Below are 57,671 nucleotides of genomic sequence, written 5' to 3'. Positions count from 1 at the left end.
AGAGGTTTGAAATTACTGTTTCTGCTGCAGCGAGCATGCAAAATGTACTCGAAGAATTAAAGAAAAATTTTGAAGAGAAACATTCAACAATAGATATCTCCTTTAATTTTGGGGCATCAGGTGCACTTGCTCAACAAATTTCACAGGGTGCACCAGTAGATTTGTTTTTATCCGCGTCACTAGAGAAATTTAATGCTTTAAGGGACGACGGCCTAATTCATGATAAATATGAACAAAACTTAATCGGTAATGAAATTGTCTTAATTACTCCGAAGGAAAACAATAACAATATTAAATCGGTGGAAGATTTGAAAAAGGCAGAGCGAATTTCAATCGGTATACCAGAAATTGTACCTGCAGGAGCATATGCAAAAGAAGCATTAAACAATATGGGGCTGTGGAATACAATTGAAAATCAGCTTATTCTTGCTAAGGATGTTCGGCAAGTACTTACATATGTAGAAACAGAAAATGTTGATGCAGGATTTGTTTATAAAACAGATACGCAAACGTCAGATCAGATTCAAGTTATCACGAGTGTGGACTCTAAATTCCATTCACCCATTATCTATCCAATCGGGGTTATTAAATCTTCGAAGCATGTAGAAGAAGCAACACTACTTTATGAATACTTATCAAGTGAGGAAGCCATAACCTTATTCGAGGAATATGGTTTTACAAGAATCCAATAAAAAAGCAATTGGCGCACATGTCCAATTGCTTTTTCTTATCTTACATATAAGGATGTACGCCCTTTGCTACTTCTTGAACGATGGATGCAAGGGATGATATTTGTTGATCATCTAAATTAAAAGACTCTTTGATTTTCGTTTCAAGGTTGTTTGTAATTCTGCGTTTGCCAACTTCGACAAGAGCAATTAACGCAAAGCTGCAATTTACTGCTTTAGCAAAATCCCGTTGAGTCATGTTGTTCCTTTTGCGTAAAAATTTCACGATCTCTTTGTTAATCCCAGGCATATTTACACACTCCTTACCTATGGCTTTTTACAAGTGAATACATGGATTGAACAATCTATTATTCTATGATATTCACAATATTACCATCATCTTTAAAATTCGTCTAGGCAGGTTTTTGGGATGCACAGTTCCATGCGTACCGGCTCTCAGGTCTAAACCAATCGCTAAGGAAGGTAACAAACACCTTCTGTCATACTTATCCCTTAAGACTCCGCGTTTTGCGCTTTTTCCTTTGCCTAAGATTAGAAAAGCTGTAGAGTTTTTCTACAGCTTAGTTATCACCGTAAAGTCGACGTGCAGCATGATTTGTTGGACCAACATACTCATTTAGCTGGAAGGAATGACGAATGGCAGCTGTAATGAATTTCTTCGCTTCATATATGGCTTCCTTTACATCTAATCCTTTTGCAAGTCCTGCTGCAATCGCAGCGGAAGAAGTGCAGCCTGCGCCGTGGGTATATGTTGTTTCAAAACGGTCGCCTTCAAGGACCTCTATTTCCTTTCCATCATATAAAACATCTACTGCTTTATCGTGTTTTAGCTTTCCGCCACCTTTTACGAGTACATATTTTGCACCAAGGTCATGTATCTTAACTGCAGCTTCTTTCATCTGGTCAATCGTTGTAATAGAACCAATTCCACTTAGTTGGCCAGCTTCAAATAAATTTGGAGTAATGACGGTTGCAAGTGGAGTAAGTATTTCTCTAAGAGCAACGGCATGGTCTGGGAATAGAACTTCGTCTTCGCCCTTACAAACCATTACAGGGTCAACCACAAATTTTTGAAGATTATGTTTCCTTACCGCATCTGCAGCAATTTCAATAATATCAACAGTAGGAAGCATTCCTGTCTTCGCCGCATCAACACCAATGCCATCAAGGATTGTTGCTAATTGTGCCTTAATGATATCATGGTCAACGGGAAACACTTGGTGATTCCAACGATTATTTGGGTCCATTGCAACAATTACAGTTAAGGCGGACATGCCATAAACCCCATTTTCTTGGAATGTCTTTAAGTCGGCTTGAAGTCCTGCTCCACCACTGCTATCAGAACCTGCAATTGTTAATGCTTTTGGTAAACTCATATTTGAAACCCCCATCCAAAAAGTTTGACATGATTATTATATATCAATTGTCAAGAATAGATATATTATTGTAGAAAAAAACCGAATTTACAACTTTACAATATAAGGAAGGTATAAAACGTTGATTTAGTATTAAAAAATTTGATACAATACACTGATGTAAGAGAAAAAAGTGTAATTCGATCCTAAACACATTCATATCTTGCAAATATTAATGATAGGCGGTCGAAAAATAATGACAGAAACAAAACCTTATCGAGTATTACTTTATTACCAGTATGTGACAATTGAAAATCCAGCCGAATTTGCTAAAGAGCATCTTGCTTTCTGTAAGGAAATCGGTTTAAAAGGTCGTATTTTAGTCGCGACTGAAGGGATTAACGGAACGGTTTCCGGTACAGTTGAACAAACTGACAAGTATATGGAAGAAATGCGAAAAGATCCACGCTTCGCCAGCATTGTTTTTAAAATTGATGAAGCAGATGGACATGCATTTAAGAAAATGCATGTTAGACCACGTCCCGAGCTTGTGAACTTAAGTCTCGAGGATGATATTAATCCACTTGAATTAACTGGTAAATACTTAAGTCCAAAAGAATTTTATGAAAAAATGCAGGATCAGAATACTATTATTCTAGATGCACGAAACACGTATGAATATGATTTAGGACATTTCAGAGGTGCAATCAGACCTGACGTCGAAACATTCCGCGATTTACCACAATGGGTACGTGAAAATAAAGATATGCTTGAAGGCAAAAAGATTTTAACTTACTGCACAGGCGGTATTCGTTGTGAAAAATTCTCTGGTTGGTTAGTGCGAGAAGGCTTTGAGGAAGTTGGCCAACTTCATGGTGGTATTGCAACTTACGGAAAAGATCCTGAGGTACAAGGTGACCTTTGGGATGGTCAACTCTATGTTTTTGATGAAAGAATTGCTGTTCCAGTAAATCAAAAAGAACACGTTATTGTTGGTAAAGACCATTTTACTGGTGAACCATGTGAACGATATGTAAACTGTGCAAATCCAGAATGTAATGAACAAATTCTATGTTCAGAAGAAAATGAGCATAAATATTTAAGAGGCTGTACTCATGAATGTCGTGTTCATCCACGTAACCGCTATGTAGAAGAGAACGGTTTATCTGAGGAAGAAGTAGCGGAACGTTTACTAGCTCTTGAAAAAGAATTAGTACAACAATAAGAATGACGACCACAGTGATAATATTTCACTGTGGTTTTTCTATATTGGTTATGGGAGTCCCCGCACATCATTTTCTGGTACAATATAGGAATAGAAAGGAGAGAATCTGTGAAATTTATTGCATCTCATTCGTATATTGTTATACAAAGAAAAATTGAGTGGAATGAACAAAAATATATCGAAACACATCATCAACTACGATTATTCGAAGACAGAATCCTTTCTTCTGCAAATGAATTTCAACTAGAGCATGTGTATGATGTGTCCTTCCGAACAAGCTTTTTATACCTCCATACCAATCAAGGGGTATTCTCCTATCTTATAAAAGAAGATCCAATTGAATTTATTCAAGCTTTTAAAGGCTTAAAACAATAAATATTCGAGGTGAACTATGGAAATCGATAAAATTGTCAATGTCGTCAAAAATCGAACTCCATCCCTATTAGGTCTTGGTGAATTCAAACGCTTTTCCATTCTTCTTCCTTTGATAAAAAAAGAGAATGAAGTCCATATCTTATTTGAGGTTCGTTCAAGCCAACTAAGAAGGCAGCCAGGTGAGATTTGTTTTCCAGGTGGGAAAATGGATTCAACTGATAAAGATGAAAGACATACAGCGATTAGGGAAACAATGGAGGAACTAGGAATAAAAGAGAGTTCGATTACAGATGTAAGTCCATTAGATTATTTTGTATCACCATTTGGTACGATTATTTATCCATTTGTCGGTGTGATAACCAATCCTGATGAGATTCGGCCGAATCCAGCAGAAGTTGGCGAGGTGTTTACGGTACCATTGTCATTTTTTCAGGCAAATCCACCGCAAATTTTTAAAGTGAAATTTCATGTCGAACCAGAAGAAAACTTCCCATTTAACGATATCATTGGTGGCCAGAATTATAAATGGCAGGTAAGAGGAATGGACGAATGCTTTTATTATTATGAAGATCGTGTTATTTGGGGCTTAACAGCCGGAATCTTAAAACATTTTTTAGAAGTTGTTGAAAAAAGCCCTAAATAGAGGGCTTTTTGTTCATTATTTAGTGAATTAGTGTTAGGTTAACTGCTTTATCATTCATACAGTTCTATTATATACCAGATATTAGGAGGGTGGTGTCCCTCGAATGTCCGTGGAGGCACATGTTATACCAAATATTAGGGGGATTGCGTCGCCTGAATCATCGTGGAGGTACACGAAGTACCAGATATTAGGATGATGCTGTCTCCCTAATGTCAGTGGAGGTGCATAGAATACCAAATACTTGTATGTTAACATCACTCCAAATGCCACTATTGGTTTAATTAAAAAGAGTATTGCTCGATTGAACAATACTCATAGCAAATCTAGTTTCCAAGTAATCCCTGTACTTTTTCTTTCACTTTTTGACTAACATCCTTCAAGTCTTTTTTTGCTTCTTCCAGAACTAGCTTCCATTTTGCACTTTCTTCTTTTAAGGCTTCTTCCACTTTTTCAGCCTTTTCTTTGATTTCTTCTTTTGAAATTGTTTTTCGATCCTCTTGTCCGGATAGTTTCGCATTAACCGAGACGACATCAAATGAATCCACTTCCATCGATGGGAGCATTTCCTCCATCATTGCTTTAAAAATAGGAACGATATAATCTGAGCTACTTCCTTGAATATAATGTGTTTTATCTGTTTTGTCATAGCCTAACCAAACAGCACCAACGAAATTAGGTGTATATCCGACAAACCATTGATCCTTTGTACCATTTATATCTTTATAAGGAAGCTGTGTTGAACCCGTTTTTCCGGCTAACTCAACTCCGGGGATTTTTGTTCCCTTACCTGAACCTGTTTCTACTACGTTTAGAAGCATGGACGTCATATCATCGGCTACTTTTTTAGAAGTGACTCGAGTTGTTTTATGCTTGTGTTCAGCAATCACATTCCCGGTTGGTCCAACTATTTTTGAGATAAGATGTCCATCTGGTCGTTTTCCATCATTGGCAAAAACGGAATAGGCTTCCGCAAGTTGTAATGGTGAAGTCCCTTTATGCATACCTCCAAGTCCAATTCCGAGGTATTTATCTTCATCGGTATAAGGAATGCCAAACCTTCGTAAAGCATCAAGCCCTTTATCAATTCCAATTTGGTCTAACAGCCACACGGTCGGTGCATTCAGGGAATCCTCTAATGCTTCATACATCTTTACCTCACCTTGGTAGGTTCTTGAGAAATTCTCTGGAGTGTAATCTCCATATGTTTTCAACTCATCCTTGAGCACTGAAGTTACCTCATATCCTTCTTCAAGTGCAGGAGTATAAACGGCTAGTGGCTTTATCGTTGACCCTGGCTGTGCCTGCAAATGGGTGGCACGATTGAAACCACGGAATACATAGTCACCACGGCCTCCGACTAATCCAAGTACTCCACCTGTTTCAGGATGTAACATAACGGCTCCACTTTGGACGAGCACATCTCTACCTTTTGGGAAGAGGTAGTCTTTTTTATAGACATCTTCAAGTGATGCTTGAATCTGTTGATCCATTTCCGTATATATTCGGTACCCACGAGTAAGGATTTCCTCTTGAGTTAGGCCATATTTTTTAATGGCTTCATCAAGAACAGCATCTACATAATAGGGATAGTTTCTTTGAATATAACTACCGCCGCCATCCTCAAGCTTAATTTCTTCCTTTTTTGCTTGTGCATATTCATCGTCAGAAATCATCTTTAATTCATGCATTTTCAAAAGGACAGTATTTCTTCTCTTGATTGCTCCATCGTAATTTCGATAAGGATCTAGTGCAGAAGGAGCTTGGAGAAGTCCAGCCAACATTGCCGCCTCACTAATCGAAACATGTTCAATATCTTCATTAAAATATTTTTTAGAAGCTTGGCTTATTCCCCATGATCCATTTCCAAAGAATACTTGATTCAAGTACATTTGCAAAATTTCATCTTTGGAATAATGCTTTTCGATTTCTAATGCTAAAAAGAGCTCCTCGATTTTTCGTTTATAGGTCTGTTCAGGAGAGAGAAGTGCATTTTTTGTCAACTGCTGAGTAATGGTACTTCCTCCACCAGTGATTCTTCCTGCAAATAGATTATTAAAAAAGGCGCGCATGATTCCTTTAATATCAAAGCCATTATGGCTATAAAAGCGTTCATCTTCAATTGCAATGACCGCATTTTTTACATGGTCGGGTAGTTCTTCAACCTGAATACCTTCCGTTCGGTTTGTAACAATATTGGTTGCAACCTCACCGTCTTTATCATAAATAACAGTTGCTTGGCGCAAACCGTCCTTCAATGACTGGACATTAGCTTGGCTTGCCATGAAAGCAAAGAAAAGCATGGTCACTAAAATAAAAACTAACATAATCAGCAACAAAATCTTTGTCAGATGCTTTTCACGCCAAAATCGTTTAATAGATTCCCAGACACGTTTTATATATGGCATTATTTTTTCAAATATACCTTTCATATTTGTTTCTCCAATCGTTAGGATGCTTGAACTTATATTTTATAACAGTTATTCGGATATGAGAAATAAAATATGACTTTGTATAGTTTATAGGCGTTTTTATTAGGTTGTATAATTATTAAACTGTAGTTGTAGGAGAGAGGGTAATAGATGGAAAATGGGGATTATGTTGTCATAAATAATGCCTACAGCTATCCTTCATGCTGTAGGCAGACGCGTATTCTATGAAGCTAGTTTGCTTTTCTTTTCTGGCTTAATGGCAAATAAACCACCAAGTAAAAACGTTCCACTGATAAAAAATACGGAGAAAATACCAGCCCATGAACCCACTAAACCAAAGAAGACTGGGGCAATTAACTGAGATAGCCGATTAGAGGCAAGTCGTAATCCCAGTACTTCACCAGTCCTTGATTTTGGTGAAGCATTATAGGTGGTTGTCATTGAAAGAGGTTGACCACATCCCAACCCTAGTCCCATAATGGCACTTAACGCACCTAATAAAATCACATTTCCTGTAAATGGAACTAATAAAAACGAAATTCCAGCCATAAAAACGGAAGCAATTAATACAATGTCTCTTCCTAGTCTTCCTGTTAAAGCAGGTAGTAAGAATCGAACGAGAATAATCGCAAGTCCCTGAATTGAAATAATCCAACCAATCGTTGATGTTGAAATCCCATACTGTTTAGCAAATAGCGGAAAATAAGCGATGAATATATCCTTTGAATAAAGTACAAGGGCACTTGATATTAATGCTTTGCGTAATAAAGGCATTTTTAATAAGCCGACAGAAGCAGTGATGCTCATCTTTTGCTTAGTTTCTTGCTTCCGAAGAACCGGAATAAAAAACGAAATTATAATAGGAACGATATTAATAAAAATTGAAGCAATGAATACGGAAGAATAAGAGATGTGTTCTCCTAAATAACCTCCGATGATGGGACCAATCATCGCTCCCATCGCGGTAGCGATTCCAAACAAACTGTAATACTGATCACGCTTTTCCTCTGTCGCAATATTTCCAAGTATGTTTTGTAAAGATACCGTAATAAAGACTGCTGCTGTTCCTACAATTAATTGTGAAATAATCAAACTCAGCATGGAAGGAAAATAATAAGGGATGACCATCCCAATTGAAATCCCGATTAATCCAAAAAACACAGGTAATCGGTCCCCAATCTTATCAGCAATTCTGCCAGCATGAATGGCGAAAATTAATGGAAAGAAAGCATATGCTGCTGTTAAAATTCCAATATCAAATGTATTCGCTCCCATTTCGGAAGCATATAACGTGATGATGGGTCTAGTTGTGTTTAATATCGTTTGAAAACCAGTACAGATGATGATGACTATCCAAAGAATCATGTTTTTCCCCTCACCTATTAACTCAATCTTTCTTATGTACTGATAAATATAGTATATTGATAGATATAAGTAAAATATCGTATTTGTATTAGCTGCCATAAGATTTCTGAATATCTAAAGGGGGGAATGGAATGCGGAGTCAGGATTGGGAAATCCTTAAAGTCCTTTATGAAAATAAAAATATAACAAAAACGGGTAAACAATTATTTATTTCACAACCGGCCTTAACAAATCGAATTAAACAAATTGAAAAAGAATTTGGGATAAAAATAATTAACAGGGATAGACGTGGTGTCAAATTTACACCTCAGGGAGAATACCTTGCTAAAAGTGCCGAAGAAATGATTTTAAAATTAAGACAAATAAAAGATAATTTGACCAATATGGAAAGCAAAGTGGTCGGAACCATTAATTTAGGTGTTTCAAGCTTTTTCACTAAATATAAGCTTCCGCAATTATTAAGGGCTTTTAAAGACAAATATCCGAATGTGGAATTCAAAGTAACAACAGGGTGGAGCAGAGATCTTTTCCATTCTTTATATAAAAAGGATATTCATATTGCATTTGTTCGCGGTGAATATACATGGATGGAGCAAAAGCGATTATTATTTGAAGACCAGCTTTGTGTTGCCTCAAAAGAGAAAATGGACTTAAAAAACTTACCAGATTTGCCTAGAATAAATTATAAAACTGACAACTTCTTAAAATCTATTATTGACCACTGGTGGATGGAGAATTATACAAAACCTTCGAAGATTACAATGGAGGTAGACCAAGTGGATACTTGTAAAGAGATGGTCGTAAATGGACTTGGATATGCAATAATGCCAAGTATGATTTTAAAAGGAAATGAAGATATCCATAAAGTGTTTATCAAGGATAAGGAAAATAACCCGTTAATACGTAATACATGGATGCTCTATCATAATGAATCATTAGAGGTAAATGTAATTAATGCATTTGTTACATTTATTGAATCATTCGATTTGCATGATTTATAACTCTCGTGAACTTTATGAACAAAATGATGTTTTTATTGTTAAATTCCTTTAAATTGAAAACGATTACATTTATTTAAATTAAAAGTAATATAAGGTTGTGAAAATTAAGAAAGATAAAAGGGGTGGAACAATGAAAAAACTATTTTCATTACTAGCAATTTTAGCATTAGTGTTTGTTGCAACAGCATGCTCTTCAGGCGCTTCAGGGAAAAAAGATTCATTTCCAACAGGAAATATCGAGCTTGTAGCTCCTGCAACTCCGGGGGGAGGTTGGGATGCAACTGCCAGAGCAATCCAAAAGATCCTTAAGGATGAAGGGATTGTAGACCAAAACATCAATGTTGTTAACAAGCCAGGGGGAAGTGGAGAAGTAGGGTGGCAATACCTATCTACAAAGGATGCTCATCATCTTGCAATTAACTCAAGCCTTGTAATTACAAACAATTTACTAGGCCAAAGTGAATTAACGTATAAAGATTTTACTCCACTAGCTATCTTAACAACTGAGTGGATTTCAATTGCAGTAGGAAATGACTCAGAATTTAAAACTGCAAAAGATGTTATGGAACAATTGAAGAAGGATCCTACATCTTTAACAATCGCAGTTGCACCAGGATTAGGTAACAATGATCATCTATCATTTGTACAAGCAGCAAAGACATACGGTGTTGACGTATCAAAATTAAACTTCATGATTTATGAGAGTGGCGGAGATGTAGTAACAGCTCTTCTAGGTGGTCACGTAGATGTAGCTACAATGGCAGTTTCTGAATCTAAGGATCAGCATATTGCTGGTAACTTCAGAGTAATTAGTGTTTCTTCTGATGAAAGAATTGAAGGTTTAGAGGATGTTCCTACTTGGAAGGAACAAGGAGTAGATATGGTATTCCCACACTGGAGAGGAATCATGGGACCTCCTGATATGACTGAAGAAGAAATTGCTTACTGGGATAAAGTAATCGGAGAAATGGTTGAAACAGATGCTTGGAAAGACCTTGTGAAAAATAATGAATGGTCTTCATTCTATAAAAATAGCAGTGAAGCAGCAAAATTCTTAGAGGAACAAACTAAGATGTATGAAACATTAATTAGCGAATCTGGATTAGTTGACTAATGCTAGGGGCCCTATTTCGATAGGGTCCTTCGTTCTTTCATTAATTCAAAGAAGAGAGGGAATATTATGACATGGCTTGTTGAACAGCAAAAAAGTCAAAAAGAATTAGCAGAAGAATTTAAAAGTTATCTATCAGCGGGGCCAATCTTAAAAATTATGGGTGCCCATGATGGAATGGCTGCTTTAATGGCAAAAAAGGTTGGGTTTAAGGCATTGTATTTATCTGGTGGGGCGTACACAGCTAGTAGAGGTTTACCAGACTTAGGTGTTTTACACTCTCAAGAAGTTGCAGAGAGAGCACGCGACATTATTCGTGCATCCAATTTGCCACTATTAGCGGACATTGACACAGGTTTCGGTGGGATCTTAAATGTTGCTCGAACAGCAAAGGAAATGGTTGAAGCAGGTGTTGCGGCCGTACAGATTGAAGATCAAGATTTACCGAAGAAATGTGGTCATTTGAATGGGAAAAAATTAGTTTCTGCAGATGAAATGGCGCAAAAAATTAAGATTATTAAAGAAGTTGCACCATCATTAGTTGTTGTCGCTAGAACCGATGCACTTGCTGTCGAAGGTAGAGAAGCTGCAGTTGAGAGACTAAGAAAATACGTGGAAGCGGGGGCCGATTCGTTATTCCCGGAAGCCCTAATTACAGAGGAAGACTTTAGAGCTTTCAGTAAAGAATTTGATGTTCCTTTATTAGCAAATATGACAGAGTTCGGAAAAACACCCTATTTTTCAGCAGATGAATTTGAATCATTTGGTTACTCCATGGTCATTTACCCAGTTACTTCTTTACGAGCAGCAGCGAAAGCATATGAAATTGTGTTCTCGGAAATAGTTGAAAAAGGAACGCAGCGTGATGTATTAGACAAGATGCAAACACGAAAAGAACTTTATGAAACGATTAAACTTCATGATTATGAGGATTTAGATCAAGAAATCGCCAAGACCATTGTTCCTGAAATGAAGTAAGGAGGTAGAAAAATGTCACAATTCTCTGTTCGGTGTGTTGTGTATAGAGGTGGTACAAGTAGAGGTCTCTTTTTTCATGAAAAGGATCTACCAACAAATAAAGAATTACAGCACAGAATATTTTTAGAAGGAATTGATGCATATAATCCCTCACAAATAAATGGCTTAGGAAGCGGTACATCGCACTCAAGTAAGGTAATGGTCATTTCAGAACCAACTGTGAAAGGTGCAGACCTTGATTATACGTTCTATCAGATTGGGATTGGAGAGGCAGTAGTCGATGATGAAGGAACATGTGGAAATCTAATGGCTGCCGTCGGAGCATTTGCGGTAGATGAAGGTCTAGTTCAAACAAATCCGAATGATGATTTTATTACGGTTTCTGCTTTTAATAAAAACATAAATAAAATGATTAAGATGAGGATACCTTTGTCTAACGGTAATGCAAAGGTTTCCGGTGAATATTTGATGCCAGGAATCGTAACACCTGGAGCAAAAATTATTGTCAACATCCTCTCACCCGGTGGAGGAAAGACTGGAAAAACAATACCGATTGGTCTAAAAACTAACGTAGCTACTCAAAAAAGAAATTATGACACATCATTTGTTGATATTGTTAATCCTTTTGTATATGTAGCTGCAAAAGATTTTGGATTATCAGGTTCTGAGATCAATAGTGTAGTAGGGGCAGACCAAGAACTATTATCTGAACTTGAAGAAATTCGTTTAAAAATGGCAGTTGCAAGTGGCGTGGCAAAAAACGAGAACGAAGCGATAAGTATTCCTTCTATTCCAAAAATAGCACTTGTAGCAAGTCCACATGATTATGTAACTTCTACAGGAAAAAAGATAAAGGCTGATGACATTGATATTGTGGCAAAAATGATTTCAATGAAACGGTTTCATCGAACATTTGCAGGTAGTGGTTTATATAATTTGGCTGCATCAGCATTGCTTGAAGGCACAATTCCGAATCATTTTTCAAGAAAGAGAGATGGAAGCATCGAACAAATCATTCGGATTGGGCATCCAGAAGGAATTGCAGAGGTACGTGTGAATTTAACAGAGGAACTACGAGATGTAGCTTCAGTTGGTTTAGACAGAACAGCACGAAGAATAGTAAAAGGTGAATTATATATTCCTGAAGGATAGTACGTACTTAATAGTCTAGTTTGACATCTACTAGACTATTTTTTCACTTATTAGTACAACAAGGGAGGCAACTAAATGAGTGTATCTGAAGTTTCATCAACGTTAAAAAGAACTTTACATGTTGATGGGAAAGAATACCGTTATTTTCGAATAAATGAATTGGAAACGAATGGCTACCCAGTTTCTACACTTCCATTTTCAATAAAGATGCTACTAGAGGCTGCGATTCGGCATTTAGACGGAAAACATATCACGACTACCCATATTGAACAATTAGCAGACTGGGAACATATGCAATGGGAGAAAAATGAAGTTCCATTCAAGCCAGCAAGAATTGTTTTTCAAGATTTTACGGGGATCCCTGCAATCGTTGATTTAGCCGCCATGAGGAATGCTGTGGAACGAAAAGGCGGAGATATCTCCCGCATTAATCCACAAATTCCTGTTGATTTAGTCATTGATCATTCCATGATTGTCGACCATTTTGGTCATAATGAATCCTTATCAGATAACCTTAAGCTAGAATATGAGAGAAATTTAGAAAGATACCGCTTTGTAAAATGGGCACAAAATAGCTTTTCAAATTTTAGAGCTGTACCACCTTCAAACGGAATTGTTCACCAGGTTAATTTAGAGTATTTGGCTACTTCTATTGTCACAAAAAATGAGAATGGAGAAACCATTGTCTACCCGGACTCTCTTGTAGGAACAGATTCCCATACACCAATGATTAATGGTCTTGGAACAATTGGATGGGGAGTAGGTGGTATTGAAGCAGAGGCAGCGATGCTTGGACAACCTTTATATTTTGTTATTCCCGAAGTAATTGGAATTAAACTAATTGGAAAACTACAGGAGGGTGTAACTGCCACAGATCTTGCCTTAACAATAACAAGCCTTTTACGTAAAAAGGGAGTAGTCGGGAAGTTCGTTGAATTCTTTGGGAAAGGATTAACAAATATATCCCTAACAGACAGGGCAACGATTGCGAATATGGCTCCAGAATATGGAGCAACAATGGGCTACTTCCCAGTTGATGATGTGACATTAGACTATCTCGAACTTACAGGTAGGGGAGATAACAAATCATTAATTAAGGCATATTACGAAGCCCAAGGACTATTTAGAACGGATGAGACACCTGATCCAAAGTTTACCGAAACCATTGTGTTGGATTTAGATTTAATCAAACCGACCATTGCGGGACCAAAAAGACCACAAGACAGTATTGAATTGAGTTCGATGAAGGATGAGTTTACAAGTATCATAACAAGGCCGATTGCTAGTGGTGGATATGGATTGGATGAAGAAGAATTATTTAAGCATGTAGAGTTAAAAGAGGGAGGAAGTATCGGTACTGGTTCGCTTGTACTCGCCGCAATTACCAGCTGTACAAATACTTCAAATCCGAGCGTGATGGTAGCAGCTGGACTTGTTGCCAAGAAGGCAAGGGAACTAGGGTTACAGAAGCCAGCCTATGTAAAAACAAGCATAACACCAGGCTCACGTGTAGTTACAAAATACCTGGAAACGTCTGGCCTTCTACAGGCTTTAGAAGAGATTGGGTTTTATATAGATGGTTATGGGTGTGCAACCTGCTGCGGAAATAGTGGAGCCCTTCTTGAGTCTGTCGAAGAGGCAATTAAGGATAACAATCTCCTTGTCGCTTCTGTTTTAAGTGGAAATCGTAATTTTGAAGGACGGGTACACCCTCTTATAAAAGCAAATTACTTATGTTCACCGCCGTTAGTTGTTGCATATGCGTTAGCTGGGTCAGTAAATATTGATTTGTATTCCGAACCAATTGGTAATGGTAGAGAGGGCAACCCTGTTTATTTAAAAGATATTTGGCCTTCAACTGACGAAATAAATAAGGTTATTTCATCTACTATTAATAAGGAACTTTTTAAAGAGGAATACGACCGGATTTTTGAAAATGAAGTTTGGTCAGCGATTGATGCATCAAAAGGACAAATTTACAGTTGGGATAATAAGTCAACGTACATCCAGGAAGCACCTTATTTCCTGGAAGAGAGTTCAAGTGAAAAGTCTGAAGTAGATTTTAAAAACATGAAGGCTTTATTGATGTTAGGGGATTCTATTACAACTGACCATATCTCTCCAGTAGGACAAATTCCTGTAAAAAGCCCAGCTGGTATCTATTTAACGGAAAAAGGCATTCCAGTTCGACAATTTAATTCATATGGATCAAGACGTGGGAACCATCATGTCATGGTTCGAGGTACATTTGCGAATATCCGGATTCGAAATAAACTGACTGCTGGAAAAGAAGGAGGATATACAAAGTACTTACCTTCAGGTGAAATCATGCCAGTTTATGATGCTGCAATGAAATACAAAGCAGACAATCAGAGCCTGCTTATTATTGCGGGAGAAGAATATGGAACAGGAAGTTCACGGGATTGGGCGGCAAAAGGAACGGCGCTATTGGGTGTTAAAGCAGTTCTTGCTGAAAGCTTTGAGCGAATCCATCGTAGCAATCTAGTAGGTATGGGTGTATTACCGCTTCAATTTTGTGAAGGAGAGAATGCGGAAAACTTGCAATTAGACGGAACGGAAGATTTTGAATTACGAGGCTTAAACGAAAGAATTTCACCAGGTCAAAAAATCCAAGTAATCGCAACGAAACATGACCAATTTGAACCACTCGAATTCACAGTAATCGTAAGGTTAGATAGTGTAGTTGAAATTGAATATTACCAAAAAGGTGGTATTTTACAAACCGTTCTTGAAAATCTTCTATAAAATAGGAAGACCCTTAGCATTGCTGCTAAGGGTCTTATAATGCCTAAATTATAAGGAGCTATTTTCGTTTAAATCTGCCTTTTTCTTTCTTCTGCTGTTCATGAATAATGGGTAAGTAAGTGATAATAAAGTTAAAATTAATAATGTAATTGAGATAGGTGAACTAACAAAGATATCTAGATTACCATGTCCAGCAACAATGCTTTTTCTAAAGTTTTGTTCCATATCTGTTCCAACAATTAATGCTAAAATCATTGGAGCAATTGGAAAGTCGTATAATTTCAAGAATAAACCAATGACTCCGAAAATAATTAGGATATAGAAATCTATTATAGTGTAGTTCATTGTGTAAGCCCCAATAAATGCTAGGACTAAAATAATCGGATAAAGAACTTTTGCAGGTACATCTAAGATCTTAATAAACACACCAACCATAAATATGTTGATTAAAAATAAGAAAATATTACCTAAAAACATACTATCGATTAAGCTCCATACCATATTAGGATCACTTTCGAAGAGAAGAGGTCCTGGTTTAACACCAAGCATGACAAGTGCTCCTAGCATTACGGCAGTTGTTCCAGAACCTGGGATACCCATGGTTAATAGTGGAACGAACGCACCGACCGCTGCGGCGTTGTTTGCTGTTTCAGGGGCAGCTAGCCCTTCAATTGCCCCTTTTCCGAATTTTTCAGGATGTTTTGATAGTTGTTTTTCCGTACTGTAGGCCATTAATGAAGCAATTGCTCCTCCAGCACCAGGTAGAATACCAACGATAAAGCCTAGTGGGGAACTACGAAACATTGGCCACTTTGAACGTTTCCAGTCATCTTTAGTAATCCACACTCGTCCTAATGTATTTTTCTTGCCAAGTGGATTATCAATCGTTAAGTAGTTGTATAAAATTTCCCCAATAGCATAAATACCAATAATGATAACTAAGAAGTTAATCCCATCACTTAAATGAACATTGCCAAATGTAAAACGGTGTACTCCTGTCTGAAGGTCAATACCAACAGTTGCTAATACTAGACCAATTCCCATTGAAATAAACCCTTTAGTCATATTTCCAATGGATAATGAAACGACAGCAGATAATGTGAAAAGCATTAATAAAAAGTATTCGGCCGGTCCAAACTGTAAGGCGAAATTTGATAAAGGCTTTGCTAAAAACATAAAACCTATAACAGCGACAAAACCACCAATAAGTGATCCAATTGCAGTAATTGCAATCGCTGGGCCTGCACGACCTGCTTTTGCCATCTGATAGCCATCAAATGTTGCAGCAACAGCTGATCCGTCACCAGGTGTGTTAATTAAAATGGAACTTAATGATCCGCCATACATGGCACCATAATAAATAGTTGCCATCAAAATCAACGCACTTGTCGGATCCATACCGAAAGTAACCGGGATTAAAACCGCAATTGCTGTTGCCGGTCCTAAGCCTGGAAGCATACCAACAATTGTTCCTAAAAATCCGCCGAATACAACGAATAGTATATTTTCTGGTCTTAGTACCGTTGCAAATCCTTCAAGAATTCCTTGTATATCCATGTTATCCCCCCTTGATCTACGGTAAGCTGACGTCTAGAAGTTGAGAAAAGGCGTACCATGATCCCAAACTAAATAAAACAGCTACACTAATGTTAACCTTCCATTTTTCTTTCCCATTCACAATAAATAAAATTGCCGCCATAAAGAGTATTGTGGAGATTAAGAATCCTACTCTTTCAAAAATGAGAGTATAAATCAATGATATTACCAATGTAGAAATAATTAAAAAGGGAACCCTACCTTTGAACAATAACTTTACTTCATCATTTTTTGGATAGTGATTTCTTAATTCTTTTATGAAATAAATGACACTTACTATAAAAAGAAAAATACTAACTATTAATGGAAAATAGAGAGGACCATTTGGATCTCCCAATTTGGCCTTTGGCAGATTAATAGTTGATATAAAGTAAATAATGCTAATTAGAATTGAAATAATCGGTAGAATTAATCTAGTTGCCCCCATTTTTTTAACCTTCCTTTCTGTAAACATTTTATTGTTGAAAACTTATCTTTCTTTTTTATACACCCCTTAAATGAAATAAAATTGCTAGTTATGCTAATGTGTTTATTTTAAAATTCAGACACAAATTTGTAACCGTTTTCAAAATAAGTTATATAAAAACCGATAAAATCTTATTGTTCATTTTGTTCACAAAAAAGCATCTTGAATCCATTTCAAGATGCTTAAAGACTATTTTAGTTTTGAATATTTTCGTTCTGGCCTACCTACAATCCCATATTCAAGTTCTGCAGTTACCTCATTTGTTGATGCTAGATATTCTAAATAGCGTCTTGCTGTTGTCCTTGATGCTCCCATGCGTTCACCCATTTCTTCAGCTGTAATTCCCGAATCCAATTGGATGATAATTTCTCTCACTTTTTCTAGGGAAAGGGGGTCTATACCTTTTGGGTAGTGAATTTTCTTTTCAACAGATTGCATTAACTTGCCCCCGAAATAATGGTCTGCAAAAGTCTGATCAACTTCATTCATGCTTAGAAGCAATTCTTTCTTTTCAATATACTTTTTTATTGTTTCTGTAAACTTTTCGACTGTAACCGGTTTTATAAGGTAATGAAAAACACCACTTCTGAGCGATTCCTCCAAATGTTTCTTTTCAGTAGCAGCAGTAATCATTATGATATCTACTTCTGGATACAAATTACGAATGATTGGCAAAAGTTCAGTTCCCATTTTATCAGGCATATAAACATCCAATAAGAGTAGATCGATATTGTCATGTTTTTTTAGCATTTCAAGGGTTTCTTTTGCGTTTGATGATTTCCCTATCAAGTTTACATTTTCAATTTTTTGAAGGAATTGTTCATGAATAGATGCTACTCGAAAGTCATCCTCAGCAATAAGTACATTTATCATCAGTCTACCTCCTTATCAATTTGATTTTTCATCGGTAGAAAAACCGAAAAAATCGCTCCACCATTTTTTCCATTTGCTACTTCAATTGATCCGTTTAACTTATCCACAACGGTCTTTACGTTCCAAAGCCCATAGCCTCTGTTTTTTTCAGCTTTGGAGGATATTCCTTTTTCAAAGAGATTAGAAATTTTATCGTTTGGGATTCCTTTACCATTATCACTCACCTCGAATACGATGTCGTTTCCAATATCGGTTACAAAAAAGGTCACAATCCCTTCATCTTGCATAACCTCGTCAATTGCGTTGTCAATTAGGTTTCCAATAATGATGATGCAATCTGTAATTGAAATATGGATCGGTAATTCTGATAGATAGCTATTTTCATCAATTTCCAAACTGACCTTTTTTTCTGAAGCCTTTCCAATCTTTCCAAGTAAAATAGCTTGGAGTTTGGGGTCTTTTATTTGATTAAACAAAATGTCGTTTTGAAAATTAAGTTGATTTGTTTCTTGTTGGATCATGGCGATAGCTTGTTCGTATTGTTCGAGCTGGAGTAATCCAGATAAAACATATAATTTATTCGTAAATTCATGAGTTTGCGCCCTTAAATCTTCGGAATAATTTTTTATCTCCGTTAAGGTATCCACCATTTTCTTAATTTCAGTTTTATCCCTGAAGCTTGAAACAACTCCTACCGTTTTCCCGTTTTCGATGATAGGCATACGGTTCACGATTAACACACGGTTGTTAATAATCATTTCATCATCGGATTCGACCATATTTGAATCCAATACCCGAAGCATTCTTGTATTTGGTAGAATCTCTGCTATTGGTTTGTTAATGCTTTCATTTGAGATTCCAAGCATTTGTTTTGCAGAATTATTCAGTAAGGTAATGAATCCCTTGTTATCAATTGCGATAATTCCTTCTTTTACAGATTTTAAGATTGCATTCCTTTCTCTAAATAAGGAAGCGATTTCATGTGGTTCAAGTCCCATGATGTCATTTCGAATACTTTTTGCTAAAAGAACTCCGCCCAATATCCCAACTATTAAGACAATAATTGCTATAATAAGAGTTTTAAGTAATTTATGATTCATACTTTGTTGAATCTCGTTTTTTAAAAAACCAACACTTGCAACACCTATGATTTGTTGTCCGTTATTTTCGGCAAAAATAGGTGCCTTTCCCCATAAAATGTGACCAAGCTCATTTTTTGTTTCTATTGTGTAATAACCACCAAAAACAATTGCTTTATAGTTTTCTGGATCAAAGGCAGAGTGACCAACTTCGTAAGAAGGATACGAAATATTTAGCCCATCCTTATATTCAATGAGGACATAATTTGCTCCGGCCTGGTTTCCTATTTGTTGAGTAATAGCTTGCATTGACCCTGATTGTACGTCTTCATGGGAAACATCTTTCATAATTGGTATTAAAGACAGTGTGCGTGACGCCTGTATAGCTAGCTTTTGCATTTCTTCATTCGTGTCTTTTGCTTCATAATAAAGAAACATCCCTGTGAGTACCGAAATGACAAAAACGATTAAAGTAAGAATTAATGTAATAATTTTTGTTTGTAAGGTGATGTTAAATAGTTTTAACATGTCTCTCTCCGATTATAAAAATATAGGAAGAATTGTAGAATATATATTATTATATCGAAAAATGTCATAGATTCATAATATTTAATGAATTGAAGTGAATAAAAAATATGGCTCGTTTCTAAAAATTGTTGCTATTTGCTTATTATAGTTAGGAGTGTTGTACATTGGTTGGTGATTTTCGCTTCTGGCACTCGCTTTCCGCGGGCGCCAAAAATTAAAACTCTCTATAAATTAACATAGAAAAAGAAGCTCTCCTAAAACAAGAGCTTCTTTTAAGGGATGGATTATATCAAAAACATTGCGACAATCGTCGTCACAACGAGCCCTATGGTGACTGGAAGTAAGTTCTTTCTGGCAAGCTCAAATGGGTCAACCCCACATATTGCTGCTGCAGGGATTAGCGCCCATGGTACAAGAGTTCCACCTCCGACCCATATGCCGGCAATTTGCCCCAGTGCTGTTAATGTTGCTGCGCCTGCGCCAATTGCGGTTGAGAATAAGGCAGCAAGCGAACCAGCTAACGAAATCCCAGAAAAACCTGATCCATCTAACCCGGTAATAGCACCTACAATCGTTAATGTAATGGCTCCAGTTGGTGCATTTAATGGTACGACAGAGGCAAGACTGACTCCTAGGTCGTTCACGATGCCCTGTGAGTGGTCAGGTAAGAAATCACCAATAATCTTCACAAAACCCGAGTCCCCAAGATAGAAAAAGGCAGCGATTGGAATGACTGGACCAAATACTTTAAATCCAAATTGGAAGCCTTCAATTAAATAGGTTGTCGTTTTTTCTAACCCAGCACTTTTATGGGCAACAAGTGATATGAGAAGAAGAATAAAAATGGATGTGCCTCCGACAAGAGCTGTTGCATCTCCACCAGAAAGATTCAATGCAGACATGGCAGCTACATCTAAGGCAAATAGAATTGGGATTAAAATTGCGAAGAAGCGTTTTGATGTTGGAGATAGCAATGTTCTTAGTTGTTGTTCTTCCTGTTTTGAGAGGTCTTTTGTTAATGGGTTTGTATAATTTGATTCTCCACTAACTGAAAGGGTACCTTTTCGCATATCGCGACGAAGGAATATATAGGCTGCGACTGTTGTCACAATCCCCATTACAAATACTAATGGAATACTCGCCTTTACAACTTCCAGTACTTCGAGACCTGCTGCATCTGCAGTAAGCTTTGGAGCTGCCTGAATGATAAAATCACTGGATAATGCAATACCGTGCCCAAATAAGTTCATTGCCATCGCCACTCCTAATGCAGGTAGACCAACCCGCATGGCAACAGGCAGAAGAACTGCACCGATTAAGGCAACTGCTGGGGAAGGCCAGAAAAACCATGAAATGACCATCATTACGATTCCGATCGTCCAATAAGCAAGTGCGGGGGAACGAATCAGTTTTGCAAACGGAGCAATCATGATATCATTGATACCCGTAACTGTTAACGCCTTACTCATCGAAACAATAATGGCTATGACGAGAATGGTTGAGAGTAATTCGGTAATTGCATAAATAAAGCTATTGAATACCCCACTTATCGAAGCACTTATCGATCCGGTTGCAGTAATGGCTAGTAAAAAGATGCCGATGATACAAATCAGTGATGTGTCTCTCCTCATCACCATAAAACCGATGATTAAGAGGATAAACGAAACATATATCCAATGCAGGGCGGTTAATTCCACTACCATTGTAAAACCCCCATTCAACTATTCCGAATTCAAGCAAAGGTAACTACACATTTACCTATGTTTGTAATACAGAATATGTTGCTGGGGATTAGGTGTGAGAAGTGTGCATGAATTTTTAATCTTCTTGTAAGGAGTGAAACGTTTTTGTATAAGCCGGTCCGGAAAAGACGGTTTTGCTTATCCCGGCTTTTGTTTTTTCAATCACTTGTTCCAGCTCCTCGAAAGCTGGAGAGCGGGTCCAATCCAAATAATAAGATTCCTTCAACCAAAAGCTTGCAATCACATAGGTATCACTTTTTATTGGCCGAAGTATGCGAAAAGCGAGCAATCCCAATGTGTCTTTTAATAGTGAATTCTTTTGGGTGATATTGTATTCAAAAAGTGGCTTGCCTTCATCGGTTACAGGTACATATGTAAATGCAGCGAAACCTACATCCTGTATGTACCCAACACCAAAGAGGACTTCATATTTTCTTGGTGCTGCAAAAATCGATTTCCTAGTCGTTTCATGAAGTAGGATGGCTGTTTCGTTGTTATAAAACAAGGCCATGTTTTCATTTTTATTTTTTACATGGAGCTTATTTAAAAAATCAACTGTTCCAAACGCTATATAAAAATTCACGTAACCACTCCTTTATTTTTACGTAATACATAGTAGGAAACTTTTACAGTTATACTAAAAGATAACATAACCAATTTAGAAAATCAGTTATCATCATTATTCCAAGGAGTGATTTAGTTGAAAAAGAAATTATTTCTCTCATCTTTAGTTATTGTCGGTTCATTTGTCCTTGGATTGTGTGGGTATTTGCTTATCATATATGCAGGTGACTATGTCATTGATGACAAAAAGCTGGTTATGAATTCGGCAACAAAGTTAGTCGATGAAGATGGCCAATTCATTACGAAACTATATTATGAGAATCGTGACATTGTACCAATAAAAGATATTCCGGAATATGTACAACAGGCGTTTATCGCGGTGGAAGACACTCGTTTCTATAAGCATCATGGTATAGACGTTCAGGCGATTGGAAGGGCTATTTATAAAGATATTGTGGCTGGAGGAAAGGTAGAAGGTGGCAGTACCATTACCCAACAGCTAGCAAAGAATGTGTTTCTTACAAACGAAAAAACGTTTCTTCGAAAAACGAAGGAATTAATCATCGCCATTAATTTAGAAGAAGAATACAGCAAGCAGGAACTTCTTGAAATGTATTTAAATCAAATTTACTTTGGACATGGTGCATATGGCATTCAGTCTGCATCAAGGTTTTATTTTAATAAAAATGCAAGTGATTTAACCGTTGAAGAAGGGGCGCTACTCGCAGCAATTCCAAAGGCACCATCAACTTATTCTCCCATTCTTAATCCTAAAAAAAGCAAACAAAGACGGGATTTGGTTATTAATTTAATGGAAAAAAAGGGTTATTTGCAACCCGAGGAGGCTGTAAGGGTCCAAGGAAAGACACTTTCTCTCGATATTCATGAGGTAGAAAGAGATCCAGCGTTATTAACCTATATTGACATGGTGTTTGAAGAGGCGAAGACTCGCTATAAATTATCAAATGAAGAATTACTCAGAGGTGGTTATACCATCACAGTTCCCCTTCATTTAGAAGTTCAAAAAACAGCATACGAGCTTTTTAAAGAGAAAAAGTATTTTCCGGGAGTCGACGATCAAGTCGAAGGGGCTTTCGTATTACTTGATAATGATACAGGTGGTGTCTTAGCAAGTATCGGGGGAAGGCACTATGTTAGCAGGGGCATTAATCGCGTCTTGATTAAACGGCAGCCAGGCTCGACAATTAAACCACTTGCAGTATATGGACCCGCATTGGAAGAAGATGAGTTTGAGCCATATTCGATGCTTGTTGATAAAAAGCTATCCTATGGTGAATATGAACCAAGTAATATATCTGGTATTTATAAAGGGAAAATCTCCATGTATGATGCATTGATTGAATCAGCAAATGCACCTGCTGTTTGGATGCTGGACAGACTTGGAATTGATACGGCTAAAGAATATTTAACAAAAACAGGAATCACCATTCCAGATCAAGGTCTATCGATTGCATTAGGTGGATTAAAAGAAGGAATTTCTCCAATTGCAATGGCAAAGGCATATCGTGCTTTTGCCCGGGACGGAAAAGTCATCGAACCACATGTTATAAGTAAAATCGAAACTCGAGACGGTAAAGTAATCGGAGAGGCATCCACGCACGAGACCGAAGCATTTTCAAAACAAACGGCATGGTATATGACGAGAATGCTTGAAGGGGTTGTTGATAACGGAACAGCAAGAGTCGGGAGCTATTCAGGTGCACTTGCTGGTAAAACGGGGACAACCAATTTACCTAGTGTTGAAAACGGGATAAAGGATGCTTGGTTTGTCGGCTTTACTCCGTCTGTTGTGGGGGCTATATGGATGGGTTATGACTCAACAGATGCTTCTCACTATTTAAAAGGGGGAAGTTCTTCACCAACGAAATTGTTCAAGAAAATTCTTGATCAATCAGAGCTGAAAAAAGCCACAGCTTTTTCGACGCCGAAGGATGTGGAAGAACTAGAGCCACCAATAAGACTTTCCGAAATCGATGATGTGAAAGCTAATTTAACGTTTAAGCCGCTAGGGCTATTTACGGTTTCATTAAATTGGACTCCTTCAGAAGACGAACGGATTGAATATCGGATCTATGAGGAAAATTCGAAATCGGTAAAATATGTGGGTTCTGTAAGAGGGATAGGGGGGTATGAAATTGAAAATGTAAACATTTTTTCAATGCCATCCTATTTTATTGTTCCCTATAATTCACAAACAAAGGAAGAAGGTACACATTCGAAATCTGTTAAGCCTACCTTTTTTTCGAATAAATAATACTAAGAGGGTGGTAATTCCGTTAACCACCCTTAATGTTCGTCAAATTTTTGACATTTGACGCGGTTTTGTATACAAGGATAGTAGAAACAATTATAGTGATAGAGTGAGGATAATTGAAACATATCTTGAACTTTATTAAGAATAAAGTTCAGCCTCCGGCGGATGCCACAGGTTTTCAAAGGAAAATTTTCGAGTATAAGATCAAAGGCTAAGAACGCCACATCCTGTGGCAACGTCTTTGTGACCCACCTCGTATGGGTCTGAAAATCTGGACGCAAATACGCCAAGGGCGCATTTGATTAAGTAAAACTTACTTATGCTATGATGGTAACTATTGTATGAAGATGTTGAAAGGTAGGTAAATACATATGCAAAAGGGTTTTAATGATACATTATTAAGGGCGGCTAGAGGAGAAAAGACTGAACATGTACCTGTCTGGTATATGCGCCAGGCTGGACGCTCCCAACCTGAATACAGAAAAATTAAAGAAAAATATGGCTTATTTGAAATTACTCATCAACCAGAATTATGTGCTTATGTCACTAGACTTCCAGTTGAACAATATGATGTAGATGCTGCAATTCTTTACAAAGACATCATGTCTCCACTTCCAGCACTTGGAGTAGATGTTGAGATCAAAGCTGGTGTTGGTCCAGTTATCAGTAACCCAATTCGTTCGGTAAAGGACGTTGAAAAGCTTGGAGAAATTCATCCAGAAGAGGATGTTCCATATGTACTTGAAACAATTAAGCTTTTAACAACCGAACAGCTTTCAGTACCATTGATTGGGTTTGCTGGAGCACCATTTACGCTAGCAAGCTATATGATTGAAGGCGGACCTTCAAAAAATTATAATAAAACGAAGGCTTTCATGTACGCAGAGCCAGAAGCTTGGTTTGCGCTAATGGATAAATTAGCTGAAATGACGATTACATATGTGAAGTCACAAATAGCTGCAGGTGTAAAAGCTGTACAAATTTTTGACTCTTGGGTAGGGGCATTAAATGTTGCAGACTACCGTCACTTCATTAAACCAGTCATGCATCGTATATTCTCGGCACTTCGTGAGGAAAACGTGCCACTCATTATGTTTGGAGTAGGTGCTAGCCATTTAGCATTAGAATGGAATGACCTACCTTTAGATGTTGTAGGACTTGATTGGCGACTCCCAATAATGAAAGCAAGGGACCTTGGCGTCACAAAACCAGTTCAAGGAAACCTTGATCCAGCTATTCTATTAGCTCCGTGGGAAGTTATTGAAGAAAAAGCAAAAGAAATTTTAGACCAAGGCATGCAGAAACCGGGTTACATCTTCAATCTTGGACATGGTGTATTCCCTGATGTAAAACCTGAGACTCTAAAGCGTCTAACTACATTCATCCACGAATATTCAAAACAAAATTAATCTAGTCTTTTTGAGGTGTATTTAATGACAAAAAAGAAAATGGGTTTACTCGTAATGGCATACGGCACTCCCTACAAAGAAGAAGATATTGAACGGTATTATACGCATATTCGTCATGGCCGCAAGCCATCACCAGAAATGCTTGAAGACTTGCGCAGTCGTTATGAAGCGATTGGTGGAATTTCACCACTTGCAAAAATTACAACTGAACAAGCTAAAGCACTTGAAGAGCATTTAAATCAAATTCAAGACGACATTGAGTTTAAAATGTACCAAGGCTTGAAACATATCGAGCCTTTCATCGAGGATGCTGTTGCACAAATGCATGAAGATGGAATTGAGGAGGCAGTCAGTCTTGTCCTTGCACCTCATTTTTCAACCTTTAGTGTGAAAGCCTATAATGGCCGTGCCAAAGAAGAGGCAGAAAATCTTGGCGGACCGACAATTACATCCGTAGAAAGCTGGTATAAAGAGCCTAAATTTATTGAGTACTGGGCAAACCAGGTGAAACAAACCTTTGCTTCAATGACTGAAGAAGAACGTGAACATGCAGTATTAATTGTTTCAGCACATAGCCTTCCTGAAAAGATCATAGCAGCAGGCGATCCATATCCAAGCCAATTACAAGAAACAGCTGATTTAATTGCAGAAGCAGCTGGTGTGAAAAATGTTGAAATCGGCTGGCAAAGTGCTGGAAATACACCTGAGCCATGGTTAGGTCCTGATGTTCAAGATTTAACGAGAGACCTGTATAATGAAAAAGGCTACAAAGCGTTTGTTTACATCCCAGTAGGTTTCGTTGCAGATCACTTAGAAGTTCTATATGACAATGATTACGAGTGTAAGGTTGTAACAGAGGAGCTAGGTGTAAGCTATTACCGCCCAGAAATGCCAAATGCGAAACCCGAATTTATCGATTGTTTGGCAACTGTCGTTTTAAAAGAACTACACAAATAATATAGAGAGACGTTTATATAAAGTTCAAAAAGAAGGATGAAGAGGACCGCGTCGACAAAAACGCCACATCCTGTGGCATTGTCGACACTAGCACGTCCTGTTCGTCGAAATTTCAAGGCGGCGTAGCTTTGAGGACCGGAGCGTATGCAGTTAATACGTGAGGACCGAAGAAGCAAGCCAACGCAGAAATTCGATGCGTCATATTCACCGAACTTTTTGAACATCCGATTGAAAGAAGGCGATGTTAAGTGAGTAATCAAAAAGTAGTCGTAATAGGTGGTGGGATTACTGGTTTAACAGTAGCTTATTATCTCCAAAAAGAAACAAAGGAGAAGGGCTTAGATATCAATTGTACACTTTTGGAAGCAAGCCATCGATTAGGTGGAAAAGTGCAGACCGTTGAACGTGATGGCTTTGTGATTGAAAGAGGTCCGGATTCCTTTTTAGCAAGGAAAAAAAGTGCCTCACGACTTGTCAATGAGGTCGGTCTAGGGGATAAATTGGTCAATAATACTGCTGGTAAATCATATGTTCTTGTAAATGGAAAGCTCCATCCAATGCCTGGTGGATCGATTATGGGGATCCCAACCCAAATTGGTCCGTTCATAACAACAGGTTTGTTCACTCCGATAGGAAAATTGAGAGCGGCAATGGATTTTGTATTGCCACGAACACCTGGAAAGGGCGATCAATCACTTGGACAATTTTTTAGAAGAAGACTTGGTGATGAGGTCGTTGAGAACCTCATTGAACCATTACTTTCTGGAATTTATGCCGGGGACATTGACCAATTAAGCTTGATGTCGACTTTCCCTCAATTTTATCAAGTTGAGCAAAAATACCGAAGCCTAATCTTAGGAATGAAGCAAACAACACCACCAAAACCAAAGCCTAATGGGGAGGCAAAATCGGCACCAAAAGGACAATTCTTAACGGTTACTACTGGATTACAGTCATTTATTGATGCAATTGAAGCGAAGCTAGAGCCAGGTACCGTGTTTAAAGGAATTAAAGTCGAAGGTATTGAAAAACATAACCATCAGTATCTGATAAAGCTAAATAATGGTGAGGAAATGACAGCTGATAGTGTAGTTGTTGCAACTCCACACCATGTGACGCAGTCCATTTTTAATCAATATTCCTTTTTCGATAGCTTTAAGGATATGCCATCAACATCAGTTGCAACCGTAGCAATGGCATTCCCTGAAGAAGCGATTAAAAAGGACATTGATGGAACTGGCTTTGTTGTATCCCGAAATAATGATTATATTATTACGGCAGTTACTTGGACACATAAAAAGTGGCCACATACAACACCTAAAGGAAAAGTGTTACTCCGCTGCTATGTTGGAAAAGCAGGAGACGAAGCTATTGTAGATCAATCAGACGAGGAAATTATCAAAGTGGTACTCGATGATTTGAACAAAACCATGAACATCACAGATCAACCTGAATTTTCAATCGTAACTAGATGGAAAGATGCAATGCCACAATATACGGTTGGTCATAAAGACCGGGTAGAGTATGTAAAGAAGAATGTTACTGAACATTTACCAGGCGTCTTTTTAGCAGGAAGCTCATACGAGGGTCTAGGGCTACCTGATTGTATTGACCAAGGCGAAGAAGCGGTTAAAAAGGTTCTGGAATACTTAAAAATAAATACTCCTGTATTGGTGTGAACAGAAAAAGGAAGGCCGTAGCCTTCCTTTTTCATTTGATTTCATTACAGTGGTCACATTTGTTACCGTAGCACTCATGCTGCTCCTCGATATCATGGCCACACTCAACGCATTTTTTAGGTGGTAGGTTTTTGAAAAATTCTGTACTTTTAACTAACATTTTAACCCCTCCGTTTCTTATATTGTTTATAGTGTACTATAACAGATAAAAATATGTCAATAACTGTTTTGTAACAAAAGCGTTAAAAAGTGAAATTTTTTTTCGTATCGATTATAGTGGTATTGGATAGGGTAAACCATGGAAGAAGTGTAATGTATAACGATAAAGAGAAGATGAGAAAGGTGATCCTATGAAAGTAACGGTGGTAGGTTTTTGGGGCGGTTTTCCGTCAGCAAATGAAGCCACAACAGGATATTTATTTGAACACGAAGGTTTTCGACTTCTTGTTGACTGCGGAAGCGGTGTACTAGCACAGCTTCAAAACTATATAACAATTGATGAACTGGATGCGATTATTTTATCTCACTATCATCATGACCATGTAGCAGATATCGGTCCAATGCAGTATGCAAGACTAGTGACGAGTGCGATACATAATCAACAAAAGGAACTGCCAATTTATGGACATACAGCTGACGAAGAAGGCTTTTCAAGATTGGAGCACAAAGGTCATACAAAAGCGATAGCTTATCATCCCGATGAAACGATCAAAATTGGTCCGTTTTCGATATCCTTTATGAAAACTAAGCATCCGGTTGTGTGTTATGCGATGAGAATTATAGCTGGTGGACAAACTGTTGTATTTTCAGCGGATTCTAGCTACATAGATGAGTTTATTCCGTTTACGAAGGATGCAGACCTGTTTATATGTGAATGTAACCTCTATGCGAATCAAGATGGATCCAATATGGGGCATATGAATAGTACAGAGGTTGGGAAAATTGCGGCTGCTGCTGATGTTAAAGAACTGTGGATTACACATCTGCCTCATTACGGAAATCATGAAGACCTTGTTAAGCAAGCTTCAGAACAATTTACAGGCAATATCAAATTAGCAAAATCAGGACTAACTTGGGAGTGAAATCACGATGTTATTTATTGACAATAAAGGAATTAATGATCCACAAATTAACTTAGCGATTGAAGAATACGCACTCAAAAATTTAGACATCAATGAAACGTATTTATTATTCTATATTAATGCACCATCAATCATTATTGGAAAAAACCAAAACACAATTGAGGAAATCAATACTCAATATGTGGAAGAAAATGGAATAAAAGTGGTCCGCCGTTTATCAGGCGGTGGAGCTGTATATCATGATTTAGGAAACTTGAATTTTAGTTTTATTACAAAAGACGATGGGGAAAGCTTCCACAATTATAAGAAATTCACTGAACCTGTAATAGAAGCCCTTCATAAGCTTGGGGTTAATGCACAATTAAGTGGTCGAAACGATATCGAGGTTGAAGGAAGAAAGATCTCCGGAAATGCTCAATTTTCAACAAGAGGTAGAATGTTCAGCCATGGAACTCTTATGTTTGATTCAGAAATAGATCACGTCGTTTCAGCTTTAAAAGTGAAAAAAGACAAAATTGAATCAAAAGGAATTAAATCTGTTAGAAGTAGGGTTGCTAATATCAGTGAATTCCTAACGGAAAAAATTACAATTGAAGAATTTAGACAAATGCTGCTTCAATACATTTTTAACACAGAAGGGGAAATTCCAGAATATAAATTAACGGAGAAGGATTGGGAAAAAATCCACGAAATTTCAAAGGAACGTTATCAAAATTGGGATTGGAACTACGGAAAATCACCAAAGTTTAATTACCAACATACACATCGTTTCCCAGTTGGCTCTATAGATGTGCGTCTTGAAGTTCAAAAAGGAACAATTGAAAACTGTAAAATTTATGGTGATTTCTTTGGTGTTGGGGATGTTGAGGAAATCGAAAAACGATTAATTGGAACAAAGTATGAAAAAGCCGAGTTAGAGAAGGCTTTAGAAGGTATGGACATTCAGCATTATTTCGGTAAAATTACCAAAGAAGATTTTATTAATTTAATTTACTAAATTAGGCGGTTGGCGGGTAAGATTTCTTACCCGTCATCATTTAAAAATACATTTTACGTCTTGATAGAAAAACTTTCTTTCAATATAATATATTTAGAATATTATTTTTTGTCATTTAATGAATGATTATTCATTCATTGGTTTGACCATGGGAGGGAAAAATTTGAATCTATCAACTCAACTAGGGGAAACAGCTAAGAAATACTTCGACAAACCAGCGTACATTTTTCAAGAGACTATTAGTACATATGCTGAATTAGATGGTGCAGTTTCAAAGTTTGCAAGTGGTTTAGAAAAGCTCGGAATAAAGAAGGGAGATCACATTGCTCTCGTATTGGGGAATACACCACATTTTGTGATTGGTTTTTACGGTGCACTTCGTTTAGGCGCAACGGTAATTCCGATAAATCCAATCTATACACCAGACGAAATTGGCTATATTGTGAATAACGGAGATGTAAGGGCTGTCATAACGTTAGACTTGCTTGTTCCACTTTTTGAAAAGATGAATCAACACCTTCCGAAAGTAGAACACCTAATTGTGTGCGAAACTCCACAGGGGGCAAATAGTGAAGTAGATGTATCAAAACTTTCGATCTATCCTAAAATGAAATCGTTTACAATGGTGGTGGGTTCGGGTGATATTCCTTTTTTTGGTCCAGTTCTTGAAGATGATGATGTTGCCGTCATTCTATATACATCAGGTACGACCGGTAAACCTAAAGGTGCAATGTTAACCCACCTGAACTTATATAGTAATGCAAGAGACGTTGCGGATTATTTGAAAATTACCGAGGAAGACCGAGTCATCACTACTTTACCGATGTTCCATGTCTTCTGCTTAACAGTAGCGTTAAATGCCCCATTAATGAGTGGTGGAACAATGTTAATTGTACCAAAGTTTAGTCCGAAAGAAATTTTTAAGCTTGCCAGGGACTATGAAGCTACGGTTTTTGCTGGTGTTCCAACAATGTACAATTTCCTTCTTCAGTATCCGGAAGGAAATCCAGACGACTTAAGCTCGTTGCGCTTATGTATTTCAGGCGGGGCAGCAATGCCGGTTGCCCTTTTAAAAGGCTTTGAACAGAAGTTTAATGTTCTTGTATCAGAGGGGTATGGTCTATCTGAAGCATCACCTGTCACATGCTTTAATCCCTTAGATCGTCCACGTAAGCCAGGCTCAATTGGGACAAACATTGTAAACGTCGAGAACAAGATTGTCGATGAAAATGGCGATGAAGTTCCGGTAGGTCAAGTTGGAGAGTTGATTGTTCGAGGACCAAATGTGATGAAGGGCTATTATAAAATGCCTGAAGAAAGTAATGCGGCATTGCGAAATAGTTGGCTCTATACAGGTGATTTAGCACGAATGGACGATGAAGGCTATTTTTATATCGTTGACCGTAAAAAGGACATGATTATTGTTGGCGGATATAATGTTTATCCAAGAGAGGTTGAAGAAGTTCTTTATAATCACCCTGACGTAGTTGAAGCCGCTGTTTTGGGTGTGCCAGACCCAGAGCAGGGAGAAGCAGTCCACTGTTATGTTGTGAAAAAGAATCCTACTTTAACAGAAGATGATCTTCTCGCTTATTGTCGTGAGCATTTAGCTAAATATAAACTTCCTAGTAAGATAGAATTCATAGAAGAGCTTCCTAAAAATACAACTGGAAAAATTCTTCGTCGTGCTTTAAAGGATTTAGTGACAAAATGAGGGGAAGAGCAGGTCAATTTGACCTGTTCTTTTTTAGATTGTTTTTAAATAATTTAGAGGAATTTTTCAGTCTAAAGCGAAATAGGATGTAAGCGATATCAAATTTTATTGAAGAGGTGTATCCATGACCACAGTTTTATACCAAGTTGAAAACCATGTAGCAACTGTCACATTGAATCGCCCGGATGCTTTAAACTGTTTTAATTACGAAATGCTAAAGACACTTGATGAAATCGTCGAGGAAATCCGTACGAATGCTGATGTTCGTGTTGTCATAATTACTGGGTCAGGTGAAAAAGCATTTAGTGTGGGTGCCGATTTAAAGGAGCGAAAGACATTAAATGAAGCACAGGTCAGAAGAAATGTGTATAAAATTGGCCAGGTTTTTGCGAGTATTGGAGATTTGCCACAGCCGACAATAGCGGCAATTAACGGCTATGCATTTGGTGGCGGAATGGAACTTGCACTAGCCTGTGATTTCAGAATTTCAGTTGAAAATACTCAAATGGGACTAACGGAAACGAGTCTAGCCATTATTCCGGGAGCAGGGGGAACCCAACGACTTCCACGTCTCATTGGTGAAACAAAGGCAATGGAGCTTATTTTAACGGCAAAACGAATTAGTGCAACAGAAGCGAAGGAGTATGGTATTGTTTCAAGTGTGGTGCCACATGAAGAATTAATGGAAAGTTCCATGAAGCTTGCAAATGAGATGCTTAAAAATGGTCCACTTGCCTTACAGCAAGCCAAATTTGCAATTAAGCAGGGGATGAATACAGATTTACATACGGGCTTTAAAATTGAACGTAAAGCATATGAAGTGATCATTCCAACTGAGGACCGAGTGGAAGCACTGGCTGCTTTTAATGAAAAACGGAAACCTAATTTTAAAGGGAAATAGATTTTGTGAGGGCGCCCCGTGGTAGGCGCTTTTTTTATATGCGGGGATTTTACTAAAGTCGATAGAAATGGAATAAAATCGATAGAATCAAAATAAAACGGATAGACCGTAAATAAAAAACGAAAGCCCACATTTCTATAAAATTTTCAGACAAAAACATTGAAAAAGTATTCCAAATTTAAGACAATTAGTAATAAAAATCGATTTAAAGGAGAATAACGGGGGAATGACAACTACAGTACTAACAAAAAAACATTCGGAATTCCGTAGTGGTTTTCAAGCAGGCATCAGTATTGCACTTGGCTATGCACCAGTTGCTTTGACATTCGGTTTATTGGCAAAATCGACAGGGCTTACGGTAGCTGAAACAGTGATGATGAGCATAATCGTATTTGCTGGTGCTTCACAATACATAGCATTACAATTAATTGCCGTAGGAACTGGCGTTTTTGAAATTATACTTACGACTTTCATTTTAAATATTCGTCATTTTTTAATGTGTGCTTCTCTTAATGAAAAGGTAGAGGAGGACCATCCAATTAAAAAAGCATTTTATTCCTTTGGGATTACAGATGAAACGTTTTCTGTTGCTGCGGTAAAGGAAGGTACAGTTACTACTGGTTATTTATTTGGTGTAATTTCCATATCCTATGGAAGTTGGGTTGTTTTTTCAGGGATTGGTCATGTCATTGGTGCAAATCTTCCTTATGTGTTGCAGCAAAGCATGTCAGTCGCCTTATATGCGATGTTTATCGGGTTACTTGTACCATCGTTAAAAAAACAGAGAAAAGTAATTGTACTAGCAGGAAGTGCAGCGATTTTGAATGCAATTTTTTCATTTTTCTTAGAGCCTGGTTGGTCGATTGTCGCAGCATCCCTCGTGGCAGCAATAGGCGTTGAAGTGGTTAATAGTTTAATCTGGAACAAGAGGGAGGAGGATGAGCAGCATGGATAAGACAATTCTATTTATGATTATCGGAATGGGGCTTGTTACATATATCCCAAGGATGTTGCCTCTTGTTGTATTTAACTCGGTTAAATTACCTCCATTCCTACAAAATGTGTTAAAAAATGTTCCGTTCGCCATTCTTGGCGCACTGATTATTCCGGGGGTTTTTACGATTAATGAAGATATTTGGTTTGGAATCATTGGTGCAGGAGTCGCTTTTATAGTCGCTTATTTAGGGGCTAATGTCATTGTCGTCGTATTAAGCTCCATTCTTGCACTAAGTATTTATTCATTTTTTATGTAAGGAATAAACAATATGAAACCATTTACTGAAAATGTTATTAGGCTTATTAAGCAGATCCCCCCAGGAAAGGTCATGACGTATGGGCAGATAGCAAAGCTTGCAGGAAGTCCGCGGGGCGCAAGACAGGTTGTGCGAGTTCTCCACTCAATGAGTAAAAAATACAATCTCCCCTGGTTCCGGGTGATTAACTCTAGAGGAGAAATTACAATCCGTGACGAAGAAACTCACGCTGCCCAAATGATCTTTCTTGAGGATGAAGGGATAGAAGTTGTGAACCGTTCAATTGATCTTACAAAATATCAATATCATCCAGAATAAAAGCCTAGGACTAAATCCTAGACTCAGAGTGTAGACAAAGTCAGTACTTACTTTGTCTACACGATATTTTACAGGAAAGCAAGAAATAAATTACTAACCTCAGACTGTCTTGAAAATGCTTGTCAGACAAGGCACGCAGCCAATCGAAGACTCGAATAGAAGTAGCCTTCGCGAGCGTTTGTCAACAGTCTGCTAGGCTTCCTACATTTCCTCCGGCGCTTTAACTCCAAGTAATCGGAGCCCTTCTTCTAAAACAATCGTAACAGAACGGACCAATGCAATCCGAGCGTTCATTTCGTCGTCTTCATGAAGAACCTTCACATGACTGTAATATTTATTAAACTCTTGAGCAAGTTCAATGATATATTTTGCAATAACAGATGGCTCATAAAGCTGCATACTTCTTTTGATGATATCTGGGAATTCGGTGAGAAGCTTTACAACAGCCCAGCTATGAGAATCGGAAAGCCCTACGATTGGTGTGCTTGAAAGTGCTGCTTTTCGTAAAATCGAGCAAGCCCTCGCATGTGTATACTGAACATATGGACCAGTCGTACCTTCAAATTTCAGCATTTCCTCTAGTGAAAATTCGATATTGTTGAGTCGTTCATTTTTTAAATCATGGAAAATAATTGCGCCAACGCCTACCATTTTCGCAATTTCTTCTTTGTTTTTTAGGGATGGATTTTTTTGCTCAATATTTTCCTTTGCGAGTCTAATTGCTTCTTGAATGACCTCTTCCAAAAGAACAATTTTTCCTTTACGAGTGGACATTTTCTTTCCGTCCTTTAAAATAAAGCCGAATGGAACATGAACCATATTGTTAGCCCACTCATATCCCATCTTTTCTAAGACAAGAAAGATTTGTTTAAAATGCAAGCTTTGTTCATGACCAACCACATAGATTGCCTTCTTAAAATGGTAGTTGTCTTGCCGATAAATGGCTGCTGTTACATCTCTTGTTGCATAAAGAGTAGCTCCATCTGATTTCTTAATCAAGCAAGGAGGAAGGTTCTCTTCCGATAAATCAACAACCTCTGCACCATCTGATGCAGATAACAGTTTTTCATCATTCAGCCTTTCGATCGTAGCATCCATTTTATCATTGTAAAATGCCTCACCATTATAGGAGTCAAAATCAACATCAAGTAAGGAATAAATCCGAGAAAATTCCTTTAACGATTCCTCCCTAAACCAATCCCAAAGAGATAACGCTTCTTTGTCTCCATCCTCAAGTTTTTTGAACCATAATCTGGCCTTATCTTCAAGGGCCAGCTTCGTCTCAGCTTCAGAGTGAAAGCGTACATAAAGCTGGAGTAGTTCAGTAATGGGATTCGCTTGAACCGCTTTCTCATTGCCCCAAAGCTTATATGCCACAATGAGTTTTCCAAATTGTGTTCCCCAATCACCAAGATGGTTGATTCGAATTGGCTGATAGCCACATTTCTCCACAATATTGGCAAGGGCATTCCCTATCACGGTTGAGCGCAAATGTCCCATCGAAAAAGGCTTCGCAATATTAGGTGAGGAAAAATCAATTGTAATAGTTTTACCTTCCCCAAGATTATGGCCTCCATATTGAGAACCTTTAGTTAGAATGGTTTGAATGACGTGTTTACTCACTTCCTCTTTGTTAAGAAAACAGTTGACATAAGGGCCTTCAGCAACAATTTTTTCAAAAAGTGGTCCATGTATCGCTGCGGCAATTTCCGGTGCAATAACCGCTGGTGCTTTTCTATATTGCTTTGCAAGTGTAAAGCATGGAAAAGCAAGATCGCCTTGTTCTTGAAATTTTGGTTTTTCAATCAACTTTAAAACTTCGTCGTATGTTAAGGCACCCTTAAGTTGATTCGATATTTCTTTGGCATACGTTTTTATGACATTCATAATTAACCCCCCAATCTAAAATAAAAAAATCCCGTCTCTAAAAAAGAGACGAGATTTACCCGCGGTACCACTCCATTTGTTCATGATGAACCAAGCTTAATAAGTAACGGGTTCCCCCGGCACACCCTACATCATATTCAGGTGAACTTCTCAGAAGTGCGGTTCATCTTGATTTCACCATTGGGCTTCCACCGTCCCCAACTCGCTATTGGCCTACATCATGACTACTCTCTTCATCATTGAATTTCAGATATATTTTAAATAGAATATCTAATTCTCTTAAAAAAATCAACTCGTTTTTCAAGACTTATCTTTGTCTAAAATGGATGATAGTAAAAGTCAATGTTCTAACTAGCATTAAATTAAACTAAAATACAGTAAGAGGGTTGTACATAAAGGGGGACAGCTTAGTGAAAAAAGTAATCGGTTGGTCATTTGGAATTTATCTTGTTTTTGGGCTATTTATAGCATGGTATTTATTTTTTGGAGCAAATACAGACATTCCTGCTCAGCTAAAAGGAAGTCCGGCGGACCCACAGACATTTATGAATGAACGTGAACTATTATTAAGTGAAGAGTATTCACAAATCAGGAACCTGTTGTTTTTCCTGAACATACCATTCGAATGGTTAATTTATATACTGGTACTTGTGATCGGTATTTCTGCAAAGTTTCGTGATTGGTCAAAAGTATCGGCTAAATTTTCGATTCTACAAACGGCGATTTATCTATTTTGGTTATCTTTGCTGGTCGAAGTATTATCCTTTCCACTTTCTTGGATTAGCTACAATGTTTCAAAAACGTATAATATTACCGTTCAATCCACACAAAGCTGGATGAAGGATCTCCTGATTGATTTTTGGGTGAATTATGCATTAATGATTGTAATTGTGGGCGTCTTGTTCTGGTTAATTCGCAGAAATGAAAAAAGATGGTGGTTTCATGCATGGCTGCTGTCGATTCCATTTTCAATGTTTCTGATGTTTGTACAGCCAGTTATTATTGACCCATTGTATAATGACTTTTTCCCATTAACAAATAAAGAATTGGAAACGAAAATTCTTGAGATGGCTGATCGTGCAGATATCCCGGCAGACCATGTATTTGAAGTGAATATGTCTGAAAAGACAAATGCGTTGAATGCATATGTAACAGGAATTGGCTCTAATTCTCGAATTGTGCTTTGGGATACGACTCTTCAGCGACTAAATGAAGATGAAATTTTATTCATTATGGCCCATGAGATGGGACATTACGTGATGAAACATATTTACGTCGGAATTGCGGGGTATTTGCTGTTAACCTTAGTGGGACTCTTTATTATCAGTAAACTCATGACCTTTATGATTCGTAAATGGGGTCATATATTTAAAATTTCAAGTGTCAAAGATATTGCGGTTTTGCCCGTGTTTTTATTATTAATTTCGGTATTAAGTTTTGTATCCGATCCGGTTTCGAACGCAGTTTCAAGACACCAGGAAAAGTCAGCTGATTTATATGCACTTGAAATGACCGAGGATAACAAGGCGGCAGTCTCGTCATTCCAGGAATTATCAAAAGCAGGCCTAAGCCAAGTGAACCCACCATTCCTAGTTAAAATTTTCCGATATGGACACCCAACAATGCTTGAGAGAATTACGTATACAAACGAATTTGAAAAGGGTGAAAAATAAACGAAGGAACCTTGTTTACGGATCTATTTCTGTAAGCAAGGTTTTTTTACTGTAGTGTTGTTATAGTACAGAATTACTAATTTAAAAATTGTTATATAAAAATTTACAGAAATATGTTCCATTTCTGGAAAGTCTGTTATATAATACTTTTAGTATTAAAAAACTGTATTATAACAATACAAGGAAGGTGTGTTTGGGACAAAATGACGATACAAACCTCAGGACTTCAGATTACAGGAAAAATGAATGAGCAGTATGAAGAAATTTTGACACCTCAGGCATTAAACTTCATAGAAAAACTAGAACGGAACTTCGGTGAAAGAAGAAAACAATTATTAGAAAAGAGACAGCAAAGACAGCGGGAAATCGACAAAGGAATCATGCCCACATTTTTATCTGAAACAGAACATATTCGGAATGGGGATTGGACAGTTGCTCCGGTTCCAAAAGACCTACAAGATCGTCGCGTTGAGATTACTGGACCTGTCGACCGAAAAATGATCATTAATGCATTGAACTCAGGAGCTAAAGTTTTTATGGCAGATTTTGAGGATGCTAATGCACCTACTTGGAATAACGTGATCGAGGGGCAGATTCATTTACGGGATGCTGTAAGAAGGACGATTACATTTGAAAATCCAAACGGAAAAACGTATCAATTAAACGATGACATTGCAACACTTTTTGTTCGTCCACGAGGCTGGCATTTAGATGAGAAGCATATTGAACTTGAGGGGAAGAGAATCTCTGCGAGTTTACTAGATTTTGGACTTTATTTTTATCATAATGCGAGTGTGTTAATCGAGAATGGAAGTGGGCCTTATTTCTATCTACCGAAGATGGAAAGCCATCTAGAAGCAAGACTGTGGAATGATGTATTTACCTTTTCGCAAAAGGAGCTACGAATTCCCCAAGGAACGATTAAAGCTACTGTTCTAATTGAAACAATTCTTGCAACCTTTGAAGTGGATGAAATTTTATATGAACTAAAAGAACACTCTGCTGGTCTCAATTGTGGAAGATGGGATTATATTTTTAGCTATTTAAAGAGATTTCGAAATGTAGAGAATGTGATTTTACCAGACCGATCAGAAGTCACGATGACAGTTCCATTTATGAGTGCGTATTCACAGCATGTCATTAAGACCTGTCATAAGCGAGAATGCCATGCGATTGGTGGAATGGCTGCCCAGATACCAGTAAAAAACAATCCACTAGCAAACGAGGAAGCCTTTAATAAAGTACGTGCGGATAAAGAACGTGAAGCAAATAATGGCCATGACGGTACATGGGTTGCTCACCCAGGGCTTGTACACGTTGCTAGGCAGGTCTTTAATACAATGATGCTAGGACCTAACCAAATCGATAAGAAACGTGAGGATGTTCAAGTGACTGCCGAGGATCTTATTGCTGTACCCAAAGGCAGCATAACCGAGCTGGGGGTACGTACGAATATCAATGTGGGGATTCAATATATCGAATCATGGCTTCGCGGATATGGTGCAGCACCGATTCATAACCTCATGGAGGATGCGGCTACAGCAGAAATTTCAAGAGCACAACTATGGCAGTGGATACGCCATCCAAAAGGGATTTTAGAGGATGGCAGAAAGGTCACATTTGAGCTTGTCCAACAACTCCAAGAAGAAGAACTTGAAAAAATAAAACAAGAAATCGGTAGTGAAGCATTTGAAGCAGGCCGTTTCGCGGAAGCAATAAATCTTTTTGAGGAATTAATTACAAATGATGAGTTCGTAGAATTTTTGACTATACCAGGTTATGAAATTTTATAAATTACAAGAATATAAGGAGGAATTTAAAATGACAAACGAAAGAGTTCAAAAATTACAAGAAAGCTGGGAAATGGATTCAAGATGGAAAGGTATTGAAAGACCCTATCATGCAGAGGATGTTATTCGCTTACGCGGTTCAATCGATATTGAGCATACGTTAGCGCGTAGAGGGTCAGAAAAACTATGGTATCTTCTTCATACAGAGGATTATATTCATGCACTAGGAGCATTAACCGGGAATCAAGCTGTTCAGCAAGTTAAAGCGGGTCTTAAGGCCATCTATTTAAGTGGCTGGCAGGTTGCGGCAGATGCGAATTTATCTGGTCATATGTATCCGGACCAAAGCTTATACCCAGCTAACAGTGTGCCAAGTGTTGTAAAGCGAATTAACCAAGCTTTACAGCGTGCTGATCAAATTCAGTATTTAGAGAGTGAAGGGGAAATTGATTGGTTTGCTCCAATTGTGGCCGATGCTGAGGCAGGCTTTGGCGGTCAGTTGAATGTATTTGAGTTAATGAAAGGCATGATTGAAGCTGGAGCTGCCGGCGTGCATTTTGAAGACCAGCTCTCATCAGAAAAGAAATGTGGTCATTTAGGTGGAAAGGTATTATTGCCAACGCAAACTGCCGTACGAAATTTAATTTCTGCACGACTTGCAGCCGACGTTATGGGGGTTCCAACGATTTTAGTGGCAAGAACAGATGCTGATGCAGCAGACCTTATTACAAGCGATGTTGACCCTGTTGATCAGGAATTTATTACAGGTGAACGAACACCAGAAGGCTTCTTCCGGACAAAAGCAGGACTTGATCAAGCCATTGCACGCGGCTTAGCGTATGCACCATATGCTGATTTGATTTGGTGTGAAACATCTGAGCCAGACTTAGAACAGGCCAAGCGCTTTGCAGATGCCATACATGAGAGGTTCCCTGGTAAGATGTTAGCATATAATTGTTCTCCATCATTTAACTGGAAGAAAAAGCTTGATGAAGATACAATTGAGAATTTCCAAAAGGAAATCGGAAAAATGGGGTACAAATTCCAATTTGTTACGTTAGCAGGATTCCATGCTTTAAACCATAGCATGTTTGAATTGGCAAGAGGCTATAAAGAAAGAGGAATGGGGGCATATTCAGAGCTTCAGGAAGCTGAATTTGCAAGTGAAAAGTATGGTTATACAGCTACAAGACATCAACGTGAAGTGGGAACAGGGTACTTTGATGAAGTTGCCCAGGTTATTACAGGTGGAACATCTTCAACAACTGCTTTAAAGGGATCTACAGAAGAAGCGCAATTCACGAAGTAAGATTCATGAAAAAACTGGCTAACATCTTTGTTAGTCAGTTTTTATGTGATTTTAAGAAAAATTCTACAATGTTTTACTAAATAGTTTTCGGTATTCAGCCGATGCTTTCATAAACAAACCTTCATTTCTGGTGTCAATCGCTTCGTTAACCTTCGTTTCCAAAAGCTCTTTTTTTCGTTTGAATAGGCTCTCATCAATAATCATTTGAATATATATGTCTAATACCGATTCCCTAGGTGTTTTAAACTTTTTAGTATCTCGTGACCTCATGATCTCAGAGTATGTTTTTCTATTCTTCATGAAATCTCACCCCTAAATCCTTTTTAATAGTATATTTAGGTAGTGATATAAAATCAACTGAATTTTTGGGCTTTTTAAAAATTTATTTGGAATACTCAAAATGGGAGTATGATTTGTTAAATTTTCATGCATCATAATAATGGAGGTGGAAAAAAATGAAAAATCCAAATGAGCATACAAATCACGATATCCCAATGAATACACCCTTAAATCCAGTTTTCGGGATGTCAAACTCACTTGATACGAATAATCCTTTTCTTTCGGAATCGGTCTATGCAGGTAATTCAATTGATGAACATACGACATTAGAACAAGCAAATGCATATCTTGCTGAAAAGGAACTTGGTCAAATAAATGAGAATTCATGAGAAAAGCGCATACGCGTCTCTGCATCGACAACAAGCATAAGACGAGCACTGACAGAAGGTGTTTTTACCTTTAAGCGTTAGGTTAGACCAGAGCCGATGACGCCTTGAGCTAGACAATTAAAAGGCTTTGTGGAATTCTTTTAAAAATATTCTTTCGTTGTGAAAAGAGCATTTTAAAAAGAAGTCCACTTTTTTTGTGAACTTTTTGTGAACGGTATAGTTATAAATACCTAGAAGTGATATTATGGAAATGCTTACATTAGTTCAAAAATTAAAACAATTTAAAAGGGGATGAATGAATGGAAGTTAAGAATAGCAATTATTTAGTGGAATATGAGATCAACCCTGACACAATGGCAGTCCTTCCAATTGAAATGGGAAATCATACCTGCTCAAGAGTGCTTGAAGTAGAAGGTGAATATGTAGTAGCCATGAAGCCTACTGAGATTGTCGACCGAAGCTGCCGTTATTTTGGAAGCTCACTTAAAGGTCGGCAAGAAGGAACGCGTGAAATTATGGGGGTGACTCATAAGGCTCCGATCATTGTAGAAGCTTCCAATAAGATTTTCCTATTTCCAACCGCTTCTCCAACAAAACAGGAATGTGCTTGGCTGTCTCATCATTATGTCTCAGATTGCAAGTTTAGTCTACATGAGGAAACGACTGTTATTTTTACAAATAAGCAAGCCATTCAACTACAAATCTCGAAGGGCTCCTTCCAAAACCAACTCCATAGAACTGCACAACTGCGTACTATAGTCACAAATCGAATGGATAAACCGAATAAACGCATTAATTTCGTCATAAATCCTCAAATCAACGATAGCTTACCCAATAAATCTGATATCTGATTTTTAAAAATTCCTGCATATATTGCCATTTGCTACTCACTGGTATTTTTTTCAACCAAATAAGATTCGAGCAGCTGTTGAACTTCATTTCGAATCCGTGGGTTAAAGTAGTTATGTTCCTCTTCATAGCCTCGATACATGAATGAAAATAGAGTAAATGCCTCATCTCTTTGTTTTTCCCATACCTTCATATTTTTCTTTTTCATTTGCAGTTTAATTGTGTAGAGGTCCTTTTGAACTTTCTTCATGGTATGTTCAAGTAAATGGAGATAAGGCTTTTTTAATTTAAAGCCAGCTGTTTCTATTGCTGAAAGATCACGATTAAGGATGGTAAGAACCATTGGTAAGAAGATGGCTTTTTCAAAAATATCACGGTCATCCTCAGGAATTCTTGTCATGATTATCCCTCTTTCTAGAACATATGTTTGTGTATATGATAGAACATTTTTTTAAAAGAATCAAGAAACATGAAGGAAAAAGTATTTCTAGTGTCGAAATAATTTAATTTGTAGTGCATAATGGAAGAGAAAGTACTTTAACTACTTTGACAATTCTGTAATAAAGGACGGGAGAAGGATGACAGAGAAAAAACGCAGAGGAATCGTTGCAGAAGATTTATATGAATTAAAAACAGTGAATGATCCACAGTTTTCTCCAGATGGGAAGCGCTATGCGTTTGTGGAAACAGAGATTAATAAGGAAAAGCATGAATATAGCTCACATTTATATGTTGGAACTGTAGATGGGAATGTTACACAGTGGACGTTTGGGGATGTTCGAGATGGGTCGCCACGTTGGTCTCCTGATGGAGAAACAGTCGCGTTTGTATCCAATCGTTCAGGCAAACAGCAAATCTTTGCTATGAGTGTGAACGGTGGTGAACCGAAACAACTTACATATTGCGTGAATGGTGCAAGAAATCCGATCTGGTCTCCAGATGGTTCAAAAATCTTATTTACAACTTCTTTAGCTCCGGATGAAAGCATCACAGATAAGGAAAAGCAGAAAAAGGATGAAGATGAGAAGAAGCTTGAACCAATGGTTGTCGAGCGAATTCGTTACAAATCAGATGCTGCAGGCTTTTTAGATAATAAAAATCAACATCTTGCATTAGTTGATTTCGCTTCTGGTAAAATAGAGCAATTGACAGCAGGAGAATATGATTATGCTGCAGGTGGTTGGTCTCCAGATGGGACGAAAATCACATTTGTTGGCGATGTAAGTGAGGATTCAGATTATAATTTAATCTCTGATGTATATGTAATGTCAGTAGAAGATAAAAGCTACCATAAAATTACGGGTAGTACTGGTAACTTTGGCTTGCCATCTTGGTCACCAGATGGCAAATATATTGCGATTATTGGACATGAACAAGAGTTTGCAGGTGCAACATTGCCGAAAATCTGGCTTTATACAGTTGATAGCTCAGAATTCACTTGTTTAACTAGTGAACTCGATGCATATGTTGGCGATTGTGTTGCTGCCGATTTCCAATTAGGCGGTTCAAATCCTGGTGTTATATGGAACGACGATAGCAGAAGCTTTTATTTTCTATTAACTAACCATGGCAATACGGGAGTCTATTACGGTTCCATTGAAGGAGAAGTGTATCCGTCGTTATTTGAAAATCAACACGTGTTTGCCTTAACGGTAAATAATCATAAGGCAGTGGTAGGAATCAGTAAACCAACAGAGCCTGGCGATCTTTATTACTTAGATTTGAGTACAGGTGAATTGAATCGACTTACACATGTGAATGAAGCATTTTTACAAGAGGTTGAATTGTCCAATGCAGAGCCTTTTACATTCAATGCTCCAGACGGTTGGGAAATTAATGGATGGGTCATGAAGCCATTTGGTTATGAAGAGGGCAAAAAATATCCGACCATTGTCGAAGTACATGGTGGTCCTCATGCGATGTATGCAAATACATATTTCCATGAGTTTCAGGTTTTAACAGGGAAGGGTTTTGTGGTTGTCTTTACGAATCCTCGTGGTAGTCATGGATATGGTCAGCAATTTGTGGATGCTGTCCGAGGCGACTATGGAGGAAAAGACTACTTAGATGTCATGGCAGCAACTGATTATGCTGTCGACCATTTTGATTTTGTTGATGAAACAAAGCTTGGGGTAACAGGTGGAAGCTATGGTGGTTTTATGACAAATTGGATTGTTGGACATACAAATCGATTTAAAGCAGCGGTTACACAACGCTCCATCTCAAATTGGCTCAGCTTTTATGGGGTAAGTGATATCGGATTCTTCTTTACTGAATGGGAGCTCAAAGGTAATCTCCTTGAAGATGCTGAAAAATTATGGGAGCATTCACCATTAAAATATGTGGGAAATGTGGAGACACCACTATTAATTCTCCATGGTGAGCGTGATTTCCGTTGTCCAATCGAACAAGCAGAACAGTTTTACGTGGCATTAAAGCATCAAAAGAAACCAACAAAATTTGTTCGTTTCCCTGGTGCTAACCATGAATTATCACGAAGCGGAAACCCCAAATTACGATTATCACGACTCAACCATATTAAAGACTGGTTTGTTGAATATTTAGGATAGGAATGAAAGGCACTAGTGCTTGCTAGTGTCTTTTTTCTTGGTCTAGGAAATAATAAAATTTATCATTGTGGACAATTTTTATTGGGTGTATCCAAGTCCAGCTCACACTCCTAGCCCTCGAGGTCATAAGTCAATCACTTCGGAAGGCAAGAAGCGCCTTCTGTCAGCGCTCGTCTTATGCTTGTCGGACTTGCACAGGACAAGGAAAACTTCGAGAGCATAATCATCGCACGAAGAAAATGCATAGCATTTTCGAGGATGTTCTATTTCAAGGCGCTTGCGCTTTTGTTCTTGTAATTAAAGTGAATTTTTTTGGTAGGAATGCCCAAATGGGTGTACAATATGAAGTAAGATAATATTTTTGTATCCGCTAAGCTGGAATTGATTTTTGCAAGGAGAGACCTATGGATATTGAAACACTTAAAGAACTTATTACATTGAAAAATATTGAAGACTTGTTAAGTGAATACCGGTCGTTTGGTCCATTGCCTGGAATTGTTCTTCCAATGCTAGAAGCGTTTCTTCCGTTTCTGCCTCTGGTCGCATTTGTTGTCGCCAATGCAAATGCATTTGGACTTTGGCTTGGATTTTTATATTCATGGATAGGAGCTATAGGTGGTTCTTTGCTTGTCTTTTTCCTAGTTCGTAAATATGGTCAAAAACGATTCTTTTCATTTGTCAGTCGCCATAAAAAAATAAAAAGACTTATAACCTGGGTAGAAAAGCACGGATTTGGACCTTTATTTCTCCTATTATGCTTTCCTTTCACCCCGTCTGCAGCAATTAATTTAGTAGCAGGGCTATCAAGGGTAAGTACCCCCCAATTTGTTTTAGCTGTTTTATGTGGAAAATTAGTCATGATATTTACCATTAGCTTCATAGGCTATGATATACGAGCTCTTTTTCAACAACCCGTCCGAACAATTATTGTGGCCATCATAATATTTGTGCTTTGGATTGTCGGAAAAAGAGTGGAAGCATGGTTAAAGGTAAAGCCAAATTCAAATCTTCTTAAGGAGGATGAGGCTTGACACGATAAAACGAAGGGTGGAGTTGCAATGGAGGAAACCCCAGCAAAGAAGAAACATCATTTTTCTTTTGTGAAATCTTTAGGAATCAGTCTTATCATCGTTGTATTTTTACGAACCTTTTTTTTTACGAACTACATAGTCGACGGCGAATCAATGATGCCAACTCTTGAAGATGGTAACCTTTTAATGGTTAACAAGATCGGCATGAAAATAGGGGAGCTTGACCACTTTGATATCATTGTATTTCATAAAAATAAAGAAGAGGATTTTGTAAAACGGGTGATCGGTTTGCCTGGCGACACGCTTGAATACCGGGATGATGTGCTTTATATAAATGGGAAAAGTGTTTCCGAACCATTCTTAGACAAATTTAAAGAAGACATTGTCGCAGGTCAATTAACAGGCGACTTCACCCTTGAAGAAGTGACAGGGGAGTCAATCGTACCAGAAAATCATATTTTCGTTATTGGCGATAATCGCTTAGACAGCTGGGATAGCCGCCATTTTGGATTCATTAGAATGGAACAAGTTGTAGGCAAGGTAAATATAAAATACTGGCCATTCGACAAGATGGAATTATTGAATTAAGGAAAAATTGATCAACATAATAAACAATGTCAAAGAACTCAACCGAATTTCGAGTTCTTTTTTGGCTTGGATATGTTAAAATAGTACCAAAATTATGAATTGATTTTGGCGTAAATATACCGGGGTGCATCTGATACGAAGGGAGGTTATGCAATGGGGATTAAGATACAGGTTTTGCAAACAAAAATTACTCCACCCAATTTAAAGGACATCATTTTACAAAGGCCTTCTTTAATGAAGAAAATGAAAACGATTCCAAAGTATCCGCTTACCATTCTTCACTCGGGAGCAGGTTACGGAAAAACAACTGCACTTGCATCCTTTATTCATGATCAAATAAATACGCCATGCTGGTATAGTGTGGGCACGAATGATGACGATATTATTCCTTTTCTAACATATGTGGTCTATGCCATTCGAAAAAATTACCAAGGATTTGGGACGGAACTTCTTCTTTATGTTGAGAATATTGAAAGATATGTACGGGATGAAGAAATAAGAACACTTTGTTCACTGTTTATCAATGAGATCATTGTACTAGATAAGAACGTCATGCTTATCATTGATGATTATCATTTGATTCAACACTCTTCCTCAATAGACCATTGGATGACATGGTTGATACAACATCTTCCAATGAATTTAAATTTAGTCATCTCAAGTCGGATCAAACCAAGCTGGGATTTCCTAACTTCGATGACTGTGAAGGGAGAACTCCTTGAGCTTAAACAGAGCGACCTCGTGTTTTCGTTTGATGAAGTTGAGGTTCTATTAAGTGATTTATATGAGGGAGATTTGAATGATCAGGATATAAAGAAAATTTTTTCTTTAACAGAAGGATGGATCATTGCGATTGGAATGATTCGAGGGCAGCTTGCTTCTGATGGAGGACTAGAGGCAATTCTCAATAATAAATCGAAAACACTTGATGAATTGTTTCGCTTTCTTGCAATGGAAGTGTTCATGAAACAGCCACCGATGGTACAACAGTTTCTTGAGAATACGTGTATTTTTGATGAATTAAACGGAAAAGTGTGTGATGAAGTTTTAGGAATCAGAAGTTCAGGTGAGATGTTAAAGGAACTATCCGACCATAATCTTTTTTTGCTTTCCATTGGAGAAGGGCAATATCGCTACCATGCATTGTTTAAGGAGTTCCTGGAACAGCGCCTGTATACGACGAATGAACGGCATTTTCATAATCTTCATATTCAAACCGCTCGCTATTTTCAAAGAATAGGAGATTTTAATCAAGCAATCTATCATCTTGAGGCAACCGGGGATTTTGAAAGAATTGCAGAAATCCTCCACCATTATGGAGAAAAGATGATTCAAAATGGACAACTTGAAGGTCTTCTTGATCGGATGAAAAAGATTCCGGAATCACTTATGAACCATTATTATCTATTATGGCTCTATAAGGGAGAAGCGTTAAGATATCGCTGTTCCTATAAGGACGCTGAGGATTGTTACATAAAAGCCATTCACTTTGCTCATTCTGCTAATGACCTAGAGGGGTTAAGTAAAGCCTATGAAGGACAAGCGAAAATTTATCTTGATACAATTCAACCTGGGAAAGCTGAGCGGTATTTATTACAGGCAATTGAAGCACTTGAAGAAAATGAAGCTTCCTCAAGTGAAGATAAAAGTAGGGTCTATCAATTAATGGCTGAAAATCTGGCCAATGCTGGTCATGCAAATAAAGCAAAAAAGTGGTATGAAAAAGGACGAGAGCTCAATATCCCTTTATTGGACGGAAACTTAGAATCAAGATTATTTTTGCGGACTGGAAAACTCGTTGAAGCGAAAAAAATTCTTTCCCAAAAGAAAGTAGTAGAACAGGACCAGAAAACGGTGCATTTACAGCAGTCGCACCGTGAAACTGATTTGTTATTATCCTTAATTGAGTCTTTTATGGGGAATGGGCAAGACGCCAAGGAACTGGCGGAATCAGGTATTAAACAGGGAGTCCAATTCCAAGCACCATTTGTTGAAGCATGTGGCTGGATGCGCATGGGACATGCGGTCCAATTGCTTGATAAATATGACACTTCACTTGCGATCCAATGCTATGAAACGGCGCTTGAAATCATGGATGAATTAAATATTGCTAGGGGTAAAGCAGAACCGTTAATGGGGTTATGTATTCTATTTGGAAATCGAGGCATCTATGATCGTGCCATTGAATTTGGGAATAAGGCTTTGGAGGAAACCGAAAAGGTAAAGGATGCATGGCTTTCCGCACTTATTTTACTTTGTATGGGCATTTCTTCTGTCCACAATGAAAAATGGGAGGATGCAAACAAATATTTAACAAGATGTGAAGCCTTGTTTGGAAATTGTGGTGATCAATATGGGCTTGCTCTAACACAGCTTTGGTTTGCATTTCTTTATTATCACCAGAAAGATAAAGATGCATTTAACGAAGTTATTACTAGTTTTCTTAATAAAGTTCAGGTTGGTGGATACGATTTTATCTTGACGAAGCGCACAACTTTCGGACCTCAAGATTTATATAATGTTGTACCATTGTTACTCGTTGCACAGAAGGAAGGCATTCATCTTCCATACGTAAATCAACTCTTAAATAATTTAGGCTATTCAAATATAACGTCCCATCCTGGCTACACCTTACGTATTCAAACATTAGGTAGATTTCGAGTATGGCTTGGGAGCCAAGAAGTGGAGGAATCTGATTGGCAGCGTGGAAAAGCAAAAGAATTGCTTGAGTTATTTGTGACAATGCGAAATACAATGATTGCGAGGGAAGAAATATTTGCAACCCTTTGGCCGGATCATGACGAGGCGGCGGCAGCAAGAGACTTTAAGGTGGCTTTAAATGCATTAAATAATGCATTAGAACCAAATCGAGTGGCAAGATCAACACCATTTTTTATCCAACGAATTGGCTCATCGTATGGATTAAACCAACAAGCAGGTTATCAGCTTGATATTATTGAGTTTGAAGAATGGATACATGCAGGCCTTCATGAAAAGGATACCGAACAGGTCATTAAATGCTTAAGACGGGCATTGGAGTTATACGAGGGAGATTATTTACCGAATCGTAGATATGAAGATTGGTGTATAAGTGAAAGAGAACGGCTTCAAGTATTATTTTTACGTGGGGCTGAACGGATTGCACAAAGCTTTGTTCAAACAAAAGAGTTTGACGAAGCCATTTATTGGTGTGAACAAATTATAGCCAAGGACCGAACATGGGAGGAAGCATACCGCTTACTGATGTTTTGCTACTATCATAAAAATAACCGACCTCAAGCCATCAAATGGTATAGAAAATGCGTATCAGCATTGGAGGACGAACTAGGAGTCGAGCCAATGCTACCAACAAAACAAATGTACGAAATGATTCTCCAACATCAAACCTAGTTTAATATGACTTGTTTGATAAACCATTACCCTCTGGGAATGGTTTGTTTTTTTATTTTTAAAAACATATTGAAAAGTCAGTTATTATGTATATAATAAAAGTTGAGAGGTGATTCAGGTGTCAGAAACAACAAACTCAGATCAAAAAGTATTGACCCCTAAAGGTTTAGAGACAAGAGAGAAACTACTACGAGCAGCAGAGGAGGTATTTGGACAAAAGGGATACTATGAAACTTCCATTGTAAATATTTCACAAGAAGCAAATGTAGCACAGGGGACCTTCTATAATTATTTCCCATCAAAAAAAGATATTTTTGATGAACTCATTCGTCAATATAGCCGGGAGCTTCGTTTGGCCATTAAAGAAGAAATGGGTAAAGCTAAAACCTTCGAGGAAGCACAACGGCAAGGATTTAAGGCCTTCTTTACTTGGGTCAAAAACCGTAGAAATTTATATAGTATCGTACAACAAGCCGTAGTTGTGGATAAGGATCTTTATCGCTGGTATTACGATAAACTTGCTAATGGATTCTTAAAAAGTTTGTCCGCTGGAATTGGCGTGGGAGAATTTAAAGAGATTGATCAGGAGACGGTTGCCTATTGCTTAATGTCAATTGGTCAGTTTCTTGGGATGAGATGGGTCTATTGGGAACAGCAGGACGTTCCTGAAGAGGCTTTTGAGGCTGCAATGACACTTGTTTTTGAAGGGCTAAAAAAAGGATAGAAGGGAGAGTACATTATGCAGGGCATTGCTTATTGGATTGAAAAAAGAGCTGAATTGCATCCGAAGCGTATTGCCATTATCACAGAAAAGGAACAAATCACCTATAAAACGCTAAGTCAAGATGTAAACAATTTAGCTTCCTACTTAAAACTTAACTTGAGTATAAAAAGAGGAGACCGTATCGCAATCTTGTCTCAAAATAGATATGAATACATTGTATTACTATTTGCAATCGCAAAGCTGGAATGTATTGCGGTCCCACTTAATATTCGTTTAACAGTAAATGAACTTGTTTATCAGATAAATGATAGTGAGACAGAGACCCTTTTTATAGAAGACATCTATCAACAAACATCCAATGCGTTGAAAGAGGAAACTTGCCTGAAAGAAATTATATCCATTGACACAGTTAGATATCTAAAAGGCGGAAATGAGAATGTTTCAGTTGAGACAAGTGAAAGCGCTCCCTATTTAATTTGTTATACTTCCGGAACAACTGGAAAACCGAAGGGAGCGGTTTTGACACAGAATAATATGTTTTGGAATGCGATTAATAATTCGCTCGCAATTGATATCACATCTAGTGATCGTTCCCTTTTATTACTTCCGCTCTTTCATATAGGAGGTATAGGCTTATTTGCATTTCCAACTTTGTATGCTGGTGGGACCATCATTCTACCTGAGGGGAAATTTGATTCTGAGAGAGCCTTAATGATGATTGAACAACACCAAGCATCAATTGTAATGGGGGTTCCTACAATTCATCAGGCGATTTTACATAGTCCATCATTTGATAAAACAAATTTGAAATCTGTTCGCTGGTTTTACAATGGCGGTGCCCCATGCCCACTTGAAATTATCAAGGAGTTTTTTGATAAGGGGTTATTATTTGGCCAAGGTTTTGGGATGACCGAAACATCACCTACCCTCTTTATGCTTTTGAAAGAGGATGCCGAACGAAAAATGGGTTCGATTGGAAAGCCTGCTATGTATTGTGAGTACAAATTAATAGATTCTGAGGGAGATGTCGTAAAAGACGGCGAAGTTGGAGAGCTCATAGTTCGTGGACCAAATGTGATGAAGGAATATTGGAATAGACCTGAAGCAACGGCTGAGGCTCTTCGCGATGGATGGTTATATACAGGAGATTTAGCAAGGGTTGATGAAGAGGGATTTTTGTATATTGTTGGAAGAAAAAAAGAAATGATTATTTCTGGCGGAGAAAATATATATCCACTAGAAGTTGAACAAATCATTGGGAAGCTAGCAGATGTTGAGGAAGTTGCTGTTGTTGGAGTTGTCGATCAGAAATGGGGAGAAGTCCCGGTAGCTTTTGTTGTAAAAACGAAAGAGAGTTTAGTAACAGAAGAAGAAATCATTCAATATTGTAATCAGTTTTTAGCAAAATACAAGATTCCGAAAAAAATAGAATTTATGGATCAACTCCCTAGGAATGCGACTGGAAAAATCCAAAAGAACCTTCTAGTGAATACATAAAAAGGAGGAGAAGTAAAAATGCAGGGCTATTATGTAGGTCAAACTGCATCATGCAGTAAAACAATTACAGAAACCGATATTCATTTATTTGCAGAATTAAGTGGGGATTTTAATCCCATTCATATCGATGATGAATATGCCAAGAAAACGAGGTTTAATAAAAGAATTGCACATGGTCTATTGACATCTAGTTTATTATCTCAGCTGTTAGGAGTACATTTACCTGGAAAAGGGTCGGTCTACATGGAACAAACAATCCGGTTTACGGCACCCGTTTTTATTGGGGACACAATCACAGCTATGGCGACTATTCAAGAATATAACAGAGAAAAGAATAGAGTTAAATTACTAACGGAATGTCACAATCAAAAAGGCGAACTTGTACTAACTGGGACAGCAGTTATGATGGTTCCATCAGAAGGAGTATTTGTATGATAAATATTGGCATTGAAGCGACAAGTGTATATTTTCCAAAAGGAATTGAAACAGCTGCGGACTTGTCTAAAAAAACTGGAATTCCTGAACAGGTTATCATTGAGAAGTTCGGCTTGCATCAAAAGCATGTGTCGGATGATTCGATGCAAGCAACAGACCTTGGAATCGAAGCAGCCAGACAAATCCTATCAAAGATAGATCCTTTATCGATTGATGTCGTGATTTATTTTGGAAGTCCTCATAAGGATTACTTGGTTTGGTCATGTGCACCTAAACTTCAATATGAGCTGGGGACAAAAAATGCCTATGCATTTGAATTAATGAATGTGAGCTCCTGTTTTCCAATTGCTTTAAAAGTAGCAAAGGATATGCTGCGATCAGATGAAAAAATTAAAAATATTTTACTCGTTGGAGGCTGTAAAGAATCTCAAATTATCGATTATGATAATCCTCGTTCTAGGTTTATGTTTAATTTTGGAGATGGCGGGGCGGCGGCATTAATCACGAAAAATTCTACTACAAGTGAAATTCTTGAAAGTTCAATCATCACGGATGGTTCATTCTATGAAGATGTTCGTGTACCGGCCGGAGGTTCCAAATTGTTTCCAAGCTTGGAAACAGTAAAAAATAGACAGCATTATATCGACGTTCTTGATCCGTCTAGCATGAAAGAACGGCTTGACCCTGTATCGATTCCAAATTTCGAAAGAGTTATTCGACAAGCAGTACAAAATAGTGGATATTCACCTCAAGACATAAAAGTTCTTCTCCCACTTCATACGAAACGCTCCATGTTTAGAGAACTACTTCAAACATTACAAATACCAGAAGTAAACACAGTCTATTTAGATCATCATGGCCATATGTCAGCACTTGACCCTTGTATTGGTCTCCATTTTGCGCAGGAACAAGGAAAATTAAAAAATGGGGATATTGCTGTAGCGGTAAGTGCTGGAACAGGTTATACATGGGCTGCCACTGCTATAAAATGGAAGGCTAGCTGAATCTATACAAATGATACTGTAACTAAAATGTAACTATTACCAAGTACGATTGTCGCAGGAGGTTTTACAGTTTTTATGATGAAAAAGGGGGAAGGAAAAATGAAGAAATTCTCATTTCGTAAAATGCTTTTCTTAAGTTTGCTTGCCATGCTTATGGTAGTTGCAGCAGCTTGTAGTTCTGGAACTTCAACTACAGAAGAAGAAAAACCAAGCTCAGGTGATTCAGGCAAATCAGCAGAAGAAACTAAAGCAAAGGATCCGATTAAAATCGGTGTGCTTGCTTCATTAAGTGGTGGACTTGAATCATATGGAAAACAAACAACACAAGGATTTGAACTTGGCCTTGAATACGCTACAGACGGAACAATGGAAGTCAATGGACAAGAAATTCAATTTATTGTTGAGGATACTGAAACAAAACCTGAAGTTGCGATTCAAAAAGCTACTAAATTAATTGAGGAAGACGGAGTCGATTTCCTAGTCGGTTCTTCAAGCTCAGCGGATACATTAGCCGTTCTTCCACTAGCAGAGGAATACGAAAAAATCATGATTGTTGAACCAGCAGCAGCTGACAGTATTACAGGTGCGGACTGGAACGAGTACATTTTTAGAACCGCTCGTAACTCTTCACAGGATGCCGTTGCAGGTGCAGCAGCAATTGCAAAAAAAGGAGTTAAAATTGCAACACTTGCTCCGGATTATGCATTCGGTCGTGATGGAATAGCAGCCTTTAAGGAAGCAGCAGAAAAACTGGGTGCTGAGATTATTCATGAGGAATATGCAGACCCTGCAGCAACTGACTTTACTTCAAATGTTCAAAAGATTATTGAAGCAAAGCCTGATTATTTATATGTTGTATGGGCTGGTGCAAACACACCTTGGAACCAAATCGCAGATATGAAGGTCCAAGAAAATGGTATTAAAATCTCGACAGGTGCTCCAGATATTCCGGCACTTGCGACCATGGATGCTTTAATTGGTATGGAAGGATTCACAGTTTACTATCATCAACTTCCAAAAAATGATATTAACGATTGGTTAGTTGAAAAACATAAAGAAAAGTTCAATGGAGAGGTACCTGACCTATTTACTCCAGGTGGTATGACAGCGGCATTAGCAATTGTGGAAGCAATTAAAAAGACGGATGGCGATACAAATGCAGATAAGCTCATCGAAGCGATGGAAGGCATGAGTTTTGATACGCCTAAAGGAAAAATGACGTTCCGTGAAGATGACCACCAAGCCCTTCAAACTTTATATGCGATTCGCCTAGAAAAAGTTGATGGTGTGGATTATCCAGTACCAGTCTTAATGAGAGAGCTAAGCCCTGAGGAAACAGCTCCACCAGTTCGCAACTAATGAAACATATAGGCTTCGGTAGTATTTTTCTACCGAAGTTTCCTTTTAGAAAAAGGCTGTTTTCGAAAACTTTGTTGTTTTTGGATATGATTGTGCGAAGGGAATAGTAATTATTGACCTTCCTGTGATTTCAGCGGATGGTATGAGATCCTCGAAAATACAAGCATTTTCTTCGTGCGGTGTAGTCTTTAGGAAGCAAACTCAACGTCCAGCGGGAATAGCGAGCCCAGCGAGACCAAGTAATGTTCGAAGCCTAAGAGCGCCACGTCCTGTGGCAACGGCTTCGTGACCTACATCGTGTAGGCCTGAGGAGGCTTGCGGATCGCCCGCGGAAAGTGAGTACCAGGAGCATAAAACACCCTATGTTTTAAAAACAACAATCTTGTAGAAATGACCCAAGAAAAAAGAGGTGAGATGACGTGAAAAATATTATTGAAACGAAGGATCTGACAATTGCATTTGGAGGACATGTTGCAGTTGATAAGGTTAATTTTACCGTTCCTCCTAACCACTTCAAATCCATCATCGGACCAAATGGTGCAGGTAAAACAACTTTTTTCAATTTACTAAGTGGCCAGCTTTCACCAACAAATGGCCAAGTTTTCTTAAAAGGTGAAGATATTACAAAGCTATCTCCAACCGCACGTACAAGAAAAGGAATCGGCCGTTCCTTTCAAATTACAAATGTTTTTCCAAATCTGACTGTATTAGAAAATGTTCGATTAGCTGTTCAATCCGTGGCAGGTGTAAGGTATCAAATGATTAAGCACTTCCGTAAATATCGACAATTCGAAGAAAAAGCTTTACACATTTTATCGCTTGTTCTTCTTGATAATAAAGCAAATGCAATTGCAAAAAATTTGGCACATGGCGAAAAACGAAAGTTAGAAATTGCCATGCTTTTGGCATTGGAGACAGAGGTTCTATTACTAGATGAACCCACTGCTGGAATGTCACTGGAGGAAGTTCCGGCAATCCTTGAGGTCATAAAAAAGATAAAAGCGGAAGGGAATCGTACGATCATTTTAATTGAACATAAAATGGATATGATCCTCGACCTTTCTGATAGTGTAATGGTTTTATTTAATGGGAGATTGCTAGCGGATGGAACGCCGGAAGAAATCATGAACAATGAAACAGTCCAATCAGCCTATTTGGGAGGTTTGTACGATGACACTGCATCTTAAGGTAGAAGGAATTCAAACGTATATAGACCAATTTCATATTTTACAAGGTGTTTCATTTGAAGCAAAAAAAGGAGAAGTAACTGTTCTTTTAGGTAGAAATGGTGCAGGCAAAACAACCACCCTAAGGTCAATTATGGGACTCAATCCTCCTGCTAAAGGAACAATTGAATTTAATGGAGAAAACATTACAGGTCTTGCAACCTACCATATTGCCGCAAAAGGGATCGGCTATGTACCAGAGGATCAAGGAATATTTGGTGAGTTAACAGTAGAAGAAAATATGAAAGTCGCTATCAAAAAGGAAAACGACATAACTAAGGAACGTCTCGATTATATGTTGAACTTATTCCCCGACCTGAAGAAGTTTTGGAAAAGAAGAGGGGGTAACCTAAGCGGTGGGCAAAAGCAAATGCTCTCGATCGCAAGGGCTTATGTCAATAATAATGATTTACTGCTGATAGATGAACCAAGTAAGGGTTTAGCCCCTATTGTGGTAGAAAAAGTGATGGAATCGATCCAAGAGATAAAGTCTAAGACTTCAATTGTACTTGTTGAACAAAACTTTATTATGGCAAGTACAATTGGAGACAGATTTTACATCATTGACGATGGAAGAACCGTTCATCGTGGCGAAATGAAGGAGTTAAAGGAAAATGAACAACTCCGCAAACAATATTTAGGAATTGCCTAACGAGATATTCTAACGGGAGGAGGAGAATTTGTGGATGCAATCATTAATTTAACAATCAATGGACTTGCTACAGGTATGTTGATTTTCCTGCTTGCAGCAGGGTTAACCCTAATTTTTGGACTTATGGATGTCTTAAATTTTGCCCATGGTGGTTTATTCGCATGGGGAGCATATGCTGGTGTTTGGTCTTATGGGCAAACCGGCAGTTTCGTAGTTGGAATTGTTACAGCTTTGATTACCGGATTAATTTTGGGGTTGTTGATTGAAAAATATATTGTTACACCTGTTTACGGAAATCATGTCCAGCAAATTTTGATAACACTTGGGGTCATGATTGTCCTTTCCGAAATGTTAAAGGTCGTTTGGGGACCAAATCAATTAAGTGCGAAAACTCCTGCATTGTTGAGTGGAAGCTGGGAGCTTGGTGGAGTTATCCTCATAAAATATCGGTTATTTATTATTTTAGTTGGGTTCTTAGTTTTCTTCCTTATTTACTA

Annotated in this window: 51 protein-coding genes and 1 other annotated feature (2 of these 52 running past the window's edge); of the genes, 37 read left to right on the top strand and 14 right to left on the bottom strand. The window is 37.9% G+C overall.

Annotation, left to right across the window (positions count from 1 at the left end):
- Window positions 1-692, top strand: partial view of a molybdate ABC transporter substrate-binding protein gene (modA, locus tag DZB84_RS05565; RefSeq protein ID WP_116351264.1) — the 3' portion only. 79 nt of this gene lie to the left of the window's left edge; the window shows 692 of its 771 coding nt (coding positions 80-771); its start codon lies off the left edge, out of view; its stop codon occupies window positions 690-692.
- A 40-nt stretch (window positions 693-732) separates the two neighbouring features.
- On the opposite strand, the gene DZB84_RS05560 is transcribed toward modA, so the two are convergent.
- Window positions 733-978, bottom strand: coding sequence for a helix-turn-helix transcriptional regulator (locus DZB84_RS05560; protein ID WP_223254384.1), 246 nt, complete (start codon window positions 976-978; stop codon window positions 733-735).
- Between the two features lie 271 nt (window positions 979-1,249).
- On the bottom strand, window positions 1,250-2,065 hold the full coding sequence (locus DZB84_RS05555; protein WP_116351263.1) for a bifunctional hydroxymethylpyrimidine kinase/phosphomethylpyrimidine kinase: 816 nt from the start codon (window positions 2,063-2,065) through the stop codon (window positions 1,250-1,252).
- A gap of 235 nt (window positions 2,066-2,300) precedes the next feature.
- On the opposite strand from DZB84_RS05555, the gene trhO reads away from it, so the two are divergent.
- From trhO to DZB84_RS05540, 3 genes are all read left to right on the top strand, one after another.
- The gene (gene trhO, locus DZB84_RS05550) at window positions 2,301-3,269 is read left to right on the top strand and encodes an oxygen-dependent tRNA uridine(34) hydroxylase TrhO (RefSeq protein ID WP_116351262.1); all 969 of its coding nucleotides are present in this window, start codon (window positions 2,301-2,303) and stop codon (window positions 3,267-3,269) included.
- Between the two features lie 108 nt (window positions 3,270-3,377).
- A complete protein-coding gene (locus DZB84_RS05545; protein ID WP_116351261.1) occupies window positions 3,378-3,644 on the top strand; it encodes a hypothetical protein in 267 nt (88 codons plus the stop codon).
- A gap of 16 nt (window positions 3,645-3,660) precedes the next feature.
- On the top strand, window positions 3,661-4,287 hold the full coding sequence (locus tag DZB84_RS05540) for an NUDIX hydrolase (protein ID WP_116351260.1): 627 nt from the start codon (window positions 3,661-3,663) through the stop codon (window positions 4,285-4,287).
- A 323-nt stretch (window positions 4,288-4,610) separates the two neighbouring features.
- On the opposite strand, the gene DZB84_RS05535 is transcribed toward DZB84_RS05540, so the two are convergent.
- Together DZB84_RS05535 and DZB84_RS05530 are read right to left on the bottom strand one after the other, a co-directional pair.
- The gene (locus tag DZB84_RS05535; protein ID WP_116351482.1) at window positions 4,611-6,692 is read right to left on the bottom strand and encodes a transglycosylase domain-containing protein; all 2,082 of its coding nucleotides are present in this window, start codon (window positions 6,690-6,692) and stop codon (window positions 4,611-4,613) included.
- Window positions 6,693-6,938: 246 nt separating this feature from the next.
- Window positions 6,939-8,081: an MFS transporter gene (locus DZB84_RS05530; protein WP_116351259.1), complete on the bottom strand. Its 1,143-nt coding sequence runs from the start codon at window positions 8,079-8,081 to the stop codon at window positions 6,939-6,941.
- Window positions 8,082-8,212: 131 nt separating this feature from the next.
- Between DZB84_RS05530 and DZB84_RS05525 the strand changes: the two genes are divergently transcribed.
- The 5 genes from DZB84_RS05525 (at window position 8,213) to acnA (ending at window position 15,089) form a co-directional block, all read left to right on the top strand.
- Entirely contained in the window at window positions 8,213-9,082 is an 870-nt protein-coding gene (locus DZB84_RS05525; protein WP_116351258.1) for a LysR family transcriptional regulator, read from the top strand.
- Window positions 9,083-9,212: 130 nt separating this feature from the next.
- The gene (locus tag DZB84_RS05520; RefSeq protein WP_116351257.1) at window positions 9,213-10,196 is read left to right on the top strand and encodes a tripartite tricarboxylate transporter substrate binding protein; all 984 of its coding nucleotides are present in this window, start codon (window positions 9,213-9,215) and stop codon (window positions 10,194-10,196) included.
- 66 nt (window positions 10,197-10,262) lie between these two features.
- Window positions 10,263-11,171 (top strand): methylisocitrate lyase, encoded by a 909-nt coding sequence (prpB, locus tag DZB84_RS05515; protein ID WP_116351256.1) that lies wholly within the window; start codon window positions 10,263-10,265, stop codon window positions 11,169-11,171.
- Between the two features lie 12 nt (window positions 11,172-11,183).
- Window positions 11,184-12,323, top strand: a complete 1,140-nt coding sequence (locus DZB84_RS05510) for a PrpF domain-containing protein (RefSeq protein ID WP_116351255.1) — start codon at window positions 11,184-11,186, stop codon at window positions 12,321-12,323.
- Window positions 12,324-12,398: 75 nt separating this feature from the next.
- Entirely contained in the window at window positions 12,399-15,089 is a 2,691-nt protein-coding gene (gene acnA, locus DZB84_RS05505; protein ID WP_116351254.1) for an aconitate hydratase AcnA, read from the top strand.
- A 48-nt stretch (window positions 15,090-15,137) separates the two neighbouring features.
- Here acnA and DZB84_RS05500 read toward each other — a convergent pair whose 3' ends face one another.
- From DZB84_RS05500 to DZB84_RS05475, 6 genes are all read right to left on the bottom strand, one after another.
- Window positions 15,138-16,646 carry a tripartite tricarboxylate transporter permease gene (locus DZB84_RS05500; protein WP_189655156.1) on the bottom strand — a complete coding sequence of 503 codons (1,509 nt, stop codon included), beginning with the start codon at window positions 16,644-16,646 and terminating at the stop codon, window positions 15,138-15,140.
- Window positions 16,647-16,662: 16 nt separating this feature from the next.
- Window positions 16,663-17,112 carry a tripartite tricarboxylate transporter TctB family protein gene (locus tag DZB84_RS05495; RefSeq protein ID WP_116351253.1) on the bottom strand — a complete coding sequence of 150 codons (450 nt, stop codon included), beginning with the start codon at window positions 17,110-17,112 and terminating at the stop codon, window positions 16,663-16,665.
- 228 nt (window positions 17,113-17,340) lie between these two features.
- Window positions 17,341-18,024 carry a response regulator gene (locus DZB84_RS05490; protein ID WP_116351252.1) on the bottom strand — a complete coding sequence of 228 codons (684 nt, stop codon included), beginning with the start codon at window positions 18,022-18,024 and terminating at the stop codon, window positions 17,341-17,343.
- Window positions 18,024-19,631, bottom strand: a complete 1,608-nt coding sequence (locus DZB84_RS05485; RefSeq protein ID WP_116351251.1) for an ATP-binding protein — start codon at window positions 19,629-19,631, stop codon at window positions 18,024-18,026. The genes DZB84_RS05490 and DZB84_RS05485 overlap by 1 nt, the downstream gene beginning before the upstream one ends.
- 284 nt (window positions 19,632-19,915) lie before the next feature.
- Window positions 19,916-21,334 carry a hypothetical protein gene (locus DZB84_RS05480; RefSeq protein ID WP_116351250.1) on the bottom strand — a complete coding sequence of 473 codons (1,419 nt, stop codon included), beginning with the start codon at window positions 21,332-21,334 and terminating at the stop codon, window positions 19,916-19,918.
- Between the two features lie 115 nt (window positions 21,335-21,449).
- The gene (locus tag DZB84_RS05475; RefSeq protein ID WP_116351249.1) at window positions 21,450-21,956 is read right to left on the bottom strand and encodes an antibiotic biosynthesis monooxygenase; all 507 of its coding nucleotides are present in this window, start codon (window positions 21,954-21,956) and stop codon (window positions 21,450-21,452) included.
- A 117-nt stretch (window positions 21,957-22,073) separates the two neighbouring features.
- Here DZB84_RS05475 and DZB84_RS05470 point away from each other — a divergent pair, with 117 nt between their 5' ends.
- From DZB84_RS05470 to hemY, 4 genes are all read left to right on the top strand, one after another.
- Complete coding sequence (locus tag DZB84_RS05470; protein ID WP_116351248.1) at window positions 22,074-24,212, top strand: transglycosylase domain-containing protein; 2,139 nt, start codon at window positions 22,074-22,076, stop codon at window positions 24,210-24,212.
- A gap of 371 nt (window positions 24,213-24,583) precedes the next feature.
- A complete protein-coding gene (gene hemE, locus DZB84_RS05465; protein ID WP_116351247.1) occupies window positions 24,584-25,621 on the top strand; it encodes a uroporphyrinogen decarboxylase in 1,038 nt (345 codons plus the stop codon).
- 24 nt (window positions 25,622-25,645) lie between these two features.
- Window positions 25,646-26,578 (top strand): ferrochelatase, encoded by a 933-nt coding sequence (hemH, locus tag DZB84_RS05460; RefSeq protein WP_116351246.1) that lies wholly within the window; start codon window positions 25,646-25,648, stop codon window positions 26,576-26,578.
- Window positions 26,579-26,826: 248 nt separating this feature from the next.
- Window positions 26,827-28,257: a protoporphyrinogen oxidase gene (hemY, locus tag DZB84_RS05455; protein ID WP_116351245.1), complete on the top strand. Its 1,431-nt coding sequence runs from the start codon at window positions 26,827-26,829 to the stop codon at window positions 28,255-28,257.
- 31 nt (window positions 28,258-28,288) lie between these two features.
- Here the strand turns inward: hemY and yhfH are convergent, their stop codons facing one another.
- Window positions 28,289-28,417 carry a protein YhfH gene (gene yhfH, locus DZB84_RS05450; protein ID WP_116351244.1) on the bottom strand — a complete coding sequence of 43 codons (129 nt, stop codon included), beginning with the start codon at window positions 28,415-28,417 and terminating at the stop codon, window positions 28,289-28,291.
- 190 nt (window positions 28,418-28,607) lie between these two features.
- On the opposite strand from yhfH, the gene DZB84_RS05445 reads away from it, so the two are divergent.
- The 7 genes from DZB84_RS05445 (at window position 28,608) to DZB84_RS05415 (ending at window position 34,522) form a co-directional block, all read left to right on the top strand.
- Window positions 28,608-29,339, top strand: coding sequence for an MBL fold metallo-hydrolase (locus DZB84_RS05445; protein ID WP_116351243.1), 732 nt, complete (start codon window positions 28,608-28,610; stop codon window positions 29,337-29,339).
- Window positions 29,340-29,346: 7 nt separating this feature from the next.
- Entirely contained in the window at window positions 29,347-30,336 is a 990-nt protein-coding gene (gene lplA / locus DZB84_RS05440; protein WP_116351242.1) for a lipoate--protein ligase, read from the top strand.
- A 163-nt stretch (window positions 30,337-30,499) separates the two neighbouring features.
- Entirely contained in the window at window positions 30,500-32,050 is a 1,551-nt protein-coding gene (locus tag DZB84_RS05435) for a fatty acid--CoA ligase family protein (RefSeq protein WP_116351241.1), read from the top strand.
- A gap of 124 nt (window positions 32,051-32,174) precedes the next feature.
- Window positions 32,175-32,951: an enoyl-CoA hydratase gene (locus tag DZB84_RS05430; RefSeq protein ID WP_116351240.1), complete on the top strand. Its 777-nt coding sequence runs from the start codon at window positions 32,175-32,177 to the stop codon at window positions 32,949-32,951.
- A gap of 226 nt (window positions 32,952-33,177) precedes the next feature.
- Entirely contained in the window at window positions 33,178-33,906 is a 729-nt protein-coding gene (locus DZB84_RS05425) for an AzlC family ABC transporter permease (protein ID WP_116351239.1), read from the top strand.
- Window positions 33,899-34,204, top strand: a complete 306-nt coding sequence (locus DZB84_RS05420; protein ID WP_116351238.1) for an AzlD domain-containing protein — start codon at window positions 33,899-33,901, stop codon at window positions 34,202-34,204. Before DZB84_RS05425 ends, DZB84_RS05420 begins: the two co-directional genes overlap by 8 nt.
- Before the next feature lie 12 nt (window positions 34,205-34,216).
- Window positions 34,217-34,522, top strand: a complete 306-nt coding sequence (locus DZB84_RS05415; RefSeq protein WP_116351237.1) for an MGMT family protein — start codon at window positions 34,217-34,219, stop codon at window positions 34,520-34,522.
- A 201-nt stretch (window positions 34,523-34,723) separates the two neighbouring features.
- Here DZB84_RS05415 and argS read toward each other — a convergent pair whose 3' ends face one another.
- Window positions 34,724-36,409, bottom strand: a complete 1,686-nt coding sequence (gene argS / locus DZB84_RS05410; RefSeq protein ID WP_116351236.1) for an arginine--tRNA ligase — start codon at window positions 36,407-36,409, stop codon at window positions 34,724-34,726.
- A 41-nt stretch (window positions 36,410-36,450) separates the two neighbouring features.
- Window positions 36,451-36,658, bottom strand: a binding site (T-box leader).
- A 161-nt stretch (window positions 36,659-36,819) separates the two neighbouring features.
- Here argS and DZB84_RS05405 point away from each other — a divergent pair.
- The 3 genes from DZB84_RS05405 (at window position 36,820) to aceA (ending at window position 41,181) form a co-directional block, all read left to right on the top strand.
- The gene (locus DZB84_RS05405) at window positions 36,820-38,082 is read left to right on the top strand and encodes a M48 family metallopeptidase (protein ID WP_116351235.1); all 1,263 of its coding nucleotides are present in this window, start codon (window positions 36,820-36,822) and stop codon (window positions 38,080-38,082) included.
- Window positions 38,083-38,285: 203 nt separating this feature from the next.
- Entirely contained in the window at window positions 38,286-39,875 is a 1,590-nt protein-coding gene (aceB, locus tag DZB84_RS05400) for a malate synthase A (RefSeq protein WP_116351234.1), read from the top strand.
- 28 nt (window positions 39,876-39,903) lie between these two features.
- Complete coding sequence (gene aceA, locus DZB84_RS05395; protein WP_116351233.1) at window positions 39,904-41,181, top strand: isocitrate lyase; 1,278 nt, start codon at window positions 39,904-39,906, stop codon at window positions 41,179-41,181.
- A 63-nt stretch (window positions 41,182-41,244) separates the two neighbouring features.
- Here aceA and DZB84_RS05390 read toward each other — a convergent pair whose 3' ends face one another.
- Window positions 41,245-41,481, bottom strand: a complete 237-nt coding sequence (locus DZB84_RS05390; protein ID WP_116351232.1) for an IDEAL domain-containing protein — start codon at window positions 41,479-41,481, stop codon at window positions 41,245-41,247.
- Between the two features lie 155 nt (window positions 41,482-41,636).
- Between DZB84_RS05390 and DZB84_RS05385 the strand changes: the two genes are divergently transcribed.
- Both DZB84_RS05385 and DZB84_RS05380 read left to right on the top strand, forming a co-directional pair.
- Window positions 41,637-41,849: a hypothetical protein gene (locus DZB84_RS05385; protein WP_116351231.1), complete on the top strand. Its 213-nt coding sequence runs from the start codon at window positions 41,637-41,639 to the stop codon at window positions 41,847-41,849.
- 299 nt (window positions 41,850-42,148) lie between these two features.
- The gene (locus DZB84_RS05380; protein WP_116351230.1) at window positions 42,149-42,700 is read left to right on the top strand and encodes a competence protein ComK; all 552 of its coding nucleotides are present in this window, start codon (window positions 42,149-42,151) and stop codon (window positions 42,698-42,700) included.
- Window positions 42,701-42,732: 32 nt separating this feature from the next.
- Here DZB84_RS05380 and DZB84_RS05375 read toward each other — a convergent pair whose 3' ends face one another.
- A complete protein-coding gene (locus DZB84_RS05375) occupies window positions 42,733-43,098 on the bottom strand; it encodes a YhjD family protein (protein WP_116351229.1) in 366 nt (121 codons plus the stop codon).
- A 178-nt stretch (window positions 43,099-43,276) separates the two neighbouring features.
- On the opposite strand from DZB84_RS05375, the gene DZB84_RS05370 reads away from it, so the two are divergent.
- From DZB84_RS05370 to DZB84_RS05315, 12 genes are all read left to right on the top strand, one after another.
- On the top strand, window positions 43,277-45,268 hold the full coding sequence (locus DZB84_RS05370) for a S9 family peptidase (RefSeq protein ID WP_116351228.1): 1,992 nt from the start codon (window positions 43,277-43,279) through the stop codon (window positions 45,266-45,268).
- A 404-nt stretch (window positions 45,269-45,672) separates the two neighbouring features.
- Window positions 45,673-46,299, top strand: coding sequence for a TVP38/TMEM64 family protein (locus DZB84_RS05365; RefSeq protein ID WP_116351227.1), 627 nt, complete (start codon window positions 45,673-45,675; stop codon window positions 46,297-46,299).
- Window positions 46,300-46,326: 27 nt separating this feature from the next.
- Window positions 46,327-46,887, top strand: a complete 561-nt coding sequence (lepB, locus tag DZB84_RS05360) for a signal peptidase I (protein WP_116351226.1) — start codon at window positions 46,327-46,329, stop codon at window positions 46,885-46,887.
- A gap of 153 nt (window positions 46,888-47,040) precedes the next feature.
- Complete coding sequence (locus DZB84_RS05355) at window positions 47,041-50,277, top strand: AfsR/SARP family transcriptional regulator (RefSeq protein WP_116351225.1); 3,237 nt, start codon at window positions 47,041-47,043, stop codon at window positions 50,275-50,277.
- Between the two features lie 118 nt (window positions 50,278-50,395).
- Window positions 50,396-51,001, top strand: coding sequence for a TetR/AcrR family transcriptional regulator (locus DZB84_RS05350; RefSeq protein ID WP_223254383.1), 606 nt, complete (start codon window positions 50,396-50,398; stop codon window positions 50,999-51,001).
- 15 nt (window positions 51,002-51,016) lie between these two features.
- Entirely contained in the window at window positions 51,017-52,498 is a 1,482-nt protein-coding gene (locus DZB84_RS05345) for an o-succinylbenzoate--CoA ligase (RefSeq protein ID WP_116351223.1), read from the top strand.
- A gap of 18 nt (window positions 52,499-52,516) precedes the next feature.
- Complete coding sequence (locus DZB84_RS05340) at window positions 52,517-52,933, top strand: MaoC family dehydratase (RefSeq protein WP_116351222.1); 417 nt, start codon at window positions 52,517-52,519, stop codon at window positions 52,931-52,933.
- Window positions 52,933-53,937 carry a 3-oxoacyl-ACP synthase gene (locus DZB84_RS05335; protein WP_116351480.1) on the top strand — a complete coding sequence of 335 codons (1,005 nt, stop codon included), beginning with the start codon at window positions 52,933-52,935 and terminating at the stop codon, window positions 53,935-53,937. Before DZB84_RS05340 ends, DZB84_RS05335 begins: the two co-directional genes overlap by 1 nt.
- Window positions 53,938-54,036: 99 nt before the next feature.
- The gene (locus tag DZB84_RS05330; protein ID WP_116351479.1) at window positions 54,037-55,296 is read left to right on the top strand and encodes a substrate-binding domain-containing protein; all 1,260 of its coding nucleotides are present in this window, start codon (window positions 54,037-54,039) and stop codon (window positions 55,294-55,296) included.
- 419 nt (window positions 55,297-55,715) lie between these two features.
- Window positions 55,716-56,483, top strand: coding sequence for an ABC transporter ATP-binding protein (locus DZB84_RS05325; RefSeq protein WP_116351221.1), 768 nt, complete (start codon window positions 55,716-55,718; stop codon window positions 56,481-56,483).
- Window positions 56,467-57,174, top strand: coding sequence for an ABC transporter ATP-binding protein (locus DZB84_RS05320; RefSeq protein ID WP_116351220.1), 708 nt, complete (start codon window positions 56,467-56,469; stop codon window positions 57,172-57,174). Before DZB84_RS05325 ends, DZB84_RS05320 begins: the two co-directional genes overlap by 17 nt.
- A gap of 30 nt (window positions 57,175-57,204) precedes the next feature.
- Window positions 57,205-57,671, top strand: the 5' portion of a protein-coding gene (locus DZB84_RS05315; RefSeq protein WP_116351219.1) for a branched-chain amino acid ABC transporter permease. It continues 394 nt past the right edge of the window; only the first 467 of its 861 coding nucleotides appear in the window; its start codon is at window positions 57,205-57,207; its stop codon lies beyond the right edge, outside the window.

The organism is Bacillus sp. HNG (genome assembly GCF_003400205.1).
In the GTDB taxonomy this organism is placed as follows: Bacteria; Bacillota; Bacilli; order Bacillales; family Bacillaceae_L; genus Ferdinandcohnia.
This window is presented reverse-complemented; position numbering and strand designations above follow the sequence as displayed.

Bases quoted from the DNA above. Each gene is read 5' to 3' on its own strand.
- DZB84_RS05560 (WP_223254384.1), bottom strand. From the start codon at position 978: ATGCCTGGGATTAACAAAGAGATCGTGAAATTTTTACGCAAAAGGAAC.
- DZB84_RS05555 (WP_116351263.1), bottom strand. From the start codon at position 2,065: ATGAGTTTACCAAAAGCATTAACAATTGCAGGTTCTGATAGCAGTGGT.
- trhO (WP_116351262.1), top strand. From the start codon at position 2,301: ATGACAGAAACAAAACCTTATCGAGTATTACTTTATTACCAGTATGTG.
- DZB84_RS05540 (WP_116351260.1), top strand. From the start codon at position 3,661: ATGGAAATCGATAAAATTGTCAATGTCGTCAAAAATCGAACTCCATCC.
- DZB84_RS05535 (WP_116351482.1), bottom strand. From the start codon at position 6,692: ATGCCATATATAAAACGTGTCTGGGAATCTATTAAACGATTTTGGCGT.
- DZB84_RS05530 (WP_116351259.1), bottom strand. From the start codon at position 8,081: ATGATTCTTTGGATAGTCATCATCATCTGTACTGGTTTTCAAACGATA.
- DZB84_RS05525 (WP_116351258.1), top strand. From the start codon at position 8,213: ATGCGGAGTCAGGATTGGGAAATCCTTAAAGTCCTTTATGAAAATAAA.
- DZB84_RS05520 (WP_116351257.1), top strand. From the start codon at position 9,213: ATGAAAAAACTATTTTCATTACTAGCAATTTTAGCATTAGTGTTTGTT.
- prpB (WP_116351256.1), top strand. From the start codon at position 10,263: ATGACATGGCTTGTTGAACAGCAAAAAAGTCAAAAAGAATTAGCAGAA.
- DZB84_RS05510 (WP_116351255.1), top strand. From the start codon at position 11,184: ATGTCACAATTCTCTGTTCGGTGTGTTGTGTATAGAGGTGGTACAAGT.
- acnA (WP_116351254.1), top strand. From the start codon at position 12,399: ATGAGTGTATCTGAAGTTTCATCAACGTTAAAAAGAACTTTACATGTT.
- DZB84_RS05500 (WP_189655156.1), bottom strand. From the start codon at position 16,646: ATGGATATACAAGGAATTCTTGAAGGATTTGCAACGGTACTAAGACCA.
- DZB84_RS05495 (WP_116351253.1), bottom strand. From the start codon at position 17,112: ATGGGGGCAACTAGATTAATTCTACCGATTATTTCAATTCTAATTAGC.
- DZB84_RS05490 (WP_116351252.1), bottom strand. From the start codon at position 18,024: ATGATAAATGTACTTATTGCTGAGGATGACTTTCGAGTAGCATCTATT.
- DZB84_RS05485 (WP_116351251.1), bottom strand. From the start codon at position 19,631: ATGTTAAAACTATTTAACATCACCTTACAAACAAAAATTATTACATTA.
- DZB84_RS05480 (WP_116351250.1), bottom strand. From the start codon at position 21,334: ATGGTAGTGGAATTAACCGCCCTGCATTGGATATATGTTTCGTTTATC.
- hemE (WP_116351247.1), top strand. From the start codon at position 24,584: ATGCAAAAGGGTTTTAATGATACATTATTAAGGGCGGCTAGAGGAGAA.
- hemH (WP_116351246.1), top strand. From the start codon at position 25,646: ATGACAAAAAAGAAAATGGGTTTACTCGTAATGGCATACGGCACTCCC.
- yhfH (WP_116351244.1), bottom strand. From the start codon at position 28,417: ATGTTAGTTAAAAGTACAGAATTTTTCAAAAACCTACCACCTAAAAAA.
- DZB84_RS05445 (WP_116351243.1), top strand. From the start codon at position 28,608: ATGAAAGTAACGGTGGTAGGTTTTTGGGGCGGTTTTCCGTCAGCAAAT.
- lplA (WP_116351242.1), top strand. From the start codon at position 29,347: ATGTTATTTATTGACAATAAAGGAATTAATGATCCACAAATTAACTTA.
- DZB84_RS05430 (WP_116351240.1), top strand. From the start codon at position 32,175: ATGACCACAGTTTTATACCAAGTTGAAAACCATGTAGCAACTGTCACA.
- DZB84_RS05425 (WP_116351239.1), top strand. From the start codon at position 33,178: ATGACAACTACAGTACTAACAAAAAAACATTCGGAATTCCGTAGTGGT.
- DZB84_RS05420 (WP_116351238.1), top strand. From the start codon at position 33,899: ATGGATAAGACAATTCTATTTATGATTATCGGAATGGGGCTTGTTACA.
- DZB84_RS05415 (WP_116351237.1), top strand. From the start codon at position 34,217: ATGAAACCATTTACTGAAAATGTTATTAGGCTTATTAAGCAGATCCCC.
- argS (WP_116351236.1), bottom strand. From the start codon at position 36,409: ATGAATGTCATAAAAACGTATGCCAAAGAAATATCGAATCAACTTAAG.
- aceB (WP_116351234.1), top strand. From the start codon at position 38,286: ATGACGATACAAACCTCAGGACTTCAGATTACAGGAAAAATGAATGAG.
- aceA (WP_116351233.1), top strand. From the start codon at position 39,904: ATGACAAACGAAAGAGTTCAAAAATTACAAGAAAGCTGGGAAATGGAT.
- DZB84_RS05390 (WP_116351232.1), bottom strand. From the start codon at position 41,481: ATGAAGAATAGAAAAACATACTCTGAGATCATGAGGTCACGAGATACT.
- DZB84_RS05385 (WP_116351231.1), top strand. From the start codon at position 41,637: ATGAAAAATCCAAATGAGCATACAAATCACGATATCCCAATGAATACA.
- DZB84_RS05380 (WP_116351230.1), top strand. From the start codon at position 42,149: ATGGAAGTTAAGAATAGCAATTATTTAGTGGAATATGAGATCAACCCT.
- DZB84_RS05375 (WP_116351229.1), bottom strand. From the start codon at position 43,098: ATGACAAGAATTCCTGAGGATGACCGTGATATTTTTGAAAAAGCCATC.
- DZB84_RS05370 (WP_116351228.1), top strand. From the start codon at position 43,277: ATGACAGAGAAAAAACGCAGAGGAATCGTTGCAGAAGATTTATATGAA.
- DZB84_RS05365 (WP_116351227.1), top strand. From the start codon at position 45,673: ATGGATATTGAAACACTTAAAGAACTTATTACATTGAAAAATATTGAA.
- lepB (WP_116351226.1), top strand. From the start codon at position 46,327: ATGGAGGAAACCCCAGCAAAGAAGAAACATCATTTTTCTTTTGTGAAA.
- DZB84_RS05355 (WP_116351225.1), top strand. From the start codon at position 47,041: ATGGGGATTAAGATACAGGTTTTGCAAACAAAAATTACTCCACCCAAT.
- DZB84_RS05345 (WP_116351223.1), top strand. From the start codon at position 51,017: ATGCAGGGCATTGCTTATTGGATTGAAAAAAGAGCTGAATTGCATCCG.
- DZB84_RS05340 (WP_116351222.1), top strand. From the start codon at position 52,517: ATGCAGGGCTATTATGTAGGTCAAACTGCATCATGCAGTAAAACAATT.
- DZB84_RS05330 (WP_116351479.1), top strand. From the start codon at position 54,037: ATGAAGAAATTCTCATTTCGTAAAATGCTTTTCTTAAGTTTGCTTGCC.
- DZB84_RS05320 (WP_116351220.1), top strand. From the start codon at position 56,467: ATGACACTGCATCTTAAGGTAGAAGGAATTCAAACGTATATAGACCAA.